Below are 57671 nucleotides of genomic sequence, written 5' to 3'. Positions count from 1 at the left end.
TTGGGATTTTCCAGTTAAAGGCTATGTCAAATATGCTAAATTCCAATCCGACTTGTGGGAAGAACACTACCGTTTGCGTATTGAATCTATTTTAAATAGTGCCATAGAGCATGATGTTCAAATACTTTGGCTGGCAGCGCCTTGTATGCGCAAACCAAAATTAAATAATGCGATGGTTTATCTAAATAATTTATATCAGTCCGAATTAGAAAAAGTCCAACAACATTTCTTAATGACAAATGATTTATTGGGATGTACGTATCAAAAATTTAGTAATTTCGTAGAAAGCAATAAAGCAAAAGTTAAGGTAAGGGTTGATGATGGTGTTCACTTTACGCCAACAGGCCAAAAAATTCTAGCAAAGGCCATTATGGAAAAAATAATTTATAAAGAATTAGAGGACACCCATAGTGATTAAATTTTTAAAATATATTATAGCCCTCATTGCAATAACGATTACTGGTTGTAGTGTAGCTGAAAGTAAAACATCTACTGTTGTTGATTTTGGGGATCCTAACGCTAAACAATTTGCAGCGCGTTTGAACTCGTTAGCGGATCATAAAAAAACTAACCGAGTAATCAATATTACTCAATTTGGCGATTCACATGTGGCAGCCGACTTTTTTACTGGTGAATTTAGAACATTAATGCAAAAAAAGTATGGCAACGCAGGTATTGGTTGGATAACGCCTATAGCGATAAAAGGGCAAAGCCATGCAGCGGTTACATGGCGAGCTAGAGATTGGGATATGCTAAGTAGCCGAACTTTAAGTAATCTTGATTTTCCCATGGGTGGTTTTATTGCTAAACCCATTAAAGATTCTGCTACTGTCCAAATTACAGCAAGAGGATCTTGCAATAAAAATTGGCAAGTTAAATTGACCTTTAAAACACTAAAAAACAACTCAAACCTACTATCGCTTTATGATGCTAATAACAATAAAATTAACTTCAGCTATACACCAACCCCAAAGGTTTGGCAAACTGCATCGGTTTTATCTAAAATGCCTTTAGTTATCAAAGGCCAAAAAGAGATGGAACTGGGTGGTATTTGGTTAACTTGTAATCAACAATCTGGTGTTGTTGTTTCACCCATTGCGACTAATGGCGCTAAACAAACCATTTGGCAAAAGTGGGGAAAAAACTGGTTTAAAGAACTTGCTGTATCGCAAAGTGATTTAGTGATCCTAGCATATGGTACCAATGAAAGTTTTGATGAAACATTAGACAGTAATCAATATCGAAAAAATTTAGTGAATAATATCAGAATGATTCGCGAAACATTGCCTAATGCTGCTATTTTAATAATGACACCCCCAGACACTATGGCAAATGAAAAAAATATGCCTAAATCTTTTGCAAAGATAATGACTATTCAAAAGCAAGTTGCTAAATCTGAAAAAACGTTATTTTGGGATTGGCAAGTGGCAATGGGTGGTCAGTTTTCTATTAAGCAGTGGCGAAAACGTGGACTTGCGCGTGCAGATTTAGTTCACCAAACATTAAAAGGATATAAAGAAAGTGCTCGTATCTTTTATGCTGATTTGAATGAATTTGTTAGAAAAAATAGCTAAAAATTTTGATTAAAAGGAACAAATAAGTTATGCCATCACCTATTATTATTGCTGTTGATTTTGCAGATGTAAAATCAGCGTGGAATTTTATTGATCGTGTTGAACCAAAAGATTGTCGTCTTAAAATAGGTAAAGAGCTTTTTACACACGCAGGTCCCGAATTTATTAAGCAAATTATGCAAAAAGGTTTTGACGTTTTTTTAGATCTTAAATTTCATGATATCCCAAATACGGTTGCTAAAGCCGTAACTGCTGCGGCTGATTTAGGTATATGGATGACCAATGTACATGCGAGTGGTGGGGCGCGCATGATGACAGCAGCTAAAGATGCTCTTTATTCATATGGTAAAGATGCGCCAATATTAATCGCTGTGACAGTATTAACCAGCATGGAATCGACCGATTTACAAGAAATAGGTATTAATGCATCGCCTTTAGAGCAAGCAACTAAATTAGCTATGCTAGCTAAAAATTGTGGACTTGATGGGGTAGTTTGTTCAGCAAAAGAAGTACAAAGTTTTAGAACGCGTTTAGGTAGTGACTTTAAATTAGTGACACCAGGTATTAGACCAGCGGGTAGTAACCCTGATGACCAACGCCGTATTATGACACCTCAACGTGCTCAAGCTGCTGGCTCTGATTACTTAGTCATTGGACGGCCAATTACTCAAGCAGAAGATCCAGCTAAAGCGTTAGAAACAATTTTGGCCACACTTGATACAAGTAAGAGTTAATTAAATTATGTCTGATAACCCGATTATTTATTCAACCGATCAAGGTCGAATTAAACCGACAAAGCCAGCTATTTCACGTCCAAAGGGAGATGGCATTATTCGAATTCAGCGACAAACTTCAGGCCGTAAAGGTAAAGGTAAAGGTGTTTGTGTAATTACCGGATTTGAGATAGACGATGCACAATTATTACAGTTAGCTGCTGAATTAAAAAAGCGCTGTGGTTGTGGTGGTTCAGTTAAAGATAGTGCTATTGAAATTCAAGGTGATAAACGAGATTTACTAAAATCATTGTTAGAAGAAAAAGGATTCAAAGTAAAATTAGCTGGAGGCTGATTTCATGCTATAAAAATAGCGTCCATAACTAAAAAGGACGCTACTTATAAAAACATAGATATTAATTTGATCGATAAGTACGCATTTTTTTACTTATTTCACGGCGTTCTTTAGATATTTCGGCATTTTTAATAATATAATCATCAACACGATCATCATAATCGCTTTTCATATTCGCAATAATTGCTTGAAGCTCTTCGTAAGTCATATCAGGTTTAATATATTCACTTAAGTTTTCAAGTAAGAGTACACGTTTTTGGTTATCACGAATTTTCTTTTCATTGTCTGATATTTCACGCTTTAATTTATTTAAACGACGTGATAGACGAATGTATTCTAATACATCTTGAAATGACGATGCGCTTGCTTTTTCCTTGTCCATCTATAACCCCTTATCTGAAAAATGGAAAATAAACTTCTACTAATTATATACTAATATTTTTTTTTGGTCATATTTATTATATTTATTAAGCAATAAATGATATTTTTTACATTAACTAAAACAGCCTACTTGCACATCAATTGCATTTAATTTGACTTTAATGACAGATTTAGCTTCACATTTTTCTTTAAAGGTTATGTCTTCTAGCAAAATTTATTTACAAAATAAGATAAAAATAAAAACAACTATTAAGAATTAGTACAAAGTATTGTACAATACTCCGAAATTTGTAAAGAGTGCCAGAATGAGAGAATCATAATGAGCTGGATTGAAAAAATTCTTAGTAAAAATAATATATCGTCAGATCATAAAAAGGCGAATATTCCTGGTGGTGTTTGGACAAAATGCAGTAACTGTGAGCAAGTTATTTATCAGGCTGAACTGGATCTTAATTTAGAAGTCTGTCCAAAATGCGATCACCACATGCATATTCCCGCCCGTGTGCGCTTATACCGCTTTTTAGACGATGGTTCAGATGTCGAAATTGGCACAGATCTTATGCCTAAAGATATCTTAAAATTCAAAGATACTAAAAAATATAAGGATCGCTTAACTGCTGCACAAAAAGAAACTCACGAAAAAGAAGCAATGGTGGTAATGAAGGGGACATTGTTTGGTACACCTGTCGTTGTCGCTTGTTTTGAGTTTTCTTTCATTGGTGGATCGATGTCCTCTGTTGTTGGTGCATTATTTACTCGTGCAGCGGAACAAGCTATTGCCGATAAATGTCCGTTAATTTGTTTTTCAACAAGCGGTGGAGCACGAATGCAAGAGGCATTATTTTCATTAATGCAAATGGCAAAAACCAGTGCTATTCTTGCCAAAATGCAAGATGAAGGCTTACCTTATATTTCAGTCATGACCGACCCCACAATGGGAGGGGTATCGGCAAGTTTGGCAATGTTAGGCGATATTAATATAGCTGAACCTAAAGCGTTAATCGGCTTTGCAGGGCCACGAGTGATCCAACAAACTGTACGTGAAGTATTGCCTGAAGGATTTCAACGCAGTGAGTTTTTACTTGAAAAAGGCGCCATTGATATGATTATTCATCGTAAAGATATGCGACCTAAGATTGCCAGTTTAATAACAAAACTGATGAAACAGCCGGATCCTTTTAATGATGTTACTCTAAACGAGACAGTTTAATTGAGTATGCAAAACAAACAACCCAACGCCATGTCCGATTTAAGTACATGGCTTTGTTATTTAGAGCAATTACATCCTACAACTATTGATTTGGGTTTAGAACGAGTCAAAACGGTAGCTAAACGCCTAAATTTATTACAACCTGCACCTTATGTTTTTACCGTTGCAGGCACTAATGGCAAAGGCACAACATGCCGAACTCTTGAAATGATATTGCTTGAGGCTAACTTACAAGTTGGCGTTTATAGTTCACCTCATTTATTACGGTTTACAGAACGTGTACGTATTAATAATCAAGAGTCAAGTGAACAAAACACCATAAAAGCCTTTGTAGAAATAGAAAAAGCCAGAGGCGATATATCGCTTACTTATTTTGAATATGCAACATTGGCTGCGCTTTATCAATTTAAACAAGCAAAATTAGATGTTGTTATATTAGAAGTTGGGCTTGGTGGGAGGCTTGATGCTACTAATATTGTTGATGCTGATGTAGCCGTAGTTACCACAATTGGCATTGATCATGTTGATTATTTAGGGGAAACCCGTGAAAGCATAGGACGAGAAAAAGCAGGTATTTTCAAGCCTAAAAGTATTGCTATTGTAGGCGAGCCAGAAATACCTGAATCCATCTTAAATGCAGCTAAATTAGCCAGTTGTCCTATCCATGCGGTCAATGGCGATTGGCACTATCAACAAGTTAGCGAAGATGCTTGGACATTTAAATCACCAATAAAGCAATATGACAATCTACCTATTGCCGATGTTCCTTTAGCTAATGCCGCAACCGCAATTGCTGCCTTAAGTTACTCATCACTTAAAATAACCAAAGAACAAATAACTAAAGGTTTGGCAAAATCTAAATTGATTGGGCGTTTTCAAATTATTCAAAAAAAGCCTCTTGTGATCCTTGATGTCGCACATAACCCACATGCCGCAGGCTATTTAACACAACAATTGGAAAAACTAAAAATGGAATATCCAAGTATTAGTGAAGTTAGATTTGTTGTTGGTATGCTTAAAGATAAAGATATTAAAAGTACGTTGTCCATTTTAAAAGGGGATAAATGGTATTGCGCTTCACTTTATGGTGAGCGAGGTTGTAGCGCAGCAGTATTAAAACAGCACTTATTAAGTAAAGGTGAGCTTAATATATCAACATTTGATACAGTTTCTACTGCTTATCAAACAGCAATTCAAGATGCTAAAGAGGATGATATTATTGTGGTATGTGGCTCATTTCATACGGTATCAGAGGTTTTAGCTGAAACAGAGCATTAAGTGAAATTGAATATGGTGAACAATCAAAAAATTAGCCCCAAAAACCAAAATAAAGTAAGGAATCGCCTTGTAGGTTTTGCTACATTATTGCTTATTATCGCAGCAATTATCCCTTCCATTATAACGGATAAATCCAACTTACGAACTTCGACAACACCTATTTTGCAACCAGAAGTGATTACTCAGCAAAACCGTGAAGTAGAATCCCCAGATGATTTTGATGACAATTTAACCAGTGATAGGTCAAAAGATTCTTATATATCAGACTCAGAGCAAAATCCAAGTTCATTTGTTTCGCCAGATATTGTTGATATCGACACTTCAACAACGATAGCTAATTCTTCAACTTCGCAACAAGAACCTAAACCTTATATGATCCAGCTTACTGCTTTGAAAAATAGGCAAAAAATAGAAGAATTAGTTGCATTATTAAGGTTAAATAATTATAACGTTAGAACAATACCACAAAAGCCTGAACCTGATCAGTTAATTAAGTTACAGGTTGGCCCATATGCTAATAAAAAGCAAGCAGAACAAGTCATTATTAACTTAAGTAATCTAACAAAATTAAAAGGTATGATCGTTGCTAATTAAGTTCTGTTTTATTGGTTGCTATCGTTTTTTTATGTTGTAAACAGTAATTAAAATAAAATATTATTAATATAAAATTGTGAATTATTATGTTGAATTGGATTGATTTTACGATTATCGGAGTGATTGCATTCTCGGCATTGATTAGCATTGTGCGAGGATTTATACGAGAAGCATTATCATTAATTAGTTGGATCTTAGCTTTTTTTATTTCCAGCCGATTTTATATCTATATTACCGATTATTTAACTTATTTTGATAGCGATATAATACGTATTGCAGTAGCTATTGTTCTCCTTTTTATTACTACACTATTGGTTTGTGCGATAGTGTCTTATGTTATTGGTCAATTAGTTCAAAAAACCGGATTATCTGGCACTGATCGCATATTAGGTATCTGTTTTGGTGTGCTACGTGGAGTTTTAGTTGTTGCTGCAATACTCTTTTTAGTTGATACTTTTACACCGTTATCGCAATCACCTTACTGGGTGCAATCGCAGCTAATTCCACATTTTCATTTTATTATTCGTTGGTTTTTTGATTTTATACAGCAGTCTTCTTCTTTTTTAGTACAATAAATCGAGGTAACTATAGCATGTGTGGTGTCGTTGGTATTGTAGGGTATAGTACTGTTAATCAATCGATCTATGATGCATTGACTGTTTTGCAGCATCGAGGGCAAGATGCCGCAGGGATTGTGACTATTGATAATCAAAATCGCTTTCGTTTACGCAAAGCAAATGGCTTAGTTAGAGATGTGTTTCAAGAACATCATATGCAACGGCTGCAAGGTAATTTGGGCATAGGGCATATCCGTTATCCAACAGCAGGTAGTTCCAATCCATCCGAAGCGCAACCATTTTATGTTAATTCACCTTATGGTATTGCTCTTGCCCACAATGGAAATTTAACCAATACTGAACAAATACGCAATAAAGTATTTGAGCTAGCAAGAAGGCATATCAACACGAATTCTGATTCTGAAGTTTTACTCAATATTTTTGCTCACGAACTCGACAAATTCCCAACTTATCCTCTAACCGCAGATAATATTTTTACCGCAATACATCATGTACATAATATTATTAAAGGCGCATATGCTTGTGTTGCGATGATTATTGGTCATGGTCTTGTTGCTTTTCGTGATCCTTATGGGATTCGCCCTTTAGTGATAGGCAAACGTACTCTTGAAAATCAAAAAGTCGAATACATGGTTGCATCTGAAAGCGTCGCATTAGATATTCTTGATTTTGAATTTATGCGCGATGTCGAGCCAGGTGAAGCCATCTATATTACTCAAGATGGCCAATTATATTCTCAACAATGTTCTAACAATCCTCAATATTACCCATGTATTTTCGAATATGTTTATTTTGCAAGACCAGATTCATTAATGAATGGTGTATCGGTTTATCAATCGCGTATTTTGATGGGGCAAAAGCTTGGGCAAAAAATAGCGAGAGAGTGGAAAGATATTGATATTGATGTTGTCATCCCTATCCCCGAAACATCATGCGATGCGGCATTTGAAATAGCACGTATTTTAAACAAACCTTATCGCCAAGGATTTGTTAAAAATCGCTATATTGGTCGCACTTTTATCATGCCAGGACAAAGCACACGTAAATTATCAGTAAGACGAAAACTCAATGCGAATCGTATTGAATTTGAAGGCAAAAATGTACTATTAGTTGACGATTCTGTTGTTCGTGGCACAACCTCAAAGGAAATTCTTGAAATGGTGCGTTCAGTTGGTGCCAAAAAAGTTTATTTAGCATCCGCTGCACCAGAAATTAGACACCCCAATGTTTATGGGATCGATATGCCTGTTGCCAGTGAACTTATTGCCTATAATCGAACGGTTGATGAAATAGCAAAAGATATTGGTGCTGATAAACTTATTTTTCAAGATTTATCTGATTTAATTGATTCAATTACACAGCAAAATCCTAATATTCATCATTTAGAGTGTTCTGTTTTTGATGGAAAATATATTACTGAAGGGATTGATGATAACTATTTGTCATTATTAGAACAAAAAAGAACTGAAAGTAAAAAATCTTCAGAATCTAAAGAGCCTGAAAACTTAGAGATTTATAATGAAGGACAATAAAACAACAATAGCTGTTGTAAAAGAGCAGAAATATTACATAAAGACCTAATCCCAAAATTTAAGTTTTTATTGAAATAGTATTTTTAGCTTATTATTTTTAACATTTTTTATGTCATTCTACGTAAAATATGGGCGTTATTTAATCATTGTTTTTCATAAAGATATAATCAAATGTAATGAAATTAGCAAAAAAATACAAATTAATAAATTGAATTATATAAAGAAATTCTAAACTAATAAAAAAAGATCAAAAAAAGTAATAAAATATTTTGATAAATGACTTTTTTGTAATAGAATTGCAAAACTTAAGTAAGCTTTGTAAAGAAATGTAAAGCACAAAAGAAGAAACCGTGCTCTAAAATATATTAATAAATAATAACATTGATATTTAATAAAGATAAATTGATATTGGCTATAAATTTTATGTTATGGGCATTGTCGGTGGAATATAAGGACTATTAAGATGAGAAAGAATCTTAATTTAACAATTATCTCTGCATTTGTAATTGCCACATTAAGTTGGCAATCTGCTTATGCTACTGATGCTCAGGTATCGCAAGGTCCTGTAGATAGCAATGTGATAATTGAATTAAAAGATGGCTCAAAAGCTCGTGAAATGATTAATAATCAGCAACGTAGTCTTTATCAGATTGCGCTTTTAAGTAGTATCTCTATTTCAGAATTACGTGCGATGAACGCAGGGCGTTTTGATAAAAAAGATGTTGTTAATGTCGGTGAGCGCATTGTTTTGCCTGAAAACTCTCCTTTATTGCCGGCAATTAAAATAAAAGATGACAAAGATGACAAACATGTTAATTTGCCTCAGCTTGGTTCAGATGATAACTATGATGTAAAAAAAGACAAAGATGCACTTTCAACGCAAATTGCTTCAACTTTGCAAACTTTAGCTAGTCAGGATTGGAAGCAAATCACTTCGCCAGACAACGGTGGTTTATCAGGGCATTTAAAAAATAAAGGTAGAGATTACGCCGAAAGTTATGTACGCAATGGAGTTAAAAGCCAAGTTGTTGATCCAGTTCGTAATGCTGTACAGGATTTTTTAGGGCGTTTTGGTACCGCTCAGTTGCAATTTGATCTGAGTGATAAAGGGGAATTTAATAACGTTAACCTAAAATTATTTAGCCCATTATATGATTCTGAAGATACATTAATATTTAGCCAAATATCATTTCAAGAATATGAGCATAAGCGCCGTATAGGTAACTTTGGTATTGGTCAACGTTGGGATGTTGCTGATAAAACATGGTTACTTGGTTATAACGTATTTTTTGATCATGATTTCCAGCGTGATCACAACCGCTTAGGTATTGGTGCTGAAGCGTGGAGTGATTACATGAAATTTGCGGTTAACTATTATCATCCATTATCTGATTGGAAAGATTCTAAGGATTTCGATGATTACTTAGAACGTGCAGCAAGGGGATTTGATGTTCGCTTCCAAGGGTATTTACCACAATATCCGCATTTAGGCGGATCACTGATGTATGAGCAATACTATGGTGATAAAGTAGCTTTATTTGGTAAAGATAATCTACAAAAAGATCCAAGAGCTATTACTGTTGGTCTTGATTATACGCCAGTTCCTCTTTTCACGATTAAAGCTGAACATAAACGTGGTCAAGATAATAAAAAGGCAACTAAAGCAGAATTAACGATGAACTATCGTATAGGCACGCCATTAAAAGATCAATTGGATCCAGATATGGTTCAATCAGCTCGTTCTTTAAAGGGTAGCCGTTATGATTTAGTTGACCGTAATAACTATATTGTTCTTGAATATAAAGAAAAGAAAATGTCTGTCGATCTAGGGCTTGAACAAACGCAATTGATCGAAGGACAAACTTATCCATTAAGTATTAGTGTTCATAATGCTAAGGATTTATCAAGCCTAGTATGGTCTGGTGATATGCTAGAAATTGATGCTGGAGGTGGTTTTTTATGTGCAGCAGCAGGGGCATGTTCTGCTTCTTCATGGCTTAATCCTCCTACTGATACCAATAACTGGCAAATTGTTGCACCAAGTTATGTTGATCAAAATGGTCAACGTCGTCCAGTGAGCACAAATGGTAAATATTCTTTATCGGTATCAGTTACAGATAGTCGTGGTAAATCCGCAACATCTAATGCAGTCAGCTTTGAGGTATTGCCCGATCCAGCAATGCGTAAAGTTGGCGTCTGGGCAGTTGATAGTTCAGGGAATAAAACAACCTTGGCGACTCAAAGAGCTGATGGTTTAAGTAGTTTGACAGTATTGGCAACGCTTGTTAAGCCAAAGGTAGATAACGGTTCAGTCAACTCATTTGATGATGTAGATGGCTTTAGTGATAATGAAATAATGGATCGTATACCGGGAACATTTAATGAATTTTCAGCGTTATGGACTGCAACGAGTAACGGTGAAAAAATAGCTTTAATTAATGGTACATCGGGCGATGTGAACGAGTGTCCAGAACAAAAACCTTGCGTGATTGTTAAATCATTTGAAAAAGTTGCAAAAGGTCAAAAAGTGTCATCTGATGCATCAACAGCTGCGGGTATAGAAGTGATTGGTGACAGTTATACTTTAGATGTGGCTTCAAATATTGAGGGAATAGTTGATTTTTCAATTTCGTTAGATCAATACGGTTTTGGTTCATCATTTAATAAAGCTGCTGTTAATTTTTCTGGCGGTAAATCAGGTTACATTGAAGTTTGGAAGGCAGATGGAACATTAGTTGCTAAAAGTGAAGGGGCTATACTTCAGTTTACCCCAGCAGGACCAAAAGAATGGTTAGTTGGTCATGAATACTATGTTAAAGCGTTTACCACAAACAATACACCAATTGCTGATCCGTTTGTTATTTGGTCATTAGTTGGTTCAAATGATAAAGCTTGTCCTGGTACTCATGCGACTTTATTGGAACATGATGTTATTAGTCATCCTAAAGGACCATGGTTTAACGTTGCTATGGGTAAAGATGCACCTTACAAAATAAGGGGGATAAATGACAGTTATGCAACATCAGGCACTAGTATTCAAGCTGTAGCAGATGCGCCAACCAGTTTATTAGATTTCAGCCCAATTTCGGCACCATCTTCTGCGTGTGCAGGCGATCAAGGATTTAAATTACAAGTAACTGTCTTGTAATAGAACAAGAATTTTGATTACCGAGCCATATCGTTAATCAAAAGGAAACACCAGTAAAAGTGGTGTATTTATATAAATACAACATGTTAATTGATAGAAAAATAGGAAGTTAAACATGAAAAATTTTACAGTAAAAAAAGTTGCGTTAGGCTTGCTTTTGGCTGGCTATGCAGCAAGTAGCGCATTTGCAATAGGTGGGACAACCCAAGCAGTTATCGCCGGTAATGCACCTGTAATGAAAGCTGACGACTCATCAGCAGAGCATACAATGGCGGTCTCTTTCAAACGTGATGGCCGTCTTCTTACTAGCAACGACACGCTTAAAGTTAACGATACAATTCACATTCAATATAAATTGATCGATGCAGATGGTGATACAGATACTTCAGGAATAAAAGACTCCTTAAAAGTTTTTGTTAGAGATACAAATAATCAATGGGTTACTGTACCTGTAACAGCCAGTGCAACGTATAATAATGACGGAGTAGGTGAAATTTCATTCGCTATTACTAACGATTTTGCTGGTAAAACTGAAATTGGTTTTAAAATTTTAGAAAGAACAGATTTTGGTTACCCTCTATCAAACCAATGGATAACTGTAAGTGATATTTTTGCTAGTAATCCTCCAGATGTAACGCCAACTGATCCGACTAACCCGGGTCCAGGTCCAGACAACCCAGGTAACCCAACAGATCCAACAGGTCCTGGTAAGATTGATCCTAATCACCCTGGTCGTGGACCAATTGAATCTGATTCGTATCAAGTCTATATTTACAAGTTAGATGCAGCTGGTAATCTAGAAGAAGCCGTTGATTATGCAACTACAGCGGTTAGTCCTAAATATGGTGAAAAATTTGCGGTAGTAGTGAAGGATACAGCAGATAATGGGGATTATACCTCAAGATATACTTATGAATGGTACGTAACTGGTGCATATGAGGGAGTAAACGCAGCAGATGCAGTTGCTCTATCTGGCGCATATAATAAAGTAGGGGTTAACGATGCTATCTTATTAGGTTCAGATTCTGGAGCTAAGCATAATAGCCTGTACTCAACAGATTATAAGGCTGGTATTCAAGGTTATAAACTTGCAGTTAGAACAAAGTAAGTTAAGCCATGTTGCTATCAAAAACCACTCTTTTGAGTGGTTTTTTTGTTAGTGATGAAGCATTACTTTGTATGCTTTATATTATCTAAGCTTTGTTATAAAATAATTATAATTTGAATTTATTGTTATAATATATGATTATTCCTTGGCAAGACCTCGATCCACAAACATTAACTAATCTAATTGAATATTTTGTATTACGCGAAGGTACTGACTACGGTTTACAAGAAAAATCACTACAAGAAAAGGTTGATGAAGTTAAACTGCAATTAATTAATGGCTCTGTTGCAATTTTTTGGTCGCAATTGCACGAAACAATGGATATTAAGCCAATCAAATAATGGTTAAAATGATTGTTTGTATATAATTTATTGTGTAACTTTGTTATAGTGTTATTGTTGTAAATTAAATGGAGAGGTGGGAATAATGATTGGTAAACAGCAATCGGATACAACGTTAGAATGGTTTTTATCTCATTGCCATATTCATAAATATCCAGCTAAGAGTACTCTTATACATCAAGGCGAAAAAGCAGAAACTCTCTATTACATTTTAAAAGGTTCTGTAGCAGTATTGATTAAGGATGATGAAGGTAATGAAATGATTTTATCTTATTTAAACCAAAATCAATTTTTGGGCGAGTTGGGACTTTTTGAAGAAGGTACTGAGCGAACTGCTTGGGTTAAAGCCAAAACAAGTTGTGAGGTTGCAGAAATTTCGTATAAAAAATTTAAACAGCTTGTTCAAGTCAATCCAGATATTTTAATGCATCTTGCCAGTCAAATGGCAAGTCGATTACAAGTCACATCTGAAAAAGTCAGTAATTTAGCCTTTTTAGACGTTGCTGGGCGTATTGCGCAAACGCTTTTAAACCTTGCTAAACAACCTGATGCTATGACACACCCTGATGGTATGCAAATAAAAATTACACGCCAAGAAATAGGTCAAATTGTTGGTTGTTCGCGTGAGACGGTGGGGCGAATTTTAAAAATGCTTGAAGATCAGCATTTAATCTCAGCTCATGGCAAGACAATTGTTGTTTATGGTACGCGTTGATTGACCAAGATGATATAATTAATACAATGATTAATACAATACGAGATATCGCATGACACAAAAAAGAGGTATTCCAAGTCATGTGGCTATAATTATGGATGGTAATGGTCGTTGGGCTCAGCAACGTAACCAGTTACGCGCTGTTGGTCATCGGGCAGGATTAAAAACGGTACGGAAAATTGTGGCTTACGCGGCAACTTTAAAAGTTAAAGTTCTTACTTTATATGCATTTAGCAGTGAAAACTGGAGGCGCCCACCCAATGAAGTTTCCGCTCTAATTTCCCTTTTTATCTATGCATTAAAACGAGAAATCAAAAGTTTGAATAAAAATAATGTTCGCTTGAATATTATTGGTGATATATCTCGTTTTAGTGATAATTTACAAAATATGATTATTCAAGCGCAAAATTTAACCAAAAACAATTCAGGTTTAGTACTAAATATTGCCGCCAACTATGGTGGGCGTTGGGATATTTTGCAATCGGCAAAAAAAATGGCTACCCAAGTGACTAACGGTGAGATCACTTTAGATGAAGTAACAGAAGATCGTTTTGCTTCAATAATGTGTATGGGAGAATTTCCTGATGTTGATTTAGTTATCCGTACTGGGGGAGAATATCGAATCAGTAATTTTTTGTTATGGCAGATTGCTTATTCTGAACTCTATTTTACCGATACTTTATGGCCTGATTTTAACCAAACTTTATTTGATGAAGCAATCAATGCATTTAATGCCAGAGAGAGACGCTTTGGTGGCATTCGCAATTAAGGATCATTTATGTTAATTCATCGTATACTTGCTGCAGCTGTGCTTATTCCACTTGTCATAGTCGTTCTTTTTTTTGTTCCTTTATCTGTATTTTCTCTAACTATTATTTTGGTCTGTGGATTAGCTGCATGGGAATGGGCTCAGTTTCTTCATATTACTAAAAAACGTTCAAAATTAATATTTGCTCTTTCAATCGTTGTTTTATTAACTATACTTTATTTGATCCCAAATTCAGTTGAATTAAAAATAAAGCTATACACTGTGATTTTATTTTTATCAATTATATGGTGGCTAATTGCTTTGTATTTGGTGGTTAGTTATCCAGATACAACCAAATACTGGAGTGATTCAACGGTTATTCATTCAACTTTTATAAAGCTACTATTTGCTTTTTTTACGATAGTGCCATTTTTTATTGGAATGATTGAACTAAGAGCAATTAACTATATGTCTAATTCTTATACTGGTGCAGTTTGCTTACTTTATGTTTTTGTGTTGGTCTGGGCAACAGATACAGGTGCTTATTTTGCAGGACGCGCATTTGGTAAACGAAAATTAGCTGCAAAAGTTTCTCCAGGTAAGACCATAGAAGGTTTTATTGGTGGTATAAGTGTGGCTATCATAATTAGTATCATTGCTTATATACTTAATTTATTTGATATGACATTTAGTACATTTTTTATTAGCTCTTTATCGGCAATTTTTGTTTCGGTTTTAGGTGATTTAACTGAAAGCATGTTTAAGCGTGAAGCAGGTATAAAAGATAGTGGTCACTTAATTCCAGGTCATGGTGGAATTTTAGATCGTATTGATAGTTTAACTGCTGCTGTTCCTGTTTTTACTACATTATCTTTTTATTTATTATAAATGGAGATTGATTTTGCTGTGGTCACTGTTATTATTTGTTATTACGATTAGTATACTAGTTACTATTCATGAGTTTGGGCATTTTTATGTTGCTCGCTTATGTAAGGTTCAAGTTGAATGTTTTTCAATTGGTTTTGGTAAAAAATTATGGTCACATAAATTTTCAAGTGGAACAGAATTGGTAATTGCTATGATTCCACTTGGTGGTTATGTTAAAATGTTAAATACCAGATCAACAGCATTATCAAGCAATAGCAATAGCAATAGCAATAGCAATAGCAATAGCTTGGCATTTGATCAAAAGAAAATTTGGCAAAGGGCTGCAATTATTTTTGCAGGTCCGTTTGCTAATTTTGTGTTAGCTTTGATAAGCTATTGGATTATTTTTTTAATAGGTGTAAATGTTTATCCTGTTAAAATAAAGGAAGTGATACCTAACACACCTGCTTCCACTATAGCAATTCCAGTTGGTGCTGAATTGAAAACTATTGATAATATCAAAATTGAAACATGGCAAGATGTAAACTTGGCTTTAATCTCTCTAATGGGGAAGACTGATATGTCTTTCACCTATATTGATGGTGCCAATAATAGTGATCAAAAAAAAGAAGTTAAGAAAAGTGTAGATATTAGCAATTGGTATTTTGATATAGAAAAAGACTCAGCTATTACCGCATTTGGTTTTGTTCCTAAAGAGGTGGAAATTTATCCAATTGTGAGTAAAATTGTATCAGGTTCGGCAGCAGAACGTGCAGGTTTGCGTGTTGGCGATAAAATTATTGGTTATAATGATCAGCTATATACAAATTGGCAGGTTTTTTCCAACACGATTAAAAAAGCTCAAACAATGATGTTGAAGGTCAATCGGGAAAACAAAGATATTTATCTTACACTCGTGCCAACCGTTCAAAAAAACGGGGAAGGTGTTGCGGGATTATATCCTACAACTGATGTAAAAGTTGTGCAATATGGTTTTTTCGAAGGGTTTAATAAAGGTATAGCGCAAACGGCGTTAACTACAAAGTTAACTATTCGTTCGCTTTATCAATTAGTAACGGGTGTTATTGGTCTAGAACATATATCTGGCCCAATAACAATAGCAAAAGGCGCAGGGCAAACAGCAAGTTATGGTTTTACTTCTTACTTATATTTTCTAGCCTTTATAAGTATAAGTTTGGGAGTTATCAATCTTGTTCCATTACCTATATTAGACGGGGGACATCTTGTTTTTTTATTACTTGAAAAAATAAGAGGGCGAACCTTATCAAATAAAGCACAAGAGCGTTTTTCTCGTATTGGCTTTTTTTTATTAATGGTAATAATGGGAATTGCACTATTTAATGATATTTTACGGTTGTGATGGAATGAGGGCATAAATATTTACGATGAAAATAAATAAATTACTTATAGCATCTTTGTTGCTTAGTACTACAGCAGTATATAGTCCTAACGCATTTTGTATTGATGATTTTGTGGTAAAAGATATCAAATTTGAAGGTTTACAGCGTGTCACTGTTGGAGCTGCATTACTTGAAATGCCAATCCAAGTTGGTGATTATGTTAATGAAGCGGATTTAGGGCGTATAATTAAATCGCTTTATTCTAGTGGAAACTTTGATAATATTACTATTTCTCGTGATGGTGATCGGTTAATTGTTCATGTTCAAGAACGCCCAACTATTGCTAGTATAAGTTTTTCTGGTAATAAGTCAGTTAAAAATGACATGCTTAAGAAAAATCTAGATAGTTCAGGCATTCGTGAGGGTGAAGCTTTAGATCGCACTATGCTTTCAGGTATTGAAAAAGGCTTAGAAGATTTTTATTACAGTGTTGGTAAATATAATGCTCAAATTAAAGCTGTTGTAACTCCATTATCTCGTAATCGTGTCGATTTAAAATTAGTTGTTGCTGAAGGTAAATCAGCATTAATCGATCAGATCAATATTGTTGGAGCTAAGGCTTTTTCATCAGAAGAACTTATTTCACGTTTTACCTTGCGTGATGAAGTACCTTGGTGGAATATGCTTGGTGATCGTAAATATCAAAAACAAAAATTAGCCTCTGATTTGGATGAGTTACAAAGTTTTTATTTAAATCGTGGTTATGCTCGTTTCAATATTGAGTCAACACAAGTTAGTTTAACGCCAGATAAAAAAGGTATTTACGTTACAATTAATATCCATGAAGGTGAACAGTATAAGCTCTCTAAACTTGAGTTTATGGGTAATTTTGCAAATTATAAAGAAGCAATTGCTAAAATCGCTAACGAAAAAGTAACCGTTGGTGAGCTTTATAATGGTAAAAAAATTACTGAAATTGAGGATAGCATTAAACGTTTACTTGCTAATTTTGGTTATGCATATCCAAAAGTTTCCATTCAGCCAGAAATGGATGATTCAGAACATACGGCTAAATTAGTTGTTCTTGTTGATGTTGGTGAGCGTTTTTATGTTCGCAATATTAAGATAGTAGGAAATACCGTAACAAGCGAAAGTGTAATCCGTCGTGAGCTTCGACAAATGGAAGGAGCTTGGTTAAGTAACGGGTTAGTCGAATTAGGTAAAGAACGTTTAAATCGACTTGGCTTTTTTGATACTGTTGAAGCAAACACCGAGCGTGTGTCTGGTGTTGATGATCAAGTTGATATTATTTATAAAGTTGCTGAACGTAATACGGGTAGTATCAAATTTGGTGTTGGCGTCGGTTCTGATAGCGGTCTTAGCTTCAATGCAGGTATCTCTCAAGATAACTGGTTAGGCACAGGTAATAGTGTCTCATTTGATATTAACACTACTGATACAGATAAAACAGCGTCTGTTTCTATTGTTGATCCTTATTTTACTGTTGATGGTGTAAGTTTAGGCGGTAGCATTTACTATAACACCTATAAAAACGATGATAAAGATGATGAGTCAGAATATGCGAGCAAGACTTGGGGCGCTTCAGCTAATTTAGGTTTCCCTATTAGTGAAAATAATTTTGTTCGTTTTGGTGCCGAATACGCTAATCATAATTTGTCCGATATGCAAGCGCAATATAGTATGTGGCGTTATTTTGACTCCATGGGCGAAAATTTGAAAAATAAAAATTCTATTTCTTTCGATACTAATGATTTATTACTAAGCGCTTATTGGACATATAATTCTTTAGATCGTGGATTCTTCCCAACTGATGGCTTAAAAATGACAGCTAGCGCTAAATTCACTGCGCCATTATTTGATAACCGATTCTATAAACTGGTTTCAGATGCCTCTTACTATTATCCGATTGACAATGACCATAATTGGATATTCTTAACGCGAGCAAGAATTGGCTATGGAGGTGGTTTTGGTGGTAAAGAGTTACCATTTTACGAAAACTTTTATGCTGGAGGAGCATCAGTATTACGTGGTTTTAAATCCAATACTGTTGGTCCTAAAGCAGTATATCTTAATAAAAGTGGTGTGTGTGATAGTTTAGATAATACCTCTGGGTGTACAAAATCAAAAGATGCAGTAGGCGGTAATGCTATAGCTTTTGCTAGTACAGAGCTGATTGTTCCAACCCCATTTGCGGGTGAAAAATATGCTGATAATATTAGGACATCGTTATTTTTTGATGCAGGGACTGTATGGGATACCGAATGGAAACTAAAAGGAAATAATATTCCAGATTATAGTTCTCCATCGGATATTAGAATGTCGGCTGGTATTGCAGTACAATGGATGTCACCATTAGGTCCTTTGGTCTTTTCTTATGCTCAACCACTTAAGAAATATGAGGGTGATTCAGCACAACAGTTCCAATTTAATATAGGGTCTACATGGTAATTCCATGTTATAAATAAAAAACACATAGGTGATTAAAGTGAAGAAAATTATATCTATTCTTGGTGTTAGTTTAGCATTTCTTTTTGCAGGCGTTGCAAATGCGGAAATTAAAATTGGTGTGGTTGATGTTATGTCAGTTTTACAACGTATGCCTCAACGTGAATCGGTCGGTAAGGCGTTGGATAATGAATTTGAAGCAAGAGCCAAATCATTACAAGTCGAAGAAAAGAAAGCTGGTGATGCCGCTGCTCGCCTAAAAAAAGATGGCTTAACTTTGTCTTCTTCTGAAAAAGCTAAACTAAATAAGGTGATTTCTGATTTTGAAAATAAAGCGAAAGCTTTTTCAGCTGATTATCGTAAACGTGAAACAGAAGAAGCAGGCAAATTATTAACTAAAATCCAAGAAGCTGTTAAAGATATTGTTGAGACAGAAAAGTACGATCTTATCTTAAAAGCCGAAGCTACATTATCAGCTTCAGATGCGGTTGATATTTCAGATAAAGTATTGGCAAAGGTTAAAAAATAATGTTTGCTTTTCGTTTAGAGCAACTAGCTAAGCAACTTGATGCTAAATTACACGGTGATGCTGATTTAACTATCACTGGTATTGCATCAATGAAAAGTGCAATGTCAGGTCAAATTACTTTTTTATCTGACAAAAAATTACAAAATAATTTGTTAGAGTGCAAGGCTTCTGCTGTTGTAATGACAGAAGAAAGCCTTAAATTCTGGCATGGTGCAGCTCTGATTGTTAAAGATCCATATCTTGCATATGCAAAATTGGCACAATATCTTGATACTACGCCTGCTCCAGCTAAGGATATCGCTAGCTCAGCAGTGATTGATTCAACAGCTAAATTAGGTTGTAATATATCAATAGGCGCTAACGCAGTTATTGAAAGCGGTGTAGTGTTAGGCGATAATTGCGTTATAGGTGCTGGTAGTTTTGTAGGTAAAAATACCACAATAGGTGCAGGAACAAAATTATGGGCTAATGTTTCTGTTTATCATAATTGTGTTATTGGCGACAATTGCTTAATTCAATCAGGAACTGTAATTGGTGCAGATGGATTTGGTTACGCTAATGATAAAGGTAAGTGGATTAAAATTCCTCAACTAGGTCGAGTTGTTATTGGTAATAACGTTGAAATTGGCGCTTCAACGACAATCGATCGGGGAGCGCTTGATGATACTATTATCGGTAATGGCGTTATTATAGATAATCAATGCCAGATTGCTCATAACGATATTATCGGGGATCATACAGCGGTTGCTGGTGGCGTTATTATGGCAGGGAGCTTAACTATTGGTCGTCATTGCTTAATTGGTGGTGCAAGTGTTATTAATGGGCATATGGAAATATGTGATCAAGTTACCATAACTGGTATGGGTATGGTTATGCGCCCAATTACTGAACCAGGGATTTATTCATCAGGTATTCCATTGCAAGAAAATAAAGTTTGGCGAAAAACGGCTTCATTAGTTTTACATATTGACGAAATGAATAAACGTTTGAAGGCACTTGAGAAGAAACAGTGAAATGTCTCGACGTAAGCGGTTGCGGTCGGTATAATGCACGCCTATTTTTAAATTTTTTAGCTCAGTTATCGTTTTTATATAAATATGGGCAGATAATATTCAATAATTTCGAGGTATAAAGATGCAAGTTTCGGTAGAAACAACACAAGGTTTAGGTCGACGTTTATCAATTATAATTAAAGCTGAAGATATTACGAAAGCGGTTGATAAAGAACTTATTAATACGGCAAAAAAAGTACGTATTGATGGCTTCCGTAAGGGAAAAGTGCCTTTAAAAATTGTTGAACAACGTTATGGTGCTTCTATTTTACAAGATGCATTAAGTGACTTAATGCAACGAAATTTTGTTGAAGCAATTATTCAAGAAAAATTAAATCCGGTTGGTGCTCCAACTTATACACCACAAGAATATAAAAAGGGCGAAGATTATACCTTTACTGTTGAATTTGAAGTTTATCCAGAAGTCAAAGTTGAAAATTTAGATAAAATTGAAGTTGAAAAACCTATTGCTGAAGTAGCTGATGCGGATGTTGAAACTATGATTGAAACCTTACGCAAACAGCAAGGTGTTTGGAAAGAAGCAGATAAAGAAGCTAAAGAGCAGTATCGTGTTACTTTGGATTTTGTTGGTAAAGTTGATGATGCCGAATTTGAAGGTGGTAAGGCTAATGATTTTGCATTAGTATTAGGGCAAGGTCGTATGATTCCTGGTTTTGAAGATGCAATTATAGGGCATAAAGCGGGTGATCAGTTTGAAATTAATGTGACTTTCCCTGACGATTATCATGCTGAAAATCTAAAAGGTAAGCCAGCTGTATTTGCGGCAACACTTAAAAAGGTTGAAGAGCTAGAATTGCCAGAACTTACAGAAGATGTCATTAAACGCTTCGGTATTGCTGATGGCACTATTGAAAGCTTACGATCTGAAGTTCGTAAGAACATGACAAGAGAGCTCAATGCGACAATTCGCAATAAAGTCAAAATTCAAGCTATTGATGGTTTGGTTAAAAATAATGAAATTGATGTGCCTGAGGCATTAGTTGACCGTGAGGTTGATGTATTACGTCAGCAAGCTTTATCTCGTTTTGGTGGTAATGTAAAACCAGGTATGGAATTACCAAAAGAATTATTTGAAGCTGAGGCTAAAAAACGCGTTGTTACTGGTTTGTTGTTTAGCGAAATTATTGAAAGCAATAAATTAACAGCAGATGAATCGCGTGTTCAGGCATTAATTGATGAAATTGCAACTGCATATGAAGATCCAAAAGAAGTTTTAGAATATTATCGTAAAGATAAAAAAGCGATGGATAATATTCGAGCGGTAGCACTAGAAGATCAAGTTGTCGATCTGTTGTTGGCTAGTGCCAAAGTAACAGAAAAGAATTATTCGTTTTCCGAATTAATGAATCAGCAAACAGCTTAACTTACTAGTCTTTTCATTTTATATAAAAAGATCACTATAAAGCCCAAATAAGAATTGTCTGTTTGGGCTATTTTGTTAATTAGGAGATAAAAATGCCTTTAGAATCATATATGGGTGTTGTTCCAATGGTTGTTGAGCAAAGTTCTCGTGGTGAGAGAGCTTATGATATTTACTCACGATTATTAAAAGAGCGAGTTATATTTTTGACTGGGCAAGTTGAAGATAATATGGCAAATCTGATTATCGCTCAAATGTTATTTTTAGAAGCTGAAAATCCTGATAAAGATATCTATTTATATATTAATTCACCTGGTGGTGTCGTTACTGCTGGCATGGCTATTTATGACACAATGCAATTTATAAAACCCGATGTCAGTACAATTTGTTTAGGACAAGCATGTTCAATGGGGTCATTACTTTTAACAGCTGGCACTAAAGGTAAACGTTATTGCTTACCTAATGCCCGTGTAATGATTCACCAACCATTAGGTGGCTTCCAAGGGCAGGCTTCAGATATCCAAATACATGCACAAGAGATTTTACAGGTAAAAAACCGCTTAAATAATATTTTAGCCATGCACACCGGCCAAGATATTAGTGTGATTGAAAAAGATACCGATCGTGATAATTTTATGTCTGCCGATAAAGCAGTTGAATATGGCCTAGTTGATGCCATATTTAGTAAACGATCTTAATATTAGGTAGGTGGTAAAAGTGAATAAGAAAAGTTCAGAAAAATTACTTTATTGCACTTTTTGTAGTAAAAGTGAGCATGAAGTCCGTAAACTTATTGCTGGGCCAGAATCTATTTATATTTGTAACGAATGTATAGGCTTATGCAATGAGATATTAAAAGAAGAAACGAAAAGTTCTCTTTCCTATGAAGAATTTATTAATAAGACACTGCCAACACCACATGAAATCAGAGAGCATCTTGATGAATATGTAATTGGTCAAGAGAAAGCCAAAAAAGTTTTATCTGTCGCTGTCTATAATCATTACAAACGATTACGTAATCATGCGAGTCGCGCTGATGTTGAATTAGGCAAAAGTAATATCTTGCTCATAGGACCTACTGGTAGTGGCAAAACGTTATTAGCTGAAACACTAGCTCGTTTTTTAGATGTGCCTTTTGCCATGGCTGATGCGACAACATTAACTGAAGCTGGTTATGTTGGTGAAGATGTAGAAAATATTATTCAAAAATTATTACAGAATTGTGATTATGATGTTGAAAAAGCCCAGCGGGGTATTATCTATGTTGATGAAATTGATAAAATTTCACGAAAATCAGATAATCCATCTATTACCAGAGATGTATCAGGCGAAGGCGTTCAACAGGCTTTATTGAAGATTATTGAAGGTACTATTGCTTCAGTTCCTCCAAAAGGTGGGCGTAAGCATCCTCAGCAAGAGTTTCTACAAGTTGATACTTCAAAAATTCTATTTATTTGTGGTGGTGCATTTAGTGGATTGGATAAAGTCATCGAAAATCGTGTATCAACTAATACAGGAATAGGTTTTGGTGCTGAGGTTAAAAGTACTAAAAATAAAGTTTCTGAATCGGAACTATTAGCTCAAATCGAGGCTGAAGACTTAGTTAAGTTTGGCTTAATTCCAGAGTTTATTGGAAGATTACCTGTTATTGGTACATTATCTGAATTGGATAAAAATGCCTTAATTAATATACTAACTGAACCTAAAAATGCCCTAACTAAGCAATTTAAAACGTTAATTGAGTTAGATGGTGTAGAGCTTGAGTTTACTAAAGAAGCTCTAGATGCTATTGCTATAAAGGCGATGCAACGAAAAACAGGAGCACGAGGTTTGCGTTCAATTGTGGAAAATATATTATTGGATACAATGTATGACTTACCATCAATGAATACTATTAAAAAAGTGATTGTAGACAAAGATACTGTTGAAAGATCTCAAGCTCCGAAATTAGTACATTGTGAAAGTGATGAACTTTCTGCTTAAAATATAAATTTGCCATCATAAATATGATGGCAAAACATGTAAACTAAGAATTAGTACTAAAGTTGCCAATACTGCTAATAATGTTTCATAACTAGTGTAATTTTAATCAAAAAAGATAGGCTTGAATATCTAAAAACGATCCCAATATTTATCTAATGGGTTTGTACTACTAGAGAGAATAAAATGAATATAAAACGAACTAAACATATAATTATGCCTATTTTACCATTACGTGATGTTGTTGTATTTCCTCATATGGTAATCCCTCTCTTTGTTGGTCGAAGTAAATCAATACGTTGCTTGGAAAGGGCAATGGAAATGGATAAACAAGTCTTTCTTGTAACCCAAAAAGATCCATCTCAAGATGATCCTGCTATAGATGATTTATATGAAGTTGGAACTGTAGCTAATGTTTTACAGCTACTAGAATTACCTGATGGAACAGTGAAGGTTCTTGTTGAAGGTGTTGAACGAGCAAAAATGCTTGATGTAGTTGAGCATGACGACAATGAATTTTTCATTGCTGAGGTTAAACCATTAAGTGAAACAAAAATGGCTTCAGATATAAGTGAGGCTATGATTCGCTTAACTTTATCTAATTTTGATGAGTACTCAAAGTTTAATAAAAAAATAGCTCAGGAAGTGGTTGATTCTATTCGTTTACTTAAAGAGCCATCTCATTTAGCTGATTCTATTGCTGCTACTCTATTTTTAAAAGTTAATCAAAAACAAGAGATTTTAGTAACAGTTAACCTTGCTAAACGTTTTGAATTGCTTATTTCATTGATGGAATCAGAAATTGAATTATTACAAGTTGAAAAAAATATACGGCAACGTGTTAAACAGCAAATGGAAAAAGCTCAAAAAGAGTATTATCTCAATGAGCAAATTAAAGCTATCCATAAAGAATTAGGTGATATAGATAATAAGACTGATGAATACGAAGAGCTAAAAGAAAAAATCACTAAAGCTAAAATGCCAAAAGAGGCTGAGGATAAAGCATTAGCTGAACTTAATAAGTTAAAAATGATGCCAGCAATGTCCGCAGAAGCAACGGTTGTTCGAGGTTATATTGATTGGATGATTCAAGTTCCTTGGTATAAGTGTAGTAAAGTTAGAAAAGATATTGAAGGGGCACAAAAAGTTTTAGATAAAGATCATTATGGACTTGAACGTGTAAAAGATAGAATTTTAGAATATTTAGCAGTTCAAAGTCGCGTTAATAAAGTGAAAGGACCTATTTTATGTTTGGTTGGTCCCCCAGGAGTAGGTAAAACATCACTGGGTCAATCGATAGCTAAAGCAACAGGACGTCAGTATATTCGTATGGCATTAGGTGGCGTGCGCGATGAGGCTGAGATTCGAGGGCATAGACGCACTTACATTGGTTCGATGCCAGGTAAATTGATTCAACGTATGGCAAAAGTGGGGGTTAAAAATCCATTATTTTTACTAGATGAAATTGATAAGATGGCAACTGATATGCGTGGTGATCCTGCATCAGCATTATTAGAAGTGCTTGATCCAGAACAAAATAATGCATTTAGTGACCATTATTTGGAAGTTGATTACGATTTATCCGATGTAATGTTTGTTGCAACTGCTAATTCTATGAATATTCCAGCGCCATTATTGGATAGAATGGAAGTTATTCGCCTTTCTGGTTATACGGAGGACGAGAAGCTGAATATTGCTAAGCAACATTTGATCGCTAAGCAGATAGAAAACAATGGCTTAAAATCAAGAGAAATTAGTATTGATGACTCAGCCATTATTGGAATTATTCGTTATTATACGCGCGAAGCAGGCGTTCGAGGCTTAGAAAGAGAGATTGCAAAAATTTGCCGTAAAGTTGTTAAAAAATTGGCGTTAGACAGCAAATTGAAGAAAGTAACTGTGACACAGAATAACTTAAAAGATTTCTTGGGGATACAGCGTTTCGATTATGGTAAAACGGATAATGAGAACCGAATCGGTCAGGTTATTGGTCTTGCATGGACAGAAGTAGGTGGTGACTTACTTACTATTGAATCAGTAAGTGTAATAGGTAAGGGAAAATTAACTTATACAGGCTCATTAGGCGATGTTATGCAAGAGTCAATACAAACAGCCTTGACAGTTGTTCGATCTCGTGCAGAAAAATTGGGTATTAATAGTGATTTTTATGAAAAGCGAGACATCCATGTACATGTGCCAGATGGTGCAACTCCCAAAGATGGACCAAGTGCGGGTATAGCTATGTGTACCTCATTAATTTCAACATTAACAGGCAACCCTGTTTGTTCGGATGTTGCGATGACGGGTGAAATAACATTACGTGGAGAGGTATTACCTATTGGGGGACTAAAAGAGAAGTTATTAGCTGCTCACCGAGGCGGGATTAAAACGGTATTGATTCCAATGGATAATGTTAAAGATTTGGAAGAAATCCCTGATAATGTGAAATCTGAAATTGATATACGCCCAGTAAAATGGATTGATGAAGTGCTCACAATTGCGCTAAAAAATAATCCATTAGGTATAGAGCCAATAGATAAAAAAGTCACATTGAAGCAACCAGCGAAAAAAGCTATAAAGAAAGTAAAAAATAATGTTGGGAATTCTGTTAGATTAAATTAATCTATCTTATAATTTAAAAAAAGATCAACTTTATGTTGATCTTTTTTTTGAGGCTTAACATTCTGGCAATAGCCAATTTAGTTAAATGTGCTATACTTTCAAAATTCAACATTAGGTATATGGAGAATCGCAAGAAATGATGGAAACAATCCGAACAGCAGCAAATAATATTTTTGTTAAGATTATTTTTGCAATAATTATTTTATGTTTTATTTTCACAGGCGTCGGATTTTTGGGCTTTAGCGGTGGTAATAGCCCACGAGATCAGCAGCTGTACATAGCAAAAGTTGATGGTGAGGGTATTAGCAGAGCTGAATTTGAAGCCCAAGCAAGAGCTTTAACAGCAAAGGCTGGCGGTGATAGTTCTTTTATTAAGCAGATACGCCGTAATGTATTATCTCATCAAATTGATAATTATTTAGCTTATAAGTTTTCGCAAAGTATTGGTGTAGCTATTAGTAATGATCAGATTAAAAAGTTTATTAAGAAACAAAGAGACTTTTTCAAAAATGGTAAATTTGATAATCAAACTTATTTAAATCTTCTTGCTGAAAATCATTTCACTCCAGATAGTTATGCCGAAATTATAAGAACCGTATTACAACAACAACAAACTGTTAATGCTATAGTAAATAGTGGCTTTGTTTTGCCAAATGACTCCGAAATAGGCTCACTCAAAAATCAAACTAGAAATGTATACGCTACTTTAGTTGATACTTCTATAGGTGGTATTGATGAATTAAATGTTACGTTAGATGATGAACAAAAATATTATGATGAACATCCCAAAGAGTTTTTTAAAAGTGAACGAGTAAAAGTTAAATATATCGTGGCTTCTGAAGACTTAATAAGAAAAACAATTGTTGTTACTGAAAGTGATTTAAGAAATGAATATGATAAAAACATTAAAAATTATTCATATCCAGCAAAGAAAGCTTACAGTATAATTTTTGTAACCGATAAAGAACAAGCTAATAAAATTGCTAAAGAACTTTCTTCTGGAGCTGATTTCGAAAAGATGGTTAAAACAAACCAACAAGATAATCATACCTCTCCATATGGTGAGAACAGTTTTTTGGGCTGGTTTGCTGATGATGATTCTTTACCTAAATTTCTTAAAGATGCTAAGTTGAATAAAGTAGGTAAAACTTCCTTGCCAATCGCTGTGGATGATGGGTATGTGATAGTAAAATTGGATGGTATGCAATCTAAAAAATTTATGGATTATGATTATGCAAAATATCAAATTGATTCAAAGTTAACTAAGCAAAAAATACAACAAGCTTTAGAAAAGCAAGAAAAAATGATTAATGCTGCTTTGAAAAAATCTCCTAAGAACATTGAAGAACTTGCTGAAAAAGTTGGTCTTGAAGTAAGAACTTCGGATTGGATCACTTTCAATGATAAGTTTTCGATTGCTTCTCATCCTGAAGTGAGAGATGTCATTTTTAGTGACGAAATGATTGTTGATGAGAAAGCAACTAATAAAATTTCTGATTTAATAACAGCAGATAGAAATTATGGAAAGTATGATTTTGTTGTACAAACAGTTGATTATCGCCCTGAAGGCATTGCCCCTTTTGATGAAGTTAAAGATGAAATCCATAAAAAGCTTTTTGCAGAAATGGCTAAAAAACAATTTAAATCAAATATTGATAATGCATTGGTTCAACTAAATGAAAAAGGAAGTGCTAAAAACGTACAGTTTGCAAAAAAATATACGTTGAATCGAAATTCAACCGAAATTGATCAAAACGTTGTTAATATGGTTTTTAATTTACACCCTTTAGCATCAGGAAAACCTGTTTATGGTGCGGAACTTTTGGATGATAAAACAGCGTATATTGTTGCGCTAACTAAGGTAGATACACCAAAAGAATACAAAGATATTTCTTCAGAACTATTACCTATATTACTTAATGATATGCATTATTATCTTGCCACAGATATACGTTCTAAGGCTAAGATAGAAATTATGCCTGATGCAAATTTGTGATTTAACCTCCAAAATAGTAGAAATAATAGCAAAAATGGAAAGTCACCTAGGTGGCTTTTCTCATTTTTATTATTCATGAAATTTTTTCATTTGATTAAGTGAGATAGTTGTAAAGCAAATTTATTTGCGTAACTATTTTAAGAGGTTAATCAAATGAAAGTATTTCCATTATTATGTATTATGTTATCAAGCTTTATTTTTTCAAACACAAGTTTTGCCGATTCGGCTTCTACAACACCAGAGCCAATAAAACAGGAACAAAAACAAATTGTTCAAGTAAATATAAATACTGCAACAGCAGAAGAGCTATCAAAAATGTTGAGTGGAATTGGCCCGAATAAAGCTCAGAAGATTATAGAATATCGAGAAAAATTTGGGCCTTTTGTTTCAGTTGAGCAGTTAAAAGAAGTTTCAGGTATCGGACAGGCAACACTGGACAAAAATGCTGGTAAAATAACATTATAATTTATTATTTCCACCAATTGGTATTGGTGGAAATAATATTACGTTAATTATCGATAGGATCTACATCAATACTCCATCTCAATTTTGATGTTTCACTCCATTTAGCGATTGTTATTAATAATTGATCTAATATTTGTTGTAATTGTTGTCTATTTGTATGCTGAAGGAGTAATTGCCAACGATGGTAACCTGCTTTCTTCGGTTGGCTAGCTGGCATTGGTCCAAGTTGCCATAAAGCAGGCCCATAATGTACTTTTAACCAATCATGAATATGCTGTAAAAATGCAGGAGCATAATGGTTATTCCGATCTGCAGCACGAATTAATGCTTGGTAACTAAATGGCGGTAATTGTGTTTGTTGCCGCTCTTGCAGTGTTAGTTTAGCAAATTGTTGATAGCCTTTAGTCAGTAAAATGTTCAACAAAGGGTGATCTGGATGATGAGTTTGTAAAATAACTTCCCCCGCTTTTGCTTCACGACCAGCTCTTCCTGATACTTGAGTATAAATTTGAGCAAATCGTTCAGTTGCACGAAAATCGCTTGAAAATAAAGCGCCGTCGACATCAATAATTCCAACTAAAGTAACATCAGGAAAATGATGCCCTTTAGCCAAAATTTGTGTACCAACTAAAATATGTGCACCACCTTGTTGGATCGTTTGTAGATAGGTATCTAATGAACCTTTTTTACTAACTGTATCGCGATCAATACGGCTGATCTTGATGTAAGGAAAAAGCACTTCAAGTTGTTGTTCAAGTTGTTCCGTTCCAAACCCAATTGGCATTAAATGTGTAGAGCCACATTTTGGACACTGTTTCGGCACTGTTCTTGGCGTATCGCAATAGTGGCAAATTAGTTTTTTTTGTTTTTGATGAAATGTGTAAGGCCTATCACAACGGGGGCATTCGGCAATCCAACCGCAATCATGGCATATCAATAGTGGTGAAAATCCTCGACGATTTAAAAATAACATTACCTGATTATTGTTAGACAAATGTTTTTTTATTTGTTCAATTAAAGGTTGAGATAAGCCAGAAGTAAGCACTAACCCACGTATATCCAAAATTGATTGTTTAGCTAGTGTTGCATTACCTGCTCTTTCCGTTAATGGCAATAAATGGTATTTTTTGTTTTGCGCATTATTAAGTGTTTCAAGAGATGGGGTTGCTGAACCTAAAATAATTGGAATATTATTAAATTTAGCGCGAATAATTGCTAAATCTCGCGCATGATAACGCCAGCCTTCTTGCTGTTTATAGGAATTATCATGTTCTTCATCAATAATAATCATTCCTAGGTTTTTAAATGGGGTAAAAAGCGATGAACGAGTACCAACAACAATAGCATTTTCTCCATGTTTGCTTCTTAACCAAACGTTAAGCCTTTGCTTATCTGTTAATCCTGAGTGTAAAATATCAATAGGTGCATTAAAGCGTTGTTTAAAACGTTTTATTGTTTGTGGTGTTAAGCCAATTTCAGGAACTAATACTAACGCTTGTTTCCCTGCTGCTAAAATAGTCGATAGCACATTTAGATACACTTCAGTCTTACCTGATCCAGTCACTCCTTGTAGCAAAAATACCTTAAATTGGTTATTTTCCTCATTCACTGCATTTATAGCATGGGTCTGTTCTTTATTTAGTTGAATAGAGCTAGCATTAGTTGAAAAATTTGTTTGCCATTGAATATTACTAGGCAGATAGGTGACTTGTTCTATAAGTTGTTTCTTTTGTAATTCGTTATACGTGGCACTACTTACATTCGTGTCAGGTATAGTATTATTTCTAAATGAAGATAATAATAACTTTTGTTTTGGAGCACGAGATAGCAATTGCAGATCTATATGTTTTCCTAATGCTGTTAATTGCCATCGTTTTGCCTCATCTTTGACTGCTTGGTGCCCTTGCCTGAGTAAAATAGGCATAGCATGGAATAAAACTTCACCAATAGGATAATGGTAATAACTAGCCGCCCACTCTAATAATTGCCAGATAGAAGGGGGAAAAACAGGCTCTGTATCAATAACTGTCGTAATTGATTTTAAGTTTTTTATATCAAACTCAGTTTTTTCATCAATACTAACAATAATTCCTATTATGTTACGTTTGCCAAAAGGCACTTTCACCCGCATTCCAATCTGAACAGGTTTCGCCAATTGGTAATCAAACAGTTGGTAAAGTGGTACAGGCAAGGCTATATGAGCAATAAGCATCAAAAATCACAAATGTTACGATTAATATAAAGCTATATTGTACGCAGTTTTTACTTAACCCGCAAAAGCTATCAAAGGCAATTTATTATTACAGAAAAATTTGTTTGTTCACCGAGATATATTAGTTGGTAAACTAATATGCAATAGTGGTAACTATTCGTAAAATTTGCTATCTTGGCTATAGTTAATGAGAATAAATTGTAAAGGATAAAATAATGCTCAAATCATTTTCGCATATTAATCAACATGGTGATGCTCATATGGTTGATGTTTCAGATAAGCAGATAACAATGCGAGAAGCAAGTGCTGAGTCATTGGTTTTAATGAAAACTGAAACACTGAATATGATTATTGATGGTAAACATCATAAAGGAGATGTTTTTGCAACGGCAAGAATTGCTGGTATTCAAGCGGCTAAAAAAACATGGGAGCTTATCCCGCTTTGCCACCCGCTTTTTTTGAGTAAAATTGAAATTAAAATCGAACCAGATCGAATAAACAATTGTGTTAAGATTCAATCTTTTTGTCGATTAAATGGGCAAACCGGTGTCGAAATGGAAGCAATGGTTGCAGCCTCTGTCGCTGCTTTAACTATTTATGACATGTGTAAAGCTGTACAAAAAGATATAGTGATTTCTCAGGTGCGCTTGCTGACCAAAAGTGGTGGTAAGTCGGGTGATTTTATAGCCTAAAAAGTTAGTAGAGATAAGATGAATAAAGTTATTTTTTTTGCACAAATTAGAGAATTAGTGGGAACTACGTGTGTTATGTTAGATGCTAATGAACTTTCAGTTTCTCATCTTATTGAGCAGTTAAGTCAACGCGGTGATCGGTGGCTATTGGCTTTTACGGAAAGTGCTGTTTTATGTGCAGTAAATCAAACTTTGGTTGATCTTGATTATATTATTCAAGAAAACGATGAAATTGCATTCTTTCCACCTGTAACAGGAGGATAGCATTATGGATCTTATCAAAGTTAATAACGACCCTATTGATGTTAATCAGCTTAATGATTGGCTTTCTCAATTACCGCAAGATGGAGCTATTGTCACTTTTATGGGCAAAGTTCGTAGTCTTGAAAAGCAAACGATAAGCCTATTTTTAGAACATTATGCAGGTATGACAGAAAGAGTGCTAGCTAATATCGCAGCTCAAGCAAGAGAACGTTGGCAATTAAGCCGAATAGCAATAATTCATCGGGTGGGTGAAATTAATGCCAATGAGCAAATTGTTTTTGTGGGCGCGAGTAGTGCACATCGCTCAGATGCATTTGCTGCCACAGAGTTTATTATAGATATATTAAAGAGCGAAGCGCCTTTTTGGAAGAAAGAAAGAACACCTAACGGGCAAAATTGGGTAGAAGCTAAAAAAACAGATAAAGAGGCATTGAAAAAATGGCTTTAGATATAATTTAGGTTATAATGATACAAAGTTATATCATTCTTTTTAATGAGAGGTTATTAATGAAAAATTATTCGCCTAATGGTTCAATCATTGAACAAACAGGTAGCCGTATTCAAACATATATGAGCCATGTCTATGGTTGGATGACAGTTGGATTGTTATTAACAGCTTTGGTGGCTTGGTATGCATCTAGTAATGTTGAGCTTTTGAACTTATTATACCAAGGCATGTGGGTATTGTTGATTGCTGAGATTGGATTAGTTTTTGTCATTTCTGGCTTAATTAATCGACTTTCTGGGGCTGTTGCGACAACGTTATTTATGCTTTATTCAGTTTTAAATGGTTGTACGTTCTCAATTTACTTTATTGTTTATACATCATCTTCGATAGCAAGCGTATTTTTTATTACAGCTGGTATGTTTGCTGCTTTGGCTTTTTACGGTTATACCACTAAACGAGATCTATCAGGATTTGGACGTTTCTTGTTTATGGGGTTAATTGGTATTGTCATTGCTTCAATAGTAAATATCTTTATGCATAGTCAGCCATTAATGTGGGCAATTACTTATATAGGTGTATTTGTTTTTGCTGGGTTAACGGCTTATGATACACAAAAACTTAAAGAGTTAGGCGATCAATTATCACAAGATGACCCCAATATGTTTAGACGATTTGTTATTTTAGGAGCATTAACGCTTTATCTCGATTTCATTAACTTATTTATTATGTTATTGAGAATCTTTGCCGATCGTCGATAATTTTTTTATTCCAATTAAGTGAAAAGGGCTCCTAAAGTGAGCCCTTTTTGTTAATATTTTATGAGAAATTTATTTAGCAGTGCTAGTTTGTTAAAAAGTTTCAAGAAAGAACCACTTTTAAGTATAAAATGCTGTAATATTCATATAATATAAAGTGAACTTCTTGATAACAAATACTATGAAAAAATTATACCCCTTTGTTCTAATTAATATCTTTATTTCATCAATAATAGCAATTCGATTCTTTCTTGTTCCTGGGGGCTCATTTCATTGGCTAGGGATGGTATTTTCAATATTTGCGGTATTGGGGCATTTCTTCTCTGCCTACTTGCTACTTTTAATTATTTGTACTCCTCTGCTTTTACTTAAGCAATTTATTCGTAATATCATTCTTGCTATTTTATTTAGTTTTTTCCAAATTGGATTATATATTGATACGATTGTTTTTGAACAATACCGGTTTCATATAAATCAATCTGTTTTATCGATGGTTTTTTCTGGTCAGATTGTTGATTTTTCAATGTTGACTTACCTTTTAATGCTTGTGCTTATTGTTATTTCATTTTGTGCAGAGTATTTCATTCTTTATTTTGTTAATAATAAGTTGGTTTTATCGCAAAAAAAATCAAGAATTATCTTACTATCAACAATATTTCTTTTTAGTTCATTTTTGATTAGTCATGTAGTGCATATGATCGCATTTTATTATGCTTATTCGCCTATTATGGCAGTAAAAGAATATATTCCACTTTATCGCCCATTTACATCAAAAAAAATTATGAGTTTTTTTGATGAAAAAGGGCAAAGAAAAGTTGTGTATAATAAGGACAATAGTAATGCCAGTGTTTATTATCCAAAAAATCCACTGGTGATTAATCCAGATAATAATAAACCTAAAAATATTATGTTTATTGTTTTAGATTCTTGGCGATATGATACATTTAGTGAAGAAATTTCTCCTAATACATTTCGTTTTGTTAAGCAAAATAATGGTGTAATTTTTGATAACCATTATTCAACGGGTAATGCAACACGTACTGGTATTTTTGGATTGTTTTATGGTATTCCTGGTACCTATTGGGATGCGTTTTTACGAAATAGTATTCCTTCACTATTTATTACTACATTACAGAAAGAAAATTATAATATTGGCATCTTTACGTCAGCTAAAGTTTCTGCTCCTGAGTTTGATCGAACCGTATTTGTCACTATCAAAAATTTAAGAATCAGTAGTAAAGATGGTTCGGCATCAAGTCGAGATAAGCAAATCACAGACGATTGGCTGGCATGGTATAAAACACGAGATGCTTCTAAACCAACATTTTCATTTTTATTTTATGATGCTCCTCACGCTTATGATTTCGCTGCCGATTCATTGGTAAAATTTAAACCTATTGGTGATTTAAATTATATGACATTGAATAATGACACCGATCCTTTGCCAATTTTTAATCGCTATAAGCAAAGTGTTTATTATGACGATTCTTTATTGCAAAATGTCTACGATGAACTAGTTAAATCAAACTCATTAGAAGACACAATAGTAGTCATTACTGGCGATCATTCTCAAGAGATGAATGATAATAAATTAGGATTTTGGGGGCATAATGGTAATTATACGGATGCGCAAACAAAAGTCCCTTTTATTATCATTGGAGGAAAAGAGTTAGAAAAAATCAAAGGTAATAGCAGAAAACTAACTAGTCATGAAGATGTTGTTCCAACCTTAATGAAACACTATTTATATGTGAAAAATGATATAAGTGATTATTCGACAGGTTATGATTTATTTAGCTCCATCGTCGATCGTAACTGGCTTTTAATGTCAAATTATAGTTCTTATGCGGTAAAGACATCTAGTAATATCTATCTTGTGAATCGATTAGGTATTAGTCATCATATGGATTTACATAATCGTGAAATTAATGAAACACCGAATTATCAATACATTTATGAGGCTATGAATCATATGCGCTATTTTTTTCAACCAGAGAAAAATAGTTTAAGCAATAAATTAGATTAAATTAGAGGAAATATCCGCCATTAGGCGGATAAATTATTACTAACGCACATCGGCGCAATTCAAGCAGTAAATATATCGATTTTGAGAGTCGTGAAACTTACTCCATAAAGAAACCTGCTGTTTAAGTTGTTTTGCTTCAGGTAGTTGTTCAAAAACTATTTCAGCAGTTGATTGAGGCAACATTGCTATCATATTTGAATAAAATGCATTAAACCAATTTCCATTTGGTTTTTGCCAGTCAATTTCGTAATCGGTTATATGAGCCAATGTTGCAGCCGTTTCAATGGCGTCATCGAAGTCGCCTAATTTATCAACAAGCCCAATTTTGTTTGCCTCTGAGCCTAACCAAACTTGGCCTTGTCCTATTTTATCAACTTGCTCAGTCGTCATATTCCTTGCTTTTGCTACTAAAGAAATAAATGTTTGATAGCCATTGTCGATATTCATTTGAATTAGTTGATTCATTTCGGTAGGTAGTTCTTGCGTTGAGCTATTTCCCGCTAACGGTGAGGTAGCTACTCCATCACTGTAAACACCAATATGAGATAATGACTTTTCAAATGTTGGAATAATACCGAAGATACCAATAGAGCCTGTAATGGTATTTGGGCTTGCAATAATGTAATCAGATGCGGTTGATATCCAATATCCACCTGATGCAGCCATTCCGCCCATAGAGACGACAACAGGAATTTTATAGCTACGTAACGCATCCAATTCACTACGGATTGCTTCTGATGCATCTACGCTGCCTCCAGGGCTATTTACTCGTAATATTACTGCTTGTATGTTATGTTTAGTTAAGTTTTTACGAATATTTCTTAATTGTTCTACAATGTCTTGACTACCAGCAATATTACTACTGTTTTCTCCATCGCTAATAGTACCGTTGACAAAAACAACTGCAATAAGTGGCTTGTTATCATTATCTAACTCTTTATCTTTTGATTTAAGTTGATAATCATAAATGCTTAATTGATGTTTCTGAGTCAATTCGGACTCAAACTGGTAGTTAGATGCAATGACATCAACTAATCCATTAGATATAGCATATTGAGCCATGTTTCCATTCGCTACTTTTAAATTAGCTAACATAGTATCTGGTGCTGGAACCAATTGTGTGTTAGCTTTTTTTCGTTGCGTTGATATATCGTCAAGATAGTTATTCCACATAAGTGTTAGCCAACGAGTCGTATTGCTTTTTGCTTCTTCAGACATATCATTACGAATGAATGGCTCGATAGCAGACTTATAAGTACCCACTCTAAAAACGTGTGTGTTGATTTTTAAATTATCAAGTAGGGTTTTATAGTATAGGTTGTTGGCTGCTAATCCATATACATTAACGGCTCCAATAGGTGTCAAATAGATTTTATCTGCATAGCTTGCTAAATAATATTGGCTTTGATTAAAGCTCGAACCAAAAGCGTAAATTGGTTTATTAGCTTCGCTAAATTTAGTCAAATATTTACCCATATATTGAAGAGCGCTCATGTCTGCACCAACAAAATTATCTAATTTTAGGACCATACTGGTAATCTTTGGGTCATTGGCCGCTTGAGCTATTTTTTGCGTCAATTCGAATAAACTATTTTCACGGGAGGTATTTATTTTTTTACCGTAAATTTTATTTTGTAAGGCGTAAATTTCATCACTATAGAGTGTGTTATCAACAATAATCCCTTCAATATCCAAAACCAAAGTTCCATATTGTGGGACAATTTCTTGTTTTTGTGTTTCTTTGATTAATGTGATAACACTAAAAATTAAAATAATAATTATTAGAAATATTAGATTAAGAAATATTTCTCTAATAAAGTTAATTATTTTCCATATTGATTTAATGACAGATAAAGTAGACATAATAATTGGTCCTTTTTAATAGTAACTTTAGCTTTTTGTTTCAATATTACGTTTCTTGAAATATTTTTTATCTTCAAATCGTAAGCATGTTAACTTTCCTCCCCAACAACATCCTGTATCAAGTGCGTAAATGGTTTCAGGTGTGCCTTTTCCGTTTAACGCTGCCCAATGCCCAAAAACAATACTATATTCTTTTGGAATTTTACTTGATAATAAGAACCAAGGTTTAAGTTTTGAAGGTGCTTGCTCGGGCGACTTTTTACAATAAAAATCTAAGCGACCATCCTCATAGCAAAAACGCATGCGAGTTAATGCGTTAGCAATATAGCGCAGTCTATCTAAACCTTTTAGTTCAGGCGACCATTCATCAGGAAAGTTACCATACATTTTATCAAGGAATAAGGCATAAGAGTCACTAGATAACATAATGTTCAAGTCATTTGCACATTTTTTTAGTGTTTCAAGATCCCATTGTGGTGAAATACCAGCATGGGTCATAATTAGTTTTAGTGACTCGTCAATTTGAACCAATGGTTGTTTACGTAGCCAATTCATTAATTCATCAAAATCAGGCGCATTGATTACGCATTCAAGATTATCTTTCTTTTTAGAAACAGTAACACCTGCATAAATTGATAATAAATGTAAGTCATGATTACCTAATACTAATCGAATTTGATTGGCATTATGTTTAACAAACCTTAGGACATCTAATGATTTTGGCCCTCTGGCAACTAGATCACCGGTTAGCCATAGCGTGTCTGATGATGAAAATTTTGCTTTTTCAAGTACTCGCATAAATTCATCATAACACCCATGAATATCGCCAATAAGTAAGTTTGCCATATAGTTAACACCATGAGTTTGCAAGTTGGCAGTATTGCTGTACTGTTAAGTTTTCTGCACGTAAACTTGGATCAATATTTAAATCCTCTAGCTGTTCAGCAGTAAACATGTTGCTTAAACTGTTACGAATAGTTTTACGTCGTTGATTAAATGCTTCCATCGTAATACGAGAAAGTATTTTTATATCATTAACAATATAAGGCTTTTCTTTATAAGGAATTAATTTAACAACAGCTGAATCAACCTTTGGTGCTGGCTTAAATGATGTTGGTGGAACTTCGAGAACAGGTATGATCTGACAATAATATTGAGCCATGACGCTCAATCTACCATAATCTTTACTATTAGGAGCAGCAACTAAGCGAGTTACTACTTCTTTTTGTAGCATAAAATGCATATCAGTAATGATATTTGCATATTCGAATAAATGAAACATTAAAGGTGTTGAAATATTATAAGGTAAGTTTCCAAATACTCTTAATGGTTTGTCTAATTGCTCAGCTAGTTGATTAAAGTCAAAGGTCAGTGCATCTTGTTCAATGACAGTTAGTTTATTTTTCAATAGTGGGTTTTCCACTAATCTGTTGGCTAAATCTCTGTCGATCTCTATAACGGTCAAATGATCAACACATTGACTTATCGGTACAGTTAATGCTGCAAGGCCAGGGCCTATTTCGACTAGAGCCTGCTCTTTTTTGGGCTGTATAGCGGCAACTATATTTTCGATAATATAATTATCATGTAAAAAGTTTTGCCCAAATCGCTTGCGGGCAAAATGCCCTTGATGAACACGGCTATTCATGTTTATCTTCACCTGTAATTTTAATATAGGCATCACCTTTTATTTCTTGAATCCACACTTGGGCCTCTTCAACAAATTTACGATTAAAAATAAGTTGATAAGCTTGTGCCTTTTCCATGGCATTCTTCCCATCAATCCGCCTTGTATCGATTAATTCGATTAAATGCCAACCATAAGATGATTTTATTGGTAGACTTATTTCCCCTTTTTTTAATTGAGCTAGTGCATTTCTAAAACCGCTATCATAAATCTCAGGACGGTTCCAACCTAAGTTTCCCCCTTTACTCGCTGTACCTGTATCCTCAGAATTAGCTTTAGCAGCTGCTTCAAAAGTTGTTGCACCACTAGTAATTGATTTACGAATATCAGTAAGTTTTTGTTTTGCATTTTGGTCTGTGACTAACACATTTGTTTTAATCAAAATATGACGAGCATTTACTTCTTGAACTGTAATTGTTTTTGGTGCTTCTGAACGTGTATCATCAACTTTTAAAATATGCAGACCCACGCCAGAGCGGATAGGGCCAATAATACTGCCTTTTGCTGCACGTATTAAGCGTTCTTCAAAAATAGTCGGTAACTCATTAAGTTTACGCCAACCCATACTACCACCTTTTAAAGCAAGATCATCGTTTGAATATGAAGTGGCTAATTTAGCAAAATTTTCCCCTTTTTGAGCTCGATTAATAATATCCCGTGCTTTATTTGTTGCATTATCTATTTGTTGTTTTGATGCTCTTTCTGGAATAGAAATCAAAATATGGCTAATTTTTACATCAATATTATTAGTTGGTTGACGAGCAATGTTTTTAGCTAAGTTATCAACTTCTTTTTCTGAAACTTTGATTCTTGGTCTTACTTCATGCATTCGTGTTTCTTCAATCAACATGTCATTATGGATTCTTTCACGATACGCTCCATAGCTGATCCCCATTGTTGACAACTTGCTTCGAAGCTGATCGATAGTCATGCCATTTTGGGCAGCGATTCTGTTAATAGCACTAGTTACCTCGTCATCGCTAACAGTGATTTTAGATTTAGCTGCTTTTTGTAAAATTAGGTTTTCAATAATTAGACGATCAATGATTTGTTGTCTGAGCACCTTATCATTGGGTAAGTTTCTAGAATCGGTACTAGCTTTAATTGTTTTTAACATGTCATTAACGTCACTTTCTAAAATAACGTTGTTATTTACAATTGCAGCAACTTGCTCTACAACTTTAGGTGCAGCATTGGCAGATAATGGTGTTAAAACACCTAAACTTACGCTTAGGTTTAAAGCGATAAATAGTTTTAATAATTTCATCTTCACTCAACTTATTTTGTTGTTGCAGCATTCACTGCTTGCAATAAATTTATTGGTTATCTATCATTTTTACAGAAATATCTTATTCAAATGTTGTTGTATATGGTAGTTTTCCGAAATTTAGCATTTTGGCTTTGGTGTCTCGATTGTTGCCTAATCCTTGCAATTCGAAATTAATAGACAATTTATTTTCATATTTGCTTCTACGAGAAGTATTGTTCCAATCTGTTAATTTTCTACCATACTGTATTGTTGTTCCCCAACAACAATCACTATAATGTAATCCGACAAAACCATCTGCGGATTGCCCTAATTTTACATCATAATAATACGATCCAACAGCGCTGACTGTTTGTGATAATGGCCACGCTGTCATCACTCCTGCTTGGGAGATGTCTTGTTTGTAACCTCTATAAGCAGAATTTTTATCAACAGTATCAATATAGTTACGATTTGCGTAGCGATAAGATAATTGTGCTAACTTATCTGCAGAAGGTCGATATTCAAATGTCGCATTAGCTAATGAAATTGTATCAATTCGAGTATCATACTGGACCCCACTTCTAAAGATCATGTCATCATTTATGCGCCAAAAATTATCTGATGCCCAAGTAATACTGCCAGTGTCAGAGTTTTCGTCTAAACCATTATTGTGTTCACTTGTTTTTGATTTGGTAAAATAAGTAATTTGCCCAATTGATAAGTTGAATTTTTCAACTTTGTTCTGATTATAAATTCGTGTTGTTACACCCGTTGATATTTTATTAGTTGAAGCAATTCTATCTAGGCCACTATAAGGCTGATCTCTGAATAAGCCAATATAATCTGATTGCAATATAGTGGAATCATATGCCCAAATATTTGATTGTTTTCGATATGGAATATAGATGTATTTTACTCGTGGTTCTAAGGTTTGAGTATAGTTATGGAGATAAGGCATATCCCGTTCAAAGATGACTTTACCGTCAATACTAAATTTAGGTAAAAAACGATTTACGTTTTTGTCTAAGTATTTATATTGATCAATATAATTTTTAATATTATCTTGTTTATAGTGAGTAGCCATAAAACCCGCTTCGGTGGCTAATGATGACCAAGAATTGGTTAAGGTATAATTAAGCGTTGGTTCCAGATGTGCTCGCCATGCTTTAGGTTTCTTTTGACCCGATGTCAAGAAGCGGGATAGTTGAGAAAATGCTCTAAACTTGAAAGGTCCCAAATCATTATTATAATAACTAATATCTAATTGTGGCTCGGTTTGGTAAAGTGAATTTTTTAATTCAGAGTGAAATGGCTGAAAATGCTTATAGCCTAGCGTAAGATCCCAATTCTCGTCATTATAAGCAATTTTATAGAACTGTGTTAAGTAGCCAGCAGTTTGGGATGCATATTTAGAGTTTAGATTGGTAAGATACTGATTGTCGCTAACACGCGTTGTATCAGTATAAAAACGCCAATTATAGTTAATTAATTCTTCATTTTTCCAATGGAATAACCAACGATGTTTATTATCATCATAATTGTTGCCATTAAAATGATTTTTTCTATCTGCGTCATATTGTCTATCATGTTGCAACCAAGAAAATGCAAGTGTGCCTAAACCTATTTCATTTAAATAACGAAATTCTGTTTGTAATTGTACACCTCGTTTTTGTAAAATTCTCGGCGTAAAAGTTGCATCATAATTTGGTGCAATATTCCAATAGATTGGTATTGAAAAATCAATGCCATCAGTACTGTCATAGCCAAAATTAGGCATCAATAATCCAGAGCGACGTTTATCGCCAGTTGGTAATTGTAAATAAGGTGAATATAGAACAGGGACTTTACCAACACTAAATACCGCATTCCAAACTTCTAGTAGCTGTTCTTCATTGTCATGAATAACCGTTGTTCCCTTAATATTCCATGTACTATCATTAACAGGACAAGATGTAAAACTACCATTTTTTAAAATAACATAGCGGTTCTTTTCAAAATTCATCTGATCAGCATTACCGCGACCAAGTCGATTAACAAGGTGATATTGGCTTGGGCTCATATTGGCATCATTGTTATTGAGATTCATTGATGCATTCTCGCCTTTCATTTTTATCAAATTATCTTGATAATTAATATTTCCTTCTAATGTTACAGTTCGATTATTATCATCATTGGTGTCAATGGTTACTTTGTCTGCTTGAACAGTGCGGTTACCTTGCTCAATAAATACTTCACCTTGATATATGGCAATATTTGGATAAATCGCTTCGAATTGATTCGCTTCAGCATTGACTGGTAAGGTATTTATATTTCCATTGACTAAAGGGCGATCAAACCTAGGTACGTCTACAAGGCATTGAGGATTATTGCTAACAGCTTTCGGTAAATCTATAGCATAACTAGCGTTGTTATACAAAGAAATAGTGATGGTTAGTGCAATAAGAGAAGGCGTTAATTTTTTCATCAATGATTATAAAATTATTATGATTATTTTAATTTCAACATTATAACGATTATTTATAAAAGTGCGAATTAAAAATTAACGTTTCACTTTGCGTTTATTGATTTTATTAAGTTGTTTTACCATCAATATTCTTTTTTCTACCGAAGAGTATTGGAATTCATCCCACCATTTAGCCAGTTCTAAGAGTTCTCCTTTTTCGATTGAGGCTCGCATTTCTAACAGATCATAAGCTGCTCGAAATTTAGGATGTTCTAATATAACAAATGCTCGTTTACCTTCTCGTTTTTTCATACGTAGCTGCAAGCGCCAAATATCTCCCATTGTAGAGGTAAAACGTCGAGGTATGGCAATATTTTTGCATTGCTCACTTAGCACTTCGTTAATTGTCATCGAAAATGAATCATGGAATGGTAAGCCACTTTCAACGCAGGTTGCTTGTGTTTGCTCAATAATTGGGTACCAGAAAAATGCAGCGAATAAAAATGCAGGGTTGACCCGTTTATTGTTGGCAATACGATAATCGGTATTTTTTAGAGCCTGCGCAATGATTTTTTCTAGGTAACCATTTTGATTATTGGTAAAAAACCGCCCAATAATCGGAAATAATTGCTCAAAAAGACAATATTCTCTCAGTAGCTCATAAGTTTTGTAGCCATTGCCTGCTTGTAATAGTTTAAGAGACTCATCAAAAAGCCGAGCAGACGGAATATTTTTTAATAAAGGTGCAAGGTGTTTAATTGGTTCAGCAGTAGCTGGTTCAATTGCCATATTTAATTTAGCAGCAAAACGAACAGTTCTTAACATTCTAACAGGATCTTCTCGATAACGAGTCTGTGGATCGCCGATTAATCGAATAATACCTTTTTGTAAATCTTTCAATCCTCCGCAATAATCACGTAAAGTGAAATCATTAATACTATAATAAAGGGCATTCATGGTAAAATCGCGGCGAATTGCATCTTGTTCAATAGTTCCGTACACATTATCTCGTAACAGCATACCTGATTGTGAACGTTTAGATATATTAGTTTGTCCTTCTTGAGACGCATGATCTCCACGAAAAGTCGCAACTTCAATGATTTCTTTGCCAAACATAATGTGAGCGAGGCGAAATCGTCTTCCCACTAGACGACAGTTACGGAAAAGCTTCTGAATTTGCTCGGGTGTTGCATTAGTCGTGATATCAAAATCTTTTGGTGTTTTGCCTAAAATGAGATCTCTAATACATCCACCTACTAAATAAGCTTCATACCCTTGTTTATTTAATCGATGAAGGACTTTTAATGCATTTTCACTAATTTCTTTGCGGGATATATTATGTTCATTACGTGGAATGGACACATAGCCCATTTTCTGTTTATCTTCATGACGGAAAAACTTTTGATAAAAACGTGAAACTTGTTTAAAAATAGCACACCTCAAAAAAGTATCTTGGCTTAAAAATAGTTATTGTGTGTGATTATATCGTAATTGCTAATAAGTTTCCATGTTTCTTAAAATTGATGTTTTTCTCTCAATAAAATGATTTTTCCAAAATGATTTAAATATTATATTTGATTTTTTGAACATAATTATCAACAATAGTACTTAATATAGTAATATTAGTAATACCTAATTAAAAACGACAAATTTCGTTTTGCATTGGTTAGTGTTTTTTTACTAACTGATTAAGATGAAATAAAACTATACTCAGAACTTCTTCTTGTTTATTTGTTTCGTAGGATATTATTTATAAAGCATTATAATTTAAGAAATTATAAAGCGCATTTTTAATGCTATTAATCTTACATATGGAAGCTATTTGAGTATATACCATTAACTAATAACTTATTGGGGATATTATGAATATTCGTGATTTGGAATATTTTGTTTCGTTAGCTGAATTTCGCCATTTTCGTAAAGCAGCAGATGCTTGCAATGTGAGTCAACCAACTCTTAGTGGCCAAATTAGAAAATTAGAAGATGAATTAGGCGTAATGTTATTAGAACGTACGAGCCGCAAAGTATTATTTACACAAACAGGTATGATGCTAGTTGAACAGGCTAAAGAGATTTTGCGTAATATTCAAATTCTAAAAGAAATGGCAAGCCGTCAAGGTGAAGAAATGTCAGGACCGATGCATATCGGATTAATTCCTACTATAGCGCCTTATCTTTTACCTCATGTTATTACCGTTTTACATGAATCTTTTCCAAAATTAGAACTTTACTTACATGAAGCACAAACGGCTAGTATTGTTGCCCAGTTAGAAAGTGGTAAGCTTGATTGCGCTATTGTTGCGCAAGTTAAAGAGACATCTCAATTTATTGAATTGCCTTTATTTGAGGAACCAATGTTTTTAGCTGTTCGATCTGATAACGAGCTAGCAAATAAAAAGACCATTAAATTATCTGGCTTAAAAGGACATAAATTTTTAATGTTAGAAGATGGCCACTGCTTGCGTGATCACGCAATGGGGTATTGTTTTCAAGTTGGCATTGATGAAGATAAACAGTTCAAAGCGACTAGTCTTGAAACGCTAAGGAGTATGATTTCTGCGGGTCGTGGTATCACTTTATTTCCAGAACTTGCTGCGCCTAATGAGCGAATTCGTGATAATATTTGTTATATTCCTTGTACAGACCCAGTACCATCACGTAGTATTACTTTGATTTATCGCCCTGGTTCACCATTACGCTCTCGCTATGAAACAATAGCTAAGACTATCCGTGAGCATATGCCAAAAGTACTTGCTGAAAAAGAGCAATTATTAAAATCAGCAAATTAATGTTCGAGGATGTAGGAATATCAGAATTGAGCTATTAGATGAAAAATATCAAGACTGGTGGTGTTCGAGCTCAACAGAAAGAAAGAACTCGTCGTACTTTAATCGAAGCCGCATTTAATCAACTTAATGCAGAGCAAGGTTTTGCTAGTTTAAGTTTACGAGAAGTAGCGCGTGAAGCAGGAATAGCCGCTACTTCATTTTATCGGCATTTCCGTGATATGGATGAGCTTGGTTTAGCCATGGTTGATGAAAGTGGCTTAACGCTTCGTCAATTGTTGCGCCAAGCACGTAAACGTATCGAAAAAGGTGGTAGTGTATTACAGACATCAGTAACCACTTTTATTGAATTTATTGATAGAAATCCGAAAGTATTTTTATTGCTTCTTCGTGAAAAGGCAGGGACATCGTCTGCTTTTCGCTCTGCTATTGCGCGCGAAATTCAACACTTTATTGTTGAGCTTGTTGATTATCTTGATAATGCCAACCAAATGCCTCACCATTATAACGAAGCGCAAGCCGAAGCGATGGTCACTATTGCATTTAATGCTGGTGCTGAAGCCATTGATTTTGACATAGTCCAGCGTCAAAAACTAATTGAAGATCTTATTTTTCAGCTTCGAATGGTGTCCCGTGGAGCGTATTATCTTTATCATAAAGAACAAATTAAAAAAGATAACTGTTAGCAGAAAGGCTATTTCATACATGAAACCTGTATTTTTCTAAAATTATTTTAACTAAATAAATCATTTAATTAGTTAGCACTAACAGAAAAGGTTAATATTATTTTGCTAATTTAGTTACTATTTAATTTAGTTAATATTAATGGTATGAATTTCTAGAATTTAAGTTTGTAGATAGGCGACAAAAGCTTATTTTTCGGTTATTACTGTGGCAAGCACCACAGTAATATTTACCGTAATTAATTAAAGGTTTTGTAGCACCTTCTCAACGCTATCTTTCGCATCGCCAAATAGCATATAACTATTTTCTTTAAAGAAGAGTGGGTTTTGCACACCTGCATAACCGGTATTCATTGATCGTTTAGAAATAATTACCGTTTTTGCTTTCCAAACCTCAAGAACTGGCATGCCAGCAATTGGACTATTTGGATCTTCTTCTGCTGCTGGGTTAACAGTATCATTTGCACCAATAACCCAAACGACATCGGTGTCAGGGAAGTCATCATTGATTTCATCCATTTCAAGGACGATATCATAAGGGACTTTGGCTTCCGCAAGTAACACATTCATATGTCCAGGCAAGCGTCCTGCAACAGGGTGAATACCAAATCTCACTTCAATATTCATTGCTCGTAGTTTTTCTGTAATATTACTTACAGCACCTTGTGCTTGCGCAACAGCCATACCATAGCCAGGAACAATAATAACAGAGCGGGCATCTTTTAATGTTTGTGCAACTTCAGCGGGTTGTATTTCACGGTACTCACCTTGTTCTTCATCAGATGAATTTGCTATATTACCATCACTACCAAATCCACCTGCGATAACGCTAATAAATGAACGGTTCATTGCTTTACACATAATATATGAAAGAATTGCGCCTGATGAACCAACTAATGCACCAGTTACAATAAGAAGATCATTACCTAACATAAAGCCTGCAGCAGCAGCAGCCCAACCCGAATAAGAGTTTAGCATTGAAATAACAACAGGCATGTCAGCACCACCAATTGAGGCAACAAGATGGAAGCCAAAAGCAAAAGCGATAATTGCCATAACTAATAAGCTAATTGTTGCACCTGCACCACTTTTCAGTTCAACAAAGCTAAACATTAAAATGATAGAAACAACAATTGCCGCTAGGTTCCAATAATGTTTGTTTGGAATGGATAGCGGTTTAGAACTAATGCGACCATTTAATTTGCCAAAGGCGACAACAGAGCCTGAGAAAGTAACTGCACCGATAAAGACACCTACAAATATTTCAACTAAGTGAACACTAAGTTCACCGCCGCTAAAATTTTGGATGTGAGGATCTAAGAAGCTGTTGAAACCAACAAGCACGGCGGCCATGCCGACAAAGCTGTGAAGTAAGGCAACCAGTTCTGGCATTTGTGTCATTTCAACTTTTTGAGCTAAATATAAACCAATTGCCGCACCAATAACCATAGCGATAACTATCCAGTGTAGCCCACCAGTGATACTAGCAACCGCTGCGATAAGGGCGATTGCCATGCCAATCATACCGTAGATATTTCCTGATTTGGCCGACTCTTGGTTAGAAAGACCTCGTAAGCTAAAAATAAAAAGTAATGCAGCAATAACATAGGCTGCTTGAATTATTCCATTACTCATAATTTATGCTCTCCTTTACTTATCACGTTGGAACATTTTCAGCATTCTTTGGGTAACAAAGAATCCACCAAAAATATTGATACTAGCAATCAAAATAGCTACAAAGGCAATTGCCGTTGTTAAGCCATTATCATCGCTGACTTGTAATATTGCACCGACTAATATAATACCGGAAATGGCATTTGTTACCGACATTAGTGGTGTATGTAAAGAATGTGTGACATTCCACACTACGTAGTAGCCAACTACACAAGATAACGCAAACACAGTAAAGTGACCTAAAAAGCTTTCAGGAACGGAATGAGCAAGCCAGAAGAAAGCAATAATAGCCAAAGCTAAAATACCGTATTTTTTACGAACATCCATTGGTTTTGGTTCTGGCTTGGCTATTGGTTCAGCTACTTTTTTCTGTGGTTGAGCTGATACTTGAATTGGTGGCGCTGGCCAAGTAATTTCTTTATCTTTAACAACGGTAACACCGCGGATAACAACATCTTCAAAGTTAATATCAATGTTTCCGTCTTTTTCTTTAGCTAGCAGCTTCAATAGGTTAACAATGTTAGTCCCATAAAGTTGAGATGCTTGAGCTGGCATACGATTAGCTAAATCAGTATAACCAACAATTTTTACATTATTATCTGTTTCGAAAACTTCGCCGGGTTTAGTTAATTCACAGTTACCGCCAGTTAACGCAGCTAAATCAACAATAACACTTCCTGGTTTCATTGATTCAACCATTTCTTTAGAAATAAGTTTCGGTGCTGGTTTACCTGGAATGAGTGCTGTGGTAATAATGATATCCACATCTTTGGCTTGTTCTGCAAATAAAGCCATCTCTGCTTCTATAAAAGCTGCTGACATCTGTTTTGCATAACCATCACCAGTTCCAGCTTCTTCTTCAAAGTCTAGCTCTAAAAAATCGGCGCCCATACTGTTAATTTGTTCAGCAACTTCTGGGCGGGTATCAAAAGCACGGACAATTGCACCTAAGCTCACTGCTGCACCAATTGCGGCAAGACCAGCAACCCCTGCGCCAATAACTAATACTTTTGCTGGTGGTACTTTACCAGCAGCAGTAACTTGACCTGTAAAGAATCGACCAAATTGGTTAGCCGCTTCAATAACAGAACGATAACCAGCAATATTAGACATTGAACTTAATGAATCTAAAGATTGTGCGCGTGAAATACGAGGCACACAGTCCATTGCCATCACAGTAATATTTTTAGTTGCTAATTTTTCTAATAGTTCCTTGTGTTGTGCTGGATAAATATAACTGATGAGTGTTAATCCATCTTTCATTAAAGCAATTTCATCATCTGTTGGTGCATGAAATTTTAAAATGAGATCATTTTGCCAAATATCTTGCGTATTTTGAATTGTGGCTCCAGCATCAATAAAAGCTTGGTCTTCAAAATGAGCAGCATGTCCAGCGCCTTGCTCTACAGAAACTGTAAAACCAAGCTTTAACAGTTGCTCAATTGTTTGAGGGGTAGCGGCAACTCTAGCTTCATTGGCTAACCGTTCTTTAGGTATACCGATATGCATTTCGTTACGTCCTTATGTTAGTTTATTGAATGTGTATTGATTTTAGCATAAATAGTTTTGTGTGCGAGTAGGGAATCCATTTTTTATTCAAGAAATAAGATTTTAAATTATTTTAGTGATATTTATTAATTAATATTATTATGAAGTCATTACTAAATAGCTATAATTTTAATGGTATGGTTTTGACGCTTTCATTGAATATCATTACAAATTTACTCTATATTGTTATATAATCGGCAATATTTTCGTTTATACCGCAAGATAAAAAACTATGTGGTGTTTTTGATTTTATTCTCCTTAAATTAAGGATTTTTTTATGATTGATTTTTCCCAATCAGTGCCAGAACTGGTCTCTTGGGCAAAAAAGAATGATTTTTCGATCGTCTTGCCTGTTGAAAGGTTAGCTTTTTTATTAGCTATTGCTGTATTAAACAGCGAGCGTTTTGATGGAGAGATGACAGAATCGGAATTAATTGACGCTTTTAGGCATGTTTCACAAATTTTTGAGCAAAGTGAAGATACCATTACTGTGCGTGCCAATAATGCAATTAATGATTTAGTCCGACAGCGGTTTATTACTCGATTTACCAGTGAAATGACCGATGGGTTTTCTATCTATCGTTTAACACCTTTAGGAATAGGTATTACCGACTATTATATCCGTCAGAGGGAGTTTTCCACGTTACGTTTATCTCTTCAGCTTTCTATTGTTGCACAAGAGTTAAAACGAGCTGCTGACGCAGCACTTGAAGGTGGCGATGACTTACATTGGCATCGCAATGTTTTTGCACCGTTAAAATATTCAGTTGCTGAGATTTTTGATAGTATCGATATCACACAACGCGTAATGGATGAGCAACAAGCTGATGTGAAGCAAAATATTTCGGCATTATTAAGCCAAGATTGGCAAGCGGCGATTAGTAGTTGTGAAGGTTTGCTCACCGAAACATCGCAAACATTGCGCGAATTACAAGACACTTTAGCAGCGGCTGGGGATAAATTGCAAGCCAGTTTGCTTTTAATACAAGATGCGACGCTTGATAATCCTGATCTTGATAAAATTAACAATGTTGTTATGGATTTACAAGGTAAACTAGATCGAATTATTGGTTGGGGGCAAAAAGCGATAGACCTTTGGATCGGTTATGATCGCCATGTTCATAAATTTATTCGTACTGCTATTGACTTAGATAAAAATCGTGTGTTTTCACAGCGTTTACGCAAATCGATACAAGGATATTTTGAGTTGCCTTGGGCACTGACATTCGCTAATGCCGATCGCTTACTTGATATGCGTGATGAAGAACTAGCTTTACATGAAGCAGAAGTAACAGGAGAATTACCGTCAGAACTTGAATTTGAAATGATTGAAGAGATTCAAGAACATATAATTGCTCATATTGAGCAAAATTTATTGGTCTTTAAGCAAGAACATAAACCACTTGATATAGGTCTTGCCATTTATAGCTATTTGGAACAGTTCCCACGAGAACAACACTTTGATATTGCAAGGTTATTTATTGAGCAAGCTATTCGTCTAGGTATTGCCGAAGATGACTTGCTTGGAATTCCTGCTGAGTGGAAGCCTATTAACGATTATGGAGCTAAGGTGCAAGCACATGTCATCAACAGATATTAACGATTTTGAAACACAACGAACCGCACATCATCTTGATGAAGTTAAGGAGCGTATAGCCGCAAGCTCTCAAGCGTCTATTGATAAATATATGCCAGTTAAATTGGCGCAAGCAATTGCTAATCCCATCTTCCCTGAGCTTGATAGTTTACTGCGTTCTGGGCGCCATATTGGCATTGATGAGCTTGATCATCATGCCTTTCTAATGGATTTCCAACTTGAGCTTGAACAATTTTATCAACGTTATAATGTTGAATTAATTCGAGCGCCAGAAGGCTTTTTTTACCTACGCCCTCGTTCTACAACATTAATTCCTCGCTCAGTTCTTTCTGAACTTGATATGCTTGTTGGCAAGGTACTTTGCTATTTATACTTAAGCCCAGAACGATTGGCTCATGAAGGCATTTTTACCCTACAAGAATTGTTTGATGAGTTAGTTTCGTTAGCTGATGAAAGTAAATTACTTAAATTAGTGAACCAACGTTCAACAGGATCTGATTTGGACCGCCAAAAACTCTTTGATAAAGTGAAAACAGCTTTAAATCGTTTACGCCGGCTGGGTATGATCTTTTTTATTGTTGGTAACGATAGTAATCGTTTTCGTATCAACGAAGCTATTTTCCGCTTTGGGGCAGATGTGCGTAGTGGTGATGATGTACAAGAAGCCCAATTACGCTTAATTAGAGATGGAGAAGCAATTAAAATTGAATCATCACTTACCTTAGATAATGACAATAATGAAGAGCAATATGAAGACGTTAATGAGGAGACAGAATAAACATGATTGGCCACGGTAAATTTCACTCATTAACGCTAATTAACTGGAATGGTTTTTTTGCGCGAACTTTTGAGCTTGATCAATTAGTCACAACGCTATCGGGTGGTAATGGCGCGGGTAAATCCACTACGATGGCAGCATTTGTTACAGCATTAATTCCCGACTTAACCTTATTACATTTTAGAAACACAACCGAAGCAGGGGCAACATCAGGATCTCGAGATAAAGGTTTGCATGGTAAATTAAAACCAGGCGTTTGCTATTCTATGCTTGATGTAATTAACTCTCGTAACCAACGAATTATTTGTGGTGTACGATTACAGCAAGTAGCGGGGCGTGACAAAAAAGTTGATATCAAACCATTTTTATTGCAAGGCTTATCGGTAAATATAAGCCCAACTGAACTAGTAACAGAAAGATTAAATGATAAACAGGCACGTATTTTGTCGTTGCCAGAGTTAAAAGAAAAAGTTGAATTGATGGAAGGCATTATCTTTAAACAATTTAACTCTATTACTGATTATCATTCAGTTATGTTTGATTTTGGTCTTTTACCAAAACGATTACGTTCTCCATCTGATAGAAGCAAGTATTATCGTTTGATCGAAGCTTCCCTTTATGGTGGTATCTCAAGTGCTATTACCCGCTCACTGCGTGACTATTTATTACCTGAAAATAGCGGTGTACGTAAAGCCTTTCAAGATATGGAAGCGGCATTACGTGAAAACCGAATGACTTTAGAGGCTATTCGAGTCACGCAATCGGATCGCGATTTATTCAAACATCTTATTAGTGAATCGACTAATTATGTCGCCGCTGATTATATGCGCCATGCTAACGAACGCCGAGTGCATATTGAATCAGTACTTGGTTTGCGCCGTGATATGTTTAAAACACAAGATTTGCTTATTAGCAATCAATATCGTCAAGTTGAAATGGCGAAAGAGCTTAAAGAACATCAAGCAGCGCAAAGCGATTTAGAAACGGATTTACAAGCTGCTAATGATCACCTGAATTTAGCGCAAGCCGCATTGCGTCAACAAGAGAAGATCGATCGCTATCAAGCTGATTTAGATGATCTAAATTTAAAGCTTGAAGAGCAAAATGAAGTGGTGCTTGAAGCAAATGAACAATATCACATTTATCGTGATCAAGTTCAACAAACTGAACAAGAAGTTGATGAAATCAAAACCCAGCTAGCAGATTACCAGCAAGCACTTGATGTTCAACAAACACGTGCAATTCAATATCAACAAGCGTTGCAAGCACTAAAAAATGCGCAATCATTATGCCAACTACCAAAACTAAGCATTAGCAATATTGAAGATCATTTTGCTGTATTTGATGAAAAGCAAAAAGAAATTACCGAACAAGTGCTTGAGCTAGAACAAAAATTAAGTGTATCTGATGCGGCAATTAATCAGTTTGATCGTGCTTATCAATTGGTGGTTAAATTAGTTGGTGATGTGACTCGTAGTGATGCGTTTGTTGCAGCAAAAGAATCGTTAAGAAAATGGCCATCACAATGTTACCAAGCCGAACAAGCCGAACATTTACAGTTACAACTAGATGAGCTTGAACAACGTTTTTTTGAGCAGAAAGAGGCGGAATCATTATTAACACAATTTTGTAAACGCATTAATCGTCAAGTTAATTACGATGAACTTGATGATTTAAAGCAAGAGCTTGAAATGCAATTAGACGAAGTCGCAGAGCTTGCTAACAAATCGAGTGAAAAAAGAATTGAATCTAGACAAGAGTTTGAACAGATTCAATCGAAAATTGCTGATTATCGCCAAAAAGCGCCATTATGGTTAAAAGCTCAAGATTCCCTAATTGCTTTGCAAGAACAAACAGGCGAAACTTTTAGTAACAGCCAAGATGTTACACAACATATGCAAAAGTTACTTGAAAAAGAGCGTGTGCTTGTTGCTGAGCGAGATCAAATTAGTTTTAGACGTAATCAATTAGATGTTCAAATTGAACAACTGAATCAACCTAGTGGCGTTGATGATGGTCGCCTATCTATGCTTTCAGAGCGATTTAATGGTGTCTTACTCTCTGAAATTTATGAAGATGTAACCATAGATGATGCCCCTTACTTTTCAGCGCTTTACGGCCCAGCAAGGCAAGCGATTGTTGTACCTGACTTATCGCTGGTTAAACAGCAGTTAGAAAGCCTGACAGCAAGTGATGAGGATTATCCAGAAGATATTTATTTTATCGAAGGAGATCCATCATCATTTGATGATAGTGTTTTTGATTGTGAAGAGATGAATAAAGCGGTGTTAGTTAAAACCGGTGAGCGCCAATGGCGATTCTCAAGTTTTCCTCATGTGCCATTATTTGGTCGTGCAGCACGTGAAATCCACCTCGAAAAATTATCTGCTGAACGAGATGAATTGCATGAACGTTATGCAACTATTTCATTTGATTTACAAAAGTTACAACGCATTGAGCAAAATGTTGGACAATTTATCGGTCAATATCTTGCTGTAGCTTTTGATATTGATCCTGAAGCTGAAGTTCAAAAATTAACAATGAGACGTAATGAAATTGAACGTCAACTCGCATCTCAAGAAAGTATCGATCAACAAAACCAACAACAAGTCGCTAATTATAAAGAGCAATTAGCAACTATTAATAAACTTGTTGCCCAGATGCATCTACTTGCTGATGATGATTTAGCTGATCGTGTTGATGAATTGCGTGAACAATTAGCTGAAGCGCAAGAATCAGTGCAATATGTTAGCCGTAATCGTAACACAGTTTCTGAACTTGAACCGATTGTGACGGTATTACAAAGCGATCCAGAGCAAAATGAAGCATTACGAGAGCATTACAATCTAGTCAAAGCACAGCAACAAACCATTCGACAACAAGTCTTTGCATTAACTGAAGTGATACAACGCCGTGCTCATTTTAGTTATGAAGATTCAGCGGGCATGTTAAATGAAAATAGCGACTTAAATGAACAATTACGTTCTCGCTTAGAAATCGTTGAAGCTCAAAAAGTTGCAGCACGCAGCCAAATGCAACAGTATCAAGATAAATACAATCAATATAATCAAACGCTTGCATCGCTAAAAAGTGCTTTTGAAACTAAGCGCGATATGCTAAATGAACTACATAAAGAAATTGAGCAAATCGGTGTAAAAGCCGATGCGATTACTGAAGAGCGGGCACGCGCTCGCCGTGATGAAATCCATCACAAATTAAATAGTAATCGCCAACATTGTACATCGCTTGAAAAACAATTGATTATGTGTGAAAGCGAAATGACGCAAATGCAAAAACGCTTAACTCAAACGTTGCGTGATTATAAACAACTTCGAGAACAAGTAGTGCAAGCGAAAGTGGGTTGGTGTTTAGTACTAAGACTAGTTAAAGACAATAGCGTTGAACGCCGTTTACATCGTCGTGAGCTTGCTTATTTAAGTGCCGATGAGCTGCGTTCAATGTCAGATAAAGCATTAGGCTCATTACGTTTAGCAGTTAACGATAATGAACATTTACGGGATATCTTAAGATTATCTGAAGATCCAAAACGCCCAGAACGCAAAATTCAATTTTATATTGCAGTTTATGCGCATTTACGCGAACGAATTCGCCAAGATATTGTAAAAACTGATGATCCAATTGAAGCTATTGAACAAATGGAAATTGAGTTATCGCGTTTGACCGAAGAATTAACATCTCGAGAACAGCAGTTAGCGATAAGCTCCAAAAGTGTGTCAAATATTATCCGTAAAACTATTCAACGTGAGCAAAACCGTATCCGACTACTTAACCAAGGATTACAAGCAGTGGCATTTGGTCAAGTTAATGGGGTACGCTTAAATGTTAATGTTCGAGAGGCGCATTCCTCGCTTTTAGCCGCACTTGCTGATGAAAAAAATGAACATCAAGATCTGTTTAGTAACAATCGTATTACTTTCTCAGAGGCTTTAGCTAAACTTTATCAGCGCTTAAATCCACATATTGATATGGGACAACGAACCGCTCAAAATATTGGTGAAGAGCTACTTGATTATCGAAATTATCTTGAAATGGATGTTGAAGTCAATCGGGGGGCTGATGGTTGGTTACGTGCTGAAAGTGGCGCATTATCAACGGGCGAGGCCATCGGTACAGGTATGTCAATTTTACTCATGGTGATTCAAAGTTGGGAAGAAGAATCCAAGCGACTACGTAATAAAGATATCTTACCATGTCGTTTGTTATTCTTAGATGAAGCGGCTCGATTAGATGCAAAATCCATTGCAACATTATTTGAGTTATGTGAACGTTTGGAGATGCAATTAATTATAGCTGCCCCAGAAAATATCAGTCCTGAAAAAGGTACAACGTATAAACTTGTGCGTAAAGTTATCAATAACCAAGAACATGTCCATGTGGTTGGGTTGAAAGGTTTTGCGTAATAATTTTTAATTATATTTACTTATTTTTTCGCCGACATTGTCGGCGAATTTTTAATGATAAGTGATAAAAATATACTTTCTTCCAACCAAACCAAAGAAGCGCTAATGTTATCACTAGATCTTTGTTAATTTTACGGCTCGACTTCTTCAGTATTATTATCTCTTTTCGCTTTTATTTTTTTGACATTTTCAGTTGCTACCGAGGCCATTCTTCCCATGGTATCTCTAAGAATTTTTCCATCATCGGTTTTAAATGAAGCAAGCTGTTCTATACCATTTTCATCGACTTCAAAATAGGTTGCTTCAACAAACCCCAATTTACTTGCATAGAATAGATGAGGAATACTACCACGAGTTGAATTATAGATTTGAACTGCCGCATTATAATCTTCTCTTCTTTTTAAAATCGTGTTTTCAATCTCATCAAGTTGCACCATTAATTGCTGATAAGTCGAGTTTGCTTTTAAATCAGGAAAACGATTTGCTAGCATTTGAACATTACCGATAACTCGAGATGCTTCAGATGCAACATTATTTGCGGTAGCAATATTATTACTCTCAGTCACGGTAAAGTGAGTTAACTTTTCATGATCGCCATAACTAGACGCGATATCAGACAACCTTTGCGCTATATCGTGCCTTTTCTTTATCGTTACATAAATATTTGATTGTTTTTGTTTTACATTTTCAGCTAAGCTCCTAAGTTTATTGTATGCAAGAAATAGCCAAACTAAAAGACCAATGACCAAAATAAAAAATAAGAAAAACATATTATTGCCTCTTTGTTGTAATTAAATTTCTATAATTTAGATAATTAATATTTCTTTATATTTCATTGTAAAGATATGATAAAAGCAAGCCAATATGAAACGGGTTTGAATAAATATAGAGAATTGAGCATATATTACAGCTGGCTTATTGATATTAGAAGTGTTACCTATTCAGTAAATATGGTTCGCATCAAGCCCGTTATCGTAAACCTTGCTAATTAATAGGCACGTTATCACACATTCTTGTTACTTTCAACTTATGTTAAAACAATAACTTATTTTATTTATTCAGTAAATAAGGTCTGTAGATTGCAGAAGAGATAAATGATGGTGTTTTAAACCTAACACTGTTCATTGGTTTGAAATAGTGTGAATGAATTGTAAATCCCCCAAACTTAGTACACAACTCACGAAGAAAATCATGCTGCTTGTTTTAGTGTTTTATACTCAATCGGTGTCACGTTATTTAGTGCCTCATGCGGTCTTTCGGTGTTATAAATGGTTAGCCATTCTTCGGTTACCTTTCTTGCTTGTTCTAGATTATTAAATAGATATAAATCGAGCACTTCAGTGCGATAGGTACGATTAAATCGTTTAATATAGCCATTTTGATACGGGCTACCGGGCTGGATATAATCAATGGTTATACCATGTAATTTAGCCCAGTTTATAAAGGTTTTTCCTGTAAATTCTGGCCCATTATCGACCCGTATTTTTAATGGATACCCATGATATTCGGCCAGTTTATCTAAGTAACGGGTAATCCTTACGCCTCACGATT

The 57671-nt window shown here is 34.9% G+C and carries 47 protein-coding genes (1 of these 47 running past the window's edge); 35 read left to right on the top strand and 12 right to left on the bottom strand.

All coding sequences use genetic code 11. The features are described 5' to 3' along the window. The 4 genes in view from A9G45_RS13205 to yciH are tightly spaced (at most 29 nt apart) and all read left to right on the top strand, a layout consistent with a single transcriptional unit that may run on beyond the window. Nucleotides 1–418, top strand: partial view of an SGNH/GDSL hydrolase family protein gene (locus A9G45_RS13205; protein WP_065566883.1) — the 3' portion only. It extends 800 nt beyond the left edge of the window; only the last 418 of its 1218 coding nucleotides appear in the window; its start codon lies off the left edge, out of view; its stop codon occupies nucleotides 416–418. After that, a complete protein-coding gene (locus tag A9G45_RS13200) occupies nucleotides 411–1574 on the top strand; it encodes a GDSL-type esterase/lipase family protein (protein WP_065566882.1) in 1164 nt (387 codons plus the stop codon). Before A9G45_RS13205 ends, A9G45_RS13200 begins: the two co-directional genes overlap by 8 nt. A gap of 29 nt (nucleotides 1575–1603) precedes the next feature. After that, nucleotides 1604–2308 carry an orotidine-5'-phosphate decarboxylase gene (gene pyrF, locus A9G45_RS13195; RefSeq protein WP_065566881.1) on the top strand — a complete coding sequence of 235 codons (705 nt, stop codon included), beginning with the start codon at nucleotides 1604–1606 and terminating at the stop codon, nucleotides 2306–2308. A 7-nt stretch (nucleotides 2309–2315) separates the two neighbouring features. Further along, complete coding sequence (gene yciH, locus A9G45_RS13190; protein ID WP_065566880.1) at nucleotides 2316–2642, top strand: stress response translation initiation inhibitor YciH; 327 nt, start codon at nucleotides 2316–2318, stop codon at nucleotides 2640–2642. A gap of 61 nt (nucleotides 2643–2703) precedes the next feature. Here yciH and tmaR read toward each other — a convergent pair whose 3' ends face one another. After that, nucleotides 2704–3024 (bottom strand): PTS system regulator TmaR, encoded by a 321-nt coding sequence (gene tmaR, locus A9G45_RS13185; protein ID WP_065566879.1) that lies wholly within the window; start codon nucleotides 3022–3024, stop codon nucleotides 2704–2706. A 318-nt stretch (nucleotides 3025–3342) separates the two neighbouring features. Between tmaR and accD the strand changes: the two genes are divergently transcribed. The 21 genes from accD to A9G45_RS13080 all read left to right on the top strand — a co-directional run bounded on the left by accD (nucleotide 3343) and on the right by A9G45_RS13080 (nucleotide 28994). Continuing rightward, a complete protein-coding gene (accD, locus tag A9G45_RS13180) occupies nucleotides 3343–4233 on the top strand; it encodes an acetyl-CoA carboxylase, carboxyltransferase subunit beta (RefSeq protein WP_065566878.1) in 891 nt (296 codons plus the stop codon). 6 nt (nucleotides 4234–4239) lie between these two features. Then, nucleotides 4240–5511, top strand: a complete 1272-nt coding sequence (gene folC, locus A9G45_RS13175; protein WP_065566907.1) for a bifunctional tetrahydrofolate synthase/dihydrofolate synthase — start codon at nucleotides 4240–4242, stop codon at nucleotides 5509–5511. A gap of 12 nt (nucleotides 5512–5523) precedes the next feature. Next, nucleotides 5524–6105, top strand: a complete 582-nt coding sequence (locus A9G45_RS13170; RefSeq protein ID WP_065566877.1) for an SPOR domain-containing protein — start codon at nucleotides 5524–5526, stop codon at nucleotides 6103–6105. 89 nt (nucleotides 6106–6194) lie between these two features. Further along, entirely contained in the window at nucleotides 6195–6680 is a 486-nt protein-coding gene (locus A9G45_RS13165) for a CvpA family protein (protein WP_065566906.1), read from the top strand. 17 nt (nucleotides 6681–6697) lie between these two features. After that, entirely contained in the window at nucleotides 6698–8215 is a 1518-nt protein-coding gene (gene purF, locus A9G45_RS13160; protein ID WP_065566876.1) for an amidophosphoribosyltransferase, read from the top strand. A 463-nt stretch (nucleotides 8216–8678) separates the two neighbouring features. After that, a complete protein-coding gene (locus tag A9G45_RS13155) occupies nucleotides 8679–11363 on the top strand; it encodes an inverse autotransporter beta domain-containing protein (protein ID WP_065566875.1) in 2685 nt (894 codons plus the stop codon). 157 nt (nucleotides 11364–11520) lie between these two features. Then, complete coding sequence (locus A9G45_RS13150) at nucleotides 11521–12471, top strand: hypothetical protein (protein ID WP_141673702.1); 951 nt, start codon at nucleotides 11521–11523, stop codon at nucleotides 12469–12471. Nucleotides 12472–12605: 134 nt separating this feature from the next. Next, the gene (locus tag A9G45_RS13145; RefSeq protein ID WP_065566873.1) at nucleotides 12606–12812 is read left to right on the top strand and encodes a YheU family protein; all 207 of its coding nucleotides are present in this window, start codon (nucleotides 12606–12608) and stop codon (nucleotides 12810–12812) included. A gap of 82 nt (nucleotides 12813–12894) precedes the next feature. Continuing rightward, entirely contained in the window at nucleotides 12895–13527 is a 633-nt protein-coding gene (crp, locus tag A9G45_RS13140) for a cAMP-activated global transcriptional regulator CRP (RefSeq protein ID WP_065566905.1), read from the top strand. A gap of 52 nt (nucleotides 13528–13579) precedes the next feature. After that, nucleotides 13580–14296, top strand: a complete 717-nt coding sequence (locus A9G45_RS13135) for an isoprenyl transferase (RefSeq protein WP_065566872.1) — start codon at nucleotides 13580–13582, stop codon at nucleotides 14294–14296. A gap of 9 nt (nucleotides 14297–14305) precedes the next feature. Continuing rightward, nucleotides 14306–15163 carry a phosphatidate cytidylyltransferase gene (locus A9G45_RS13130; protein WP_065566871.1) on the top strand — a complete coding sequence of 286 codons (858 nt, stop codon included), beginning with the start codon at nucleotides 14306–14308 and terminating at the stop codon, nucleotides 15161–15163. Nucleotides 15164–15176: 13 nt separating this feature from the next. Then, nucleotides 15177–16523 (top strand): RIP metalloprotease RseP, encoded by a 1347-nt coding sequence (rseP, locus tag A9G45_RS13125; RefSeq protein WP_176701616.1) that lies wholly within the window; start codon nucleotides 15177–15179, stop codon nucleotides 16521–16523. A 25-nt stretch (nucleotides 16524–16548) separates the two neighbouring features. Further along, nucleotides 16549–18972: an outer membrane protein assembly factor BamA gene (gene bamA / locus A9G45_RS13120; RefSeq protein ID WP_065566869.1), complete on the top strand. Its 2424-nt coding sequence runs from the start codon at nucleotides 16549–16551 to the stop codon at nucleotides 18970–18972. Nucleotides 18973–19009: 37 nt separating this feature from the next. After that, on the top strand, nucleotides 19010–19498 hold the full coding sequence (locus A9G45_RS13115) for an OmpH family outer membrane protein (RefSeq protein WP_065566868.1): 489 nt from the start codon (nucleotides 19010–19012) through the stop codon (nucleotides 19496–19498). Then, entirely contained in the window at nucleotides 19498–20511 is a 1014-nt protein-coding gene (gene lpxD / locus A9G45_RS13110; protein WP_065566867.1) for a UDP-3-O-(3-hydroxymyristoyl)glucosamine N-acyltransferase, read from the top strand. The genes A9G45_RS13115 and lpxD overlap by 1 nt, the downstream gene beginning before the upstream one ends. Nucleotides 20512–20632: 121 nt before the next feature. After that, entirely contained in the window at nucleotides 20633–21934 is a 1302-nt protein-coding gene (gene tig, locus A9G45_RS13105; RefSeq protein WP_065566866.1) for a trigger factor, read from the top strand. A gap of 92 nt (nucleotides 21935–22026) precedes the next feature. Continuing rightward, complete coding sequence (gene clpP / locus A9G45_RS13100; protein WP_065566865.1) at nucleotides 22027–22629, top strand: ATP-dependent Clp endopeptidase proteolytic subunit ClpP; 603 nt, start codon at nucleotides 22027–22029, stop codon at nucleotides 22627–22629. A 19-nt stretch (nucleotides 22630–22648) separates the two neighbouring features. Beyond that, on the top strand, nucleotides 22649–23914 hold the full coding sequence (gene clpX / locus A9G45_RS13095) for an ATP-dependent protease ATP-binding subunit ClpX (RefSeq protein ID WP_218057135.1): 1266 nt from the start codon (nucleotides 22649–22651) through the stop codon (nucleotides 23912–23914). 183 nt (nucleotides 23915–24097) lie between these two features. After that, nucleotides 24098–26533 carry an endopeptidase La gene (gene lon / locus A9G45_RS13090; protein WP_081297929.1) on the top strand — a complete coding sequence of 812 codons (2436 nt, stop codon included), beginning with the start codon at nucleotides 24098–24100 and terminating at the stop codon, nucleotides 26531–26533. 136 nt (nucleotides 26534–26669) lie between these two features. Continuing rightward, on the top strand, nucleotides 26670–28529 hold the full coding sequence (locus tag A9G45_RS13085) for a SurA N-terminal domain-containing protein (protein ID WP_065566863.1): 1860 nt from the start codon (nucleotides 26670–26672) through the stop codon (nucleotides 28527–28529). A gap of 153 nt (nucleotides 28530–28682) precedes the next feature. After that, nucleotides 28683–28994: a ComEA family DNA-binding protein gene (locus A9G45_RS13080; protein ID WP_065566862.1), complete on the top strand. Its 312-nt coding sequence runs from the start codon at nucleotides 28683–28685 to the stop codon at nucleotides 28992–28994. 43 nt (nucleotides 28995–29037) lie between these two features. Here A9G45_RS13080 and priA read toward each other — a convergent pair whose 3' ends face one another. After that, the gene (gene priA, locus A9G45_RS13075) at nucleotides 29038–31206 is read right to left on the bottom strand and encodes a primosomal protein N' (RefSeq protein WP_065566861.1); all 2169 of its coding nucleotides are present in this window, start codon (nucleotides 31204–31206) and stop codon (nucleotides 29038–29040) included. A gap of 215 nt (nucleotides 31207–31421) precedes the next feature. On the opposite strand from priA, the gene moaC reads away from it, so the two are divergent. The 5 genes from moaC to A9G45_RS13050 all read left to right on the top strand — a co-directional run bounded on the left by moaC (nucleotide 31422) and on the right by A9G45_RS13050 (nucleotide 35391). After that, nucleotides 31422–31898 (top strand): cyclic pyranopterin monophosphate synthase MoaC, encoded by a 477-nt coding sequence (gene moaC / locus A9G45_RS13070; protein WP_065566860.1) that lies wholly within the window; start codon nucleotides 31422–31424, stop codon nucleotides 31896–31898. Nucleotides 31899–31916: 18 nt separating this feature from the next. Beyond that, nucleotides 31917–32162, top strand: a complete 246-nt coding sequence (gene moaD, locus A9G45_RS13065; RefSeq protein WP_065566859.1) for a molybdopterin synthase sulfur carrier subunit — start codon at nucleotides 31917–31919, stop codon at nucleotides 32160–32162. A gap of 4 nt (nucleotides 32163–32166) precedes the next feature. Continuing rightward, a complete protein-coding gene (gene moaE, locus A9G45_RS13060) occupies nucleotides 32167–32610 on the top strand; it encodes a molybdopterin synthase catalytic subunit MoaE (protein ID WP_141673701.1) in 444 nt (147 codons plus the stop codon). Between the two features lie 59 nt (nucleotides 32611–32669). Further along, on the top strand, nucleotides 32670–33368 hold the full coding sequence (locus tag A9G45_RS13055) for a Bax inhibitor-1/YccA family protein (protein ID WP_065566857.1): 699 nt from the start codon (nucleotides 32670–32672) through the stop codon (nucleotides 33366–33368). 178 nt (nucleotides 33369–33546) lie between these two features. Then, entirely contained in the window at nucleotides 33547–35391 is a 1845-nt protein-coding gene (locus A9G45_RS13050; protein ID WP_065566856.1) for a sulfatase-like hydrolase/transferase, read from the top strand. Between the two features lie 39 nt (nucleotides 35392–35430). Here the strand turns inward: A9G45_RS13050 and sppA are convergent, their stop codons facing one another. From sppA to pcnB, 6 genes are all read right to left on the bottom strand, one after another. Further along, a complete protein-coding gene (gene sppA, locus A9G45_RS13045) occupies nucleotides 35431–37254 on the bottom strand; it encodes a signal peptide peptidase SppA (protein ID WP_065566855.1) in 1824 nt (607 codons plus the stop codon). A 27-nt stretch (nucleotides 37255–37281) separates the two neighbouring features. Continuing rightward, nucleotides 37282–38100 carry a bis(5'-nucleosyl)-tetraphosphatase (symmetrical) ApaH gene (apaH, locus tag A9G45_RS13040; RefSeq protein WP_065566854.1) on the bottom strand — a complete coding sequence of 273 codons (819 nt, stop codon included), beginning with the start codon at nucleotides 38098–38100 and terminating at the stop codon, nucleotides 37282–37284. A 4-nt stretch (nucleotides 38101–38104) separates the two neighbouring features. After that, the gene (gene rsmA, locus A9G45_RS13035) at nucleotides 38105–38902 is read right to left on the bottom strand and encodes a 16S rRNA (adenine(1518)-N(6)/adenine(1519)-N(6))-dimethyltransferase RsmA (protein WP_065566853.1); all 798 of its coding nucleotides are present in this window, start codon (nucleotides 38900–38902) and stop codon (nucleotides 38105–38107) included. Then, nucleotides 38895–40208, bottom strand: coding sequence for a peptidylprolyl isomerase SurA (gene surA / locus A9G45_RS13030; RefSeq protein WP_065566852.1), 1314 nt, complete (start codon nucleotides 40206–40208; stop codon nucleotides 38895–38897). Before surA ends, rsmA begins: the two co-directional genes overlap by 8 nt. Nucleotides 40209–40290: 82 nt before the next feature. Then, nucleotides 40291–42654, bottom strand: a complete 2364-nt coding sequence (gene lptD, locus A9G45_RS13025) for an LPS assembly protein LptD (protein ID WP_065566851.1) — start codon at nucleotides 42652–42654, stop codon at nucleotides 40291–40293. Between the two features lie 75 nt (nucleotides 42655–42729). Then, nucleotides 42730–44004: a polynucleotide adenylyltransferase PcnB gene (gene pcnB, locus A9G45_RS13020; RefSeq protein ID WP_065566850.1), complete on the bottom strand. Its 1275-nt coding sequence runs from the start codon at nucleotides 44002–44004 to the stop codon at nucleotides 42730–42732. 491 nt (nucleotides 44005–44495) lie between these two features. On the opposite strand from pcnB, the gene oxyR reads away from it, so the two are divergent. Together oxyR and fabR are read left to right on the top strand one after the other, a co-directional pair. Beyond that, complete coding sequence (oxyR, locus tag A9G45_RS13015) at nucleotides 44496–45422, top strand: DNA-binding transcriptional regulator OxyR (RefSeq protein WP_065566849.1); 927 nt, start codon at nucleotides 44496–44498, stop codon at nucleotides 45420–45422. 38 nt (nucleotides 45423–45460) lie between these two features. Further along, a complete protein-coding gene (gene fabR / locus A9G45_RS13010; RefSeq protein ID WP_065566848.1) occupies nucleotides 45461–46105 on the top strand; it encodes an HTH-type transcriptional repressor FabR in 645 nt (214 codons plus the stop codon). A 240-nt stretch (nucleotides 46106–46345) separates the two neighbouring features. On the opposite strand, the gene pntB is transcribed toward fabR, so the two are convergent. Next, nucleotides 46346–47737, bottom strand: a complete 1392-nt coding sequence (pntB, locus tag A9G45_RS13005) for a Re/Si-specific NAD(P)(+) transhydrogenase subunit beta (protein WP_065566847.1) — start codon at nucleotides 47735–47737, stop codon at nucleotides 46346–46348. Between the two features lie 15 nt (nucleotides 47738–47752). Continuing rightward, on the bottom strand, nucleotides 47753–49285 hold the full coding sequence (gene pntA, locus A9G45_RS13000; protein WP_065566846.1) for a Re/Si-specific NAD(P)(+) transhydrogenase subunit alpha: 1533 nt from the start codon (nucleotides 49283–49285) through the stop codon (nucleotides 47753–47755). Nucleotides 49286–49601: 316 nt separating this feature from the next. Here pntA and mukF point away from each other — a divergent pair, with 316 nt between their 5' ends. From mukF to mukB, 3 genes are all read left to right on the top strand, one after another. Further along, nucleotides 49602–50924 carry a chromosome partition protein MukF gene (gene mukF, locus A9G45_RS12995; protein ID WP_065566845.1) on the top strand — a complete coding sequence of 441 codons (1323 nt, stop codon included), beginning with the start codon at nucleotides 49602–49604 and terminating at the stop codon, nucleotides 50922–50924. Between the two features lie 88 nt (nucleotides 50925–51012). Beyond that, the gene (mukE, locus tag A9G45_RS12990; RefSeq protein ID WP_065566904.1) at nucleotides 51013–51699 is read left to right on the top strand and encodes a chromosome partition protein MukE; all 687 of its coding nucleotides are present in this window, start codon (nucleotides 51013–51015) and stop codon (nucleotides 51697–51699) included. Nucleotides 51700–51701: 2 nt separating this feature from the next. Beyond that, entirely contained in the window at nucleotides 51702–56120 is a 4419-nt protein-coding gene (gene mukB / locus A9G45_RS12985) for a chromosome partition protein MukB (RefSeq protein ID WP_065566844.1), read from the top strand. 131 nt (nucleotides 56121–56251) lie between these two features. Here the strand turns inward: mukB and A9G45_RS12980 are convergent, their stop codons facing one another. Together A9G45_RS12980 and A9G45_RS14825 are read right to left on the bottom strand one after the other, a co-directional pair. Next, the gene (locus tag A9G45_RS12980; RefSeq protein WP_065566843.1) at nucleotides 56252–56890 is read right to left on the bottom strand and encodes a LemA family protein; all 639 of its coding nucleotides are present in this window, start codon (nucleotides 56888–56890) and stop codon (nucleotides 56252–56254) included. A 419-nt stretch (nucleotides 56891–57309) separates the two neighbouring features. Then, nucleotides 57310–57654 (bottom strand): integrase core domain-containing protein, encoded by a 345-nt coding sequence (locus A9G45_RS14825; RefSeq protein ID WP_081297782.1) that lies wholly within the window; start codon nucleotides 57652–57654, stop codon nucleotides 57310–57312. Nucleotides 57655–57671 lie beyond the last annotated feature (17 nt).

Source organism: Gilliamella sp. HK2 (assembly GCF_001690265.1).
GTDB lineage: Bacteria > Pseudomonadota > Gammaproteobacteria > Enterobacterales > Orbaceae > Gilliamella > Gilliamella apicola_C.
Note: the sequence above shows the minus strand (reverse complement) of the source record. Positions and strands in the feature narration are given on the sequence as shown.

Coding starts and splice junctions, on each gene's coding strand:
- pyrF (WP_065566881.1), top strand. CDS start 1,604: ATGCCATCACCTATTATTATTGCTGTTGATTTTGCAGATGTAAAATCA.
- yciH (WP_065566880.1), top strand. CDS start 2,316: ATGTCTGATAACCCGATTATTTATTCAACCGATCAAGGTCGAATTAAA.
- tmaR (WP_065566879.1), bottom strand. CDS start 3,024: ATGGACAAGGAAAAAGCAAGCGCATCGTCATTTCAAGATGTATTAGAA.
- accD (WP_065566878.1), top strand. CDS start 3,343: ATGAGCTGGATTGAAAAAATTCTTAGTAAAAATAATATATCGTCAGAT.
- folC (WP_065566907.1), top strand. CDS start 4,240: ATGCAAAACAAACAACCCAACGCCATGTCCGATTTAAGTACATGGCTT.
- A9G45_RS13170 (WP_065566877.1), top strand. CDS start 5,524: ATGGTGAACAATCAAAAAATTAGCCCCAAAAACCAAAATAAAGTAAGG.
- purF (WP_065566876.1), top strand. CDS start 6,698: ATGTGTGGTGTCGTTGGTATTGTAGGGTATAGTACTGTTAATCAATCG.
- A9G45_RS13155 (WP_065566875.1), top strand. CDS start 8,679: ATGAGAAAGAATCTTAATTTAACAATTATCTCTGCATTTGTAATTGCC.
- A9G45_RS13145 (WP_065566873.1), top strand. CDS start 12,606: ATGATTATTCCTTGGCAAGACCTCGATCCACAAACATTAACTAATCTA.
- A9G45_RS13135 (WP_065566872.1), top strand. CDS start 13,580: ATGACACAAAAAAGAGGTATTCCAAGTCATGTGGCTATAATTATGGAT.
- A9G45_RS13130 (WP_065566871.1), top strand. CDS start 14,306: ATGTTAATTCATCGTATACTTGCTGCAGCTGTGCTTATTCCACTTGTC.
- bamA (WP_065566869.1), top strand. CDS start 16,549: ATGAAAATAAATAAATTACTTATAGCATCTTTGTTGCTTAGTACTACA.
- lpxD (WP_065566867.1), top strand. CDS start 19,498: ATGTTTGCTTTTCGTTTAGAGCAACTAGCTAAGCAACTTGATGCTAAA.
- tig (WP_065566866.1), top strand. CDS start 20,633: ATGCAAGTTTCGGTAGAAACAACACAAGGTTTAGGTCGACGTTTATCA.
- clpP (WP_065566865.1), top strand. CDS start 22,027: ATGCCTTTAGAATCATATATGGGTGTTGTTCCAATGGTTGTTGAGCAA.
- lon (WP_081297929.1), top strand. CDS start 24,098: ATGAATATAAAACGAACTAAACATATAATTATGCCTATTTTACCATTA.
- A9G45_RS13085 (WP_065566863.1), top strand. CDS start 26,670: ATGATGGAAACAATCCGAACAGCAGCAAATAATATTTTTGTTAAGATT.
- A9G45_RS13080 (WP_065566862.1), top strand. CDS start 28,683: ATGAAAGTATTTCCATTATTATGTATTATGTTATCAAGCTTTATTTTT.
- priA (WP_065566861.1), bottom strand. CDS start 31,206: ATGCTTATTGCTCATATAGCCTTGCCTGTACCACTTTACCAACTGTTT.
- moaC (WP_065566860.1), top strand. CDS start 31,422: ATGCTCAAATCATTTTCGCATATTAATCAACATGGTGATGCTCATATG.
- moaD (WP_065566859.1), top strand. CDS start 31,917: ATGAATAAAGTTATTTTTTTTGCACAAATTAGAGAATTAGTGGGAACT.
- moaE (WP_141673701.1), top strand. CDS start 32,167: ATGGATCTTATCAAAGTTAATAACGACCCTATTGATGTTAATCAGCTT.
- A9G45_RS13055 (WP_065566857.1), top strand. CDS start 32,670: ATGAAAAATTATTCGCCTAATGGTTCAATCATTGAACAAACAGGTAGC.
- A9G45_RS13050 (WP_065566856.1), top strand. CDS start 33,547: ATGAAAAAATTATACCCCTTTGTTCTAATTAATATCTTTATTTCATCA.
- sppA (WP_065566855.1), bottom strand. CDS start 37,254: ATGTCTACTTTATCTGTCATTAAATCAATATGGAAAATAATTAACTTT.
- apaH (WP_065566854.1), bottom strand. CDS start 38,100: ATGGCAAACTTACTTATTGGCGATATTCATGGGTGTTATGATGAATTT.
- rsmA (WP_065566853.1), bottom strand. CDS start 38,902: ATGAATAGCCGTGTTCATCAAGGGCATTTTGCCCGCAAGCGATTTGGG.
- surA (WP_065566852.1), bottom strand. CDS start 40,208: ATGAAATTATTAAAACTATTTATCGCTTTAAACCTAAGCGTAAGTTTA.
- lptD (WP_065566851.1), bottom strand. CDS start 42,654: ATGAAAAAATTAACGCCTTCTCTTATTGCACTAACCATCACTATTTCT.
- pcnB (WP_065566850.1), bottom strand. CDS start 44,004: ATGGGCTATGTGTCCATTCCACGTAATGAACATAATATATCCCGCAAA.
- oxyR (WP_065566849.1), top strand. CDS start 44,496: ATGAATATTCGTGATTTGGAATATTTTGTTTCGTTAGCTGAATTTCGC.
- fabR (WP_065566848.1), top strand. CDS start 45,461: ATGAAAAATATCAAGACTGGTGGTGTTCGAGCTCAACAGAAAGAAAGA.
- pntB (WP_065566847.1), bottom strand. CDS start 47,737: ATGAGTAATGGAATAATTCAAGCAGCCTATGTTATTGCTGCATTACTT.
- pntA (WP_065566846.1), bottom strand. CDS start 49,285: ATGCATATCGGTATACCTAAAGAACGGTTAGCCAATGAAGCTAGAGTT.
- mukF (WP_065566845.1), top strand. CDS start 49,602: ATGATTGATTTTTCCCAATCAGTGCCAGAACTGGTCTCTTGGGCAAAA.
- mukE (WP_065566904.1), top strand. CDS start 51,013: ATGCCAGTTAAATTGGCGCAAGCAATTGCTAATCCCATCTTCCCTGAG.
- mukB (WP_065566844.1), top strand. CDS start 51,702: ATGATTGGCCACGGTAAATTTCACTCATTAACGCTAATTAACTGGAAT.
- A9G45_RS12980 (WP_065566843.1), bottom strand. CDS start 56,890: ATGTTTTTCTTATTTTTTATTTTGGTCATTGGTCTTTTAGTTTGGCTA.